General features: G+C 62.7%; 43 protein-coding genes and 1 tRNA gene (1 of these 44 only partly in view). 25 read left to right on the forward strand and 19 right to left on the reverse strand.

Features of this window, described 5'->3' with window-relative positions:
* On the reverse strand, positions 1–1,688 hold the 5' portion of the coding sequence (locus ACY34H_RS23365) for an AAA family ATPase (protein WP_464979865.1). 412 nt of this gene lie to the left of the window's left edge; 1,688 of the gene's 2,100 nt are visible here — the first part of the coding sequence; the start codon lies at positions 1,686–1,688; its stop codon lies off the left edge, out of view.
* A 91-nt stretch (positions 1,689–1,779) separates the two neighbouring features.
* On the opposite strand from ACY34H_RS23365, the gene ACY34H_RS23370 reads away from it, so the two are divergent.
* The 4 genes from ACY34H_RS23370 (at position 1,780) to tnpB (ending at position 9,936) form a co-directional block, all read left to right on the forward strand.
* A complete protein-coding gene (locus tag ACY34H_RS23370) occupies positions 1,780–4,674 on the forward strand; it encodes a PD-(D/E)XK nuclease family protein (protein WP_464979866.1) in 2,895 nt (964 codons plus the stop codon).
* A gap of 1 nt (position 4,675) precedes the next feature.
* Entirely contained in the window at positions 4,676–8,098 is a 3,423-nt protein-coding gene (locus ACY34H_RS23375; RefSeq protein ID WP_464979867.1) for a UvrD-helicase domain-containing protein, read from the forward strand.
* 407 nt (positions 8,099–8,505) lie between these two features.
* On the forward strand, positions 8,506–9,240 hold the full coding sequence (locus ACY34H_RS23380) for a hypothetical protein (protein WP_464979868.1): 735 nt from the start codon (positions 8,506–8,508) through the stop codon (positions 9,238–9,240).
* A gap of 369 nt (positions 9,241–9,609) precedes the next feature.
* On the forward strand, positions 9,610–9,936 hold the full coding sequence (tnpB, locus tag ACY34H_RS23385) for an IS66 family insertion sequence element accessory protein TnpB (protein WP_464979906.1): 327 nt from the start codon (positions 9,610–9,612) through the stop codon (positions 9,934–9,936).
* A gap of 260 nt (positions 9,937–10,196) precedes the next feature.
* On the opposite strand, the gene ACY34H_RS23390 is transcribed toward tnpB, so the two are convergent.
* Positions 10,197–11,867, reverse strand: coding sequence for a hypothetical protein (locus tag ACY34H_RS23390; protein WP_464979869.1), 1,671 nt, complete (start codon positions 11,865–11,867; stop codon positions 10,197–10,199).
* A gap of 842 nt (positions 11,868–12,709) precedes the next feature.
* Positions 12,710–12,786: transfer RNA gene (locus ACY34H_RS23395), tRNA-Pro, on the reverse strand.
* A 142-nt stretch (positions 12,787–12,928) separates the two neighbouring features.
* On the opposite strand from ACY34H_RS23395, the gene arsC reads away from it, so the two are divergent.
* Positions 12,929–13,276, forward strand: coding sequence for an arsenate reductase (glutaredoxin) (gene arsC, locus ACY34H_RS23400; protein WP_464979870.1), 348 nt, complete (start codon positions 12,929–12,931; stop codon positions 13,274–13,276).
* Between the two features lie 61 nt (positions 13,277–13,337).
* On the opposite strand, the gene ACY34H_RS23405 is transcribed toward arsC, so the two are convergent.
* The 4 genes from ACY34H_RS23405 to ispB all read right to left on the reverse strand — a co-directional run bounded on the left by ACY34H_RS23405 (position 13,338) and on the right by ispB (position 18,110).
* Positions 13,338–14,558: a DUF4861 domain-containing protein gene (locus ACY34H_RS23405; protein ID WP_464979871.1), complete on the reverse strand. Its 1,221-nt coding sequence runs from the start codon at positions 14,556–14,558 to the stop codon at positions 13,338–13,340.
* 10 nt (positions 14,559–14,568) lie between these two features.
* Positions 14,569–15,972 (reverse strand): glycoside hydrolase family 88/105 protein, encoded by a 1,404-nt coding sequence (locus ACY34H_RS23410; RefSeq protein ID WP_464979872.1) that lies wholly within the window; start codon positions 15,970–15,972, stop codon positions 14,569–14,571.
* A 303-nt stretch (positions 15,973–16,275) separates the two neighbouring features.
* Positions 16,276–16,971 carry a FadR/GntR family transcriptional regulator gene (locus ACY34H_RS23415; RefSeq protein WP_464979873.1) on the reverse strand — a complete coding sequence of 232 codons (696 nt, stop codon included), beginning with the start codon at positions 16,969–16,971 and terminating at the stop codon, positions 16,276–16,278.
* Between the two features lie 155 nt (positions 16,972–17,126).
* Positions 17,127–18,110: an octaprenyl diphosphate synthase gene (ispB, locus tag ACY34H_RS23420; protein WP_464979874.1), complete on the reverse strand. Its 984-nt coding sequence runs from the start codon at positions 18,108–18,110 to the stop codon at positions 17,127–17,129.
* Positions 18,111–18,332: 222 nt separating this feature from the next.
* On the opposite strand from ispB, the gene rplU reads away from it, so the two are divergent.
* From rplU to proB, 4 genes are all read left to right on the forward strand, one after another.
* Positions 18,333–18,644, forward strand: coding sequence for a 50S ribosomal protein L21 (gene rplU, locus ACY34H_RS23425; RefSeq protein ID WP_130185982.1), 312 nt, complete (start codon positions 18,333–18,335; stop codon positions 18,642–18,644).
* Between the two features lie 37 nt (positions 18,645–18,681).
* Positions 18,682–18,945, forward strand: coding sequence for a 50S ribosomal protein L27 (gene rpmA / locus ACY34H_RS23430; RefSeq protein ID WP_464979875.1), 264 nt, complete (start codon positions 18,682–18,684; stop codon positions 18,943–18,945).
* A 116-nt stretch (positions 18,946–19,061) separates the two neighbouring features.
* The gene (obgE, locus tag ACY34H_RS23435) at positions 19,062–20,171 is read left to right on the forward strand and encodes a GTPase ObgE (protein ID WP_464979876.1); all 1,110 of its coding nucleotides are present in this window, start codon (positions 19,062–19,064) and stop codon (positions 20,169–20,171) included.
* Positions 20,172–20,372: 201 nt separating this feature from the next.
* On the forward strand, positions 20,373–21,506 hold the full coding sequence (proB, locus tag ACY34H_RS23440) for a glutamate 5-kinase (protein WP_464979877.1): 1,134 nt from the start codon (positions 20,373–20,375) through the stop codon (positions 21,504–21,506).
* 228 nt (positions 21,507–21,734) lie between these two features.
* Here proB and nth read toward each other — a convergent pair whose 3' ends face one another.
* Together nth and rsxB are read right to left on the reverse strand one after the other, a co-directional pair.
* Positions 21,735–22,382 carry an endonuclease III gene (gene nth / locus ACY34H_RS23445; protein WP_137316326.1) on the reverse strand — a complete coding sequence of 216 codons (648 nt, stop codon included), beginning with the start codon at positions 22,380–22,382 and terminating at the stop codon, positions 21,735–21,737.
* Complete coding sequence (gene rsxB / locus ACY34H_RS23450) at positions 22,379–23,083, reverse strand: electron transport complex subunit RsxB (protein ID WP_464979878.1); 705 nt, start codon at positions 23,081–23,083, stop codon at positions 22,379–22,381. Before rsxB ends, nth begins: the two co-directional genes overlap by 4 nt.
* A gap of 202 nt (positions 23,084–23,285) precedes the next feature.
* On the opposite strand from rsxB, the gene ACY34H_RS23455 reads away from it, so the two are divergent.
* On the forward strand, positions 23,286–24,095 hold the full coding sequence (locus ACY34H_RS23455) for a substrate-binding periplasmic protein (protein WP_464979879.1): 810 nt from the start codon (positions 23,286–23,288) through the stop codon (positions 24,093–24,095).
* 78 nt (positions 24,096–24,173) lie between these two features.
* Here the strand turns inward: ACY34H_RS23455 and ACY34H_RS23460 are convergent, their stop codons facing one another.
* The 3 genes from ACY34H_RS23460 to fdxA form a co-directional block, all read right to left on the reverse strand.
* The gene (locus ACY34H_RS23460; RefSeq protein ID WP_464979880.1) at positions 24,174–25,397 is read right to left on the reverse strand and encodes a polyhydroxyalkanoate depolymerase; all 1,224 of its coding nucleotides are present in this window, start codon (positions 25,395–25,397) and stop codon (positions 24,174–24,176) included.
* A gap of 244 nt (positions 25,398–25,641) precedes the next feature.
* Positions 25,642–26,709, reverse strand: coding sequence for an NAD(P)/FAD-dependent oxidoreductase (locus ACY34H_RS23465; protein WP_464979881.1), 1,068 nt, complete (start codon positions 26,707–26,709; stop codon positions 25,642–25,644).
* Between the two features lie 91 nt (positions 26,710–26,800).
* On the reverse strand, positions 26,801–27,124 hold the full coding sequence (fdxA, locus tag ACY34H_RS23470; protein WP_464979882.1) for a ferredoxin FdxA: 324 nt from the start codon (positions 27,122–27,124) through the stop codon (positions 26,801–26,803).
* A gap of 263 nt (positions 27,125–27,387) precedes the next feature.
* Between fdxA and ACY34H_RS23475 the strand changes: the two genes are divergently transcribed.
* Together ACY34H_RS23475 and ACY34H_RS23480 are read left to right on the forward strand one after the other, a co-directional pair.
* Complete coding sequence (locus ACY34H_RS23475; protein ID WP_464979883.1) at positions 27,388–28,647, forward strand: putative Na+/H+ antiporter; 1,260 nt, start codon at positions 27,388–27,390, stop codon at positions 28,645–28,647.
* Positions 28,648–28,700: 53 nt separating this feature from the next.
* Positions 28,701–28,976: a polyhydroxyalkanoic acid system family protein gene (locus ACY34H_RS23480; RefSeq protein ID WP_464979884.1), complete on the forward strand. Its 276-nt coding sequence runs from the start codon at positions 28,701–28,703 to the stop codon at positions 28,974–28,976.
* A 58-nt stretch (positions 28,977–29,034) separates the two neighbouring features.
* Here ACY34H_RS23480 and ACY34H_RS23485 read toward each other — a convergent pair whose 3' ends face one another.
* Positions 29,035–29,289, reverse strand: coding sequence for an acyl-CoA-binding protein (locus ACY34H_RS23485; protein WP_464979885.1), 255 nt, complete (start codon positions 29,287–29,289; stop codon positions 29,035–29,037).
* Positions 29,290–29,467: 178 nt separating this feature from the next.
* Positions 29,468–29,755, reverse strand: coding sequence for an HU family DNA-binding protein (locus tag ACY34H_RS23490; protein WP_050409188.1), 288 nt, complete (start codon positions 29,753–29,755; stop codon positions 29,468–29,470).
* A 216-nt stretch (positions 29,756–29,971) separates the two neighbouring features.
* Here ACY34H_RS23490 and ACY34H_RS23495 point away from each other — a divergent pair, with 216 nt between their 5' ends.
* Positions 29,972–30,778, forward strand: coding sequence for an anti-sigma factor (locus ACY34H_RS23495; RefSeq protein WP_464979886.1), 807 nt, complete (start codon positions 29,972–29,974; stop codon positions 30,776–30,778).
* 58 nt (positions 30,779–30,836) lie between these two features.
* Here the strand turns inward: ACY34H_RS23495 and ACY34H_RS23500 are convergent, their stop codons facing one another.
* Both ACY34H_RS23500 and ACY34H_RS23505 read right to left on the reverse strand, forming a co-directional pair.
* Positions 30,837–31,070 (reverse strand): hypothetical protein, encoded by a 234-nt coding sequence (locus ACY34H_RS23500; RefSeq protein WP_464979887.1) that lies wholly within the window; start codon positions 31,068–31,070, stop codon positions 30,837–30,839.
* Positions 31,070–31,426, reverse strand: a complete 357-nt coding sequence (locus tag ACY34H_RS23505) for an FKBP-type peptidyl-prolyl cis-trans isomerase (protein ID WP_464979888.1) — start codon at positions 31,424–31,426, stop codon at positions 31,070–31,072. Before ACY34H_RS23505 ends, ACY34H_RS23500 begins: the two co-directional genes overlap by 1 nt.
* Before the next feature lie 265 nt (positions 31,427–31,691).
* Between ACY34H_RS23505 and ACY34H_RS23510 the strand changes: the two genes are divergently transcribed.
* The 5 genes from ACY34H_RS23510 to ACY34H_RS23530 all read left to right on the forward strand — a co-directional run bounded on the left by ACY34H_RS23510 (position 31,692) and on the right by ACY34H_RS23530 (position 41,172).
* Positions 31,692–32,519 (forward strand): EI24 domain-containing protein, encoded by an 828-nt coding sequence (locus ACY34H_RS23510; RefSeq protein WP_464979889.1) that lies wholly within the window; start codon positions 31,692–31,694, stop codon positions 32,517–32,519.
* A complete protein-coding gene (locus ACY34H_RS23515; RefSeq protein WP_464979890.1) occupies positions 32,516–33,319 on the forward strand; it encodes a competence/damage-inducible protein A in 804 nt (267 codons plus the stop codon). The genes ACY34H_RS23510 and ACY34H_RS23515 overlap by 4 nt, the downstream gene beginning before the upstream one ends.
* A gap of 368 nt (positions 33,320–33,687) precedes the next feature.
* Positions 33,688–36,828: a transglycosylase domain-containing protein gene (locus ACY34H_RS23520; protein ID WP_464979891.1), complete on the forward strand. Its 3,141-nt coding sequence runs from the start codon at positions 33,688–33,690 to the stop codon at positions 36,826–36,828.
* A gap of 300 nt (positions 36,829–37,128) precedes the next feature.
* Positions 37,129–38,502 (forward strand): TAXI family TRAP transporter solute-binding subunit, encoded by a 1,374-nt coding sequence (locus tag ACY34H_RS23525; protein WP_464979907.1) that lies wholly within the window; start codon positions 37,129–37,131, stop codon positions 38,500–38,502.
* 156 nt (positions 38,503–38,658) lie between these two features.
* On the forward strand, positions 38,659–41,172 hold the full coding sequence (locus ACY34H_RS23530) for a TonB-dependent receptor plug domain-containing protein (protein ID WP_464979892.1): 2,514 nt from the start codon (positions 38,659–38,661) through the stop codon (positions 41,170–41,172).
* Positions 41,173–41,228: 56 nt separating this feature from the next.
* On the opposite strand, the gene ACY34H_RS23535 is transcribed toward ACY34H_RS23530, so the two are convergent.
* Positions 41,229–41,684 carry a rhodanese-like domain-containing protein gene (locus tag ACY34H_RS23535; RefSeq protein WP_464979893.1) on the reverse strand — a complete coding sequence of 152 codons (456 nt, stop codon included), beginning with the start codon at positions 41,682–41,684 and terminating at the stop codon, positions 41,229–41,231.
* A 336-nt stretch (positions 41,685–42,020) separates the two neighbouring features.
* On the opposite strand from ACY34H_RS23535, the gene glnA reads away from it, so the two are divergent.
* From glnA to corA, 5 genes are all read left to right on the forward strand, one after another.
* A complete protein-coding gene (glnA, locus tag ACY34H_RS23540) occupies positions 42,021–43,436 on the forward strand; it encodes a type I glutamate--ammonia ligase (RefSeq protein WP_464979894.1) in 1,416 nt (471 codons plus the stop codon).
* 134 nt (positions 43,437–43,570) lie between these two features.
* Positions 43,571–44,059 (forward strand): DUF4124 domain-containing protein, encoded by a 489-nt coding sequence (locus ACY34H_RS23545; RefSeq protein ID WP_464979895.1) that lies wholly within the window; start codon positions 43,571–43,573, stop codon positions 44,057–44,059.
* Positions 44,056–45,177 carry a nitrogen regulation protein NR(II) gene (gene glnL, locus ACY34H_RS23550; RefSeq protein WP_464979896.1) on the forward strand — a complete coding sequence of 374 codons (1,122 nt, stop codon included), beginning with the start codon at positions 44,056–44,058 and terminating at the stop codon, positions 45,175–45,177. The genes ACY34H_RS23545 and glnL overlap by 4 nt, the downstream gene beginning before the upstream one ends.
* 59 nt (positions 45,178–45,236) lie before the next feature.
* Positions 45,237–46,733 carry a nitrogen regulation protein NR(I) gene (ntrC, locus tag ACY34H_RS23555; RefSeq protein ID WP_464979897.1) on the forward strand — a complete coding sequence of 499 codons (1,497 nt, stop codon included), beginning with the start codon at positions 45,237–45,239 and terminating at the stop codon, positions 46,731–46,733.
* A gap of 95 nt (positions 46,734–46,828) precedes the next feature.
* Entirely contained in the window at positions 46,829–47,794 is a 966-nt protein-coding gene (corA, locus tag ACY34H_RS23560) for a magnesium/cobalt transporter CorA (RefSeq protein WP_464979898.1), read from the forward strand.
* Positions 47,795–48,005: 211 nt separating this feature from the next.
* On the opposite strand, the gene ACY34H_RS23565 is transcribed toward corA, so the two are convergent.
* Positions 48,006–49,637 carry an NAD(P)/FAD-dependent oxidoreductase gene (locus ACY34H_RS23565; RefSeq protein WP_464979899.1) on the reverse strand — a complete coding sequence of 544 codons (1,632 nt, stop codon included), beginning with the start codon at positions 49,635–49,637 and terminating at the stop codon, positions 48,006–48,008.
* A 424-nt stretch (positions 49,638–50,061) separates the two neighbouring features.
* Here ACY34H_RS23565 and ACY34H_RS23570 point away from each other — a divergent pair, with 424 nt between their 5' ends.
* Both ACY34H_RS23570 and ACY34H_RS23575 read left to right on the forward strand, forming a co-directional pair.
* The gene (locus ACY34H_RS23570; protein ID WP_464979900.1) at positions 50,062–53,133 is read left to right on the forward strand and encodes a TonB-dependent receptor; all 3,072 of its coding nucleotides are present in this window, start codon (positions 50,062–50,064) and stop codon (positions 53,131–53,133) included.
* Positions 53,134–53,852: 719 nt separating this feature from the next.
* Entirely contained in the window at positions 53,853–56,708 is a 2,856-nt protein-coding gene (locus ACY34H_RS23575; protein WP_464979901.1) for a TonB-dependent receptor, read from the forward strand.
* Between the two features lie 74 nt (positions 56,709–56,782).
* Here the strand turns inward: ACY34H_RS23575 and ACY34H_RS23580 are convergent, their stop codons facing one another.
* Positions 56,783–57,508 carry a 16S rRNA (uracil(1498)-N(3))-methyltransferase gene (locus ACY34H_RS23580; protein ID WP_464979902.1) on the reverse strand — a complete coding sequence of 242 codons (726 nt, stop codon included), beginning with the start codon at positions 57,506–57,508 and terminating at the stop codon, positions 56,783–56,785.
* Between the last annotated feature and the right edge of the window lie 163 nt (positions 57,509–57,671).

Below are 57,671 nucleotides of genomic sequence, written 5' to 3' on the forward strand. Positions count from 1 at the left end.
AGAAAACTGTCCACTTCGTCGATGAGCAGCAGGGCGTTTTCGCTTTCGGCCCGACGAAATGCGGCGGCAATGTTCTTTTCGCTTTCGCCCACCCATTTCGATACCAGGTCGGACGCGGTGTAGAGCAAAAGTGGCATCCCCAGCCGTTCGGCCAGCCAGCGGCCATAGGCAGTCTTCCCGGTACCGGGCGGGCCATACAGGCAAAGCCTGGCTGCACGCGTTGCGGCAAGTCCGTCGGCAAGCTGTAGCATGTCAGTGCCTGTATTGAGCAGCGCGGCGTCATACTCGAGCGGCAGGCGTGCTGCGTCGCCTTGCTTCAACGACTCGAGTCCCTGGGCTTCGAGCGACTGGTCGATCAGAAATTCGACGGCGCGCGCAGCAGCTGCGGGATCGATATGCCCGCCGATGGTGCGCACCACATTGGCCGCGCGGCTGACAACCGCAGGTGCCAGTTGCGGCGAGGACGCGACGCGGCGAACGGCAGTGTCGTCGAGCATGCCGGCGCAGGCATGACGCACGATCCGTTCGCGCTGCGTGCGCGGTGGCACCGGCATCTCGATGACCATATCGAAGCGCCGCAGGAAGGCTGGATCGATGCCGTCGATCGTGTTGGACAACCACAGCGCCGGGACATCATTCTGCTCCAGCGTGCGGTTGAGCCAGGCCTTGCGCTTTTGCGCCGTGCTCTTGCGGCCAAACACGCGGTCGCCATCGTTAAAGACATCTTCCACTTCATCGAACAGGATCATGGCCTTGCGCTGCGAGAAGAAACTTTGCGCGGCGCGGAAAGCACGAAGGCGCCGCTCTCCCAGTACAGGATCGCCATCGGAGTCTTCGCTGGCGACTTCAAACAGCTGGCATTGCAGTGCTTGAGCCATCGCGCGCGCCAGTTCGCTTTTGCCGGTGCCTGGGGCACCGTGCAGGAAAATATTCACGCCCACTCGTTCAGTGAGCAGTGCCTGCTCGAGATATGGCTTCAACAGGGCAAGAGACTCCGCGAGATGCTCGTAGTCGGCCAGGTCGAGCATTGCCGGCGAGCTGGGGCTGACCATGTCCTTCAAGAGAGCCAGAGGGTCCGCTTCCTCGTCCAGGATCATGTCCGCAAAGCTGTCGGAGAGCAGATCCAGTTTGCTGCGCAGGTAGCCGCTGCTTCCCCGGTCGATCGCCAACAGGCCAGAGCGGGCCAGCAGGCCTTGCGAGCTGAGCGCGCTTTGCACGCAGCGGCGGTCGATGGCCAAGATGGTCGCCAGTGCGTCGATCACCTTCAGCGAGTTGAGCTGTCCAAGGGTGTCAGCGCAGTCGTCCAGTACCCGGTCATGGTGGATCGTCGCGGCGAACTCGAGGATGCGGCAGTCGGTTTCCGACAATCCGACCAGCTGGGAAAGCCGCGCCATGTTGGTACGCAATCCAGGAGGTGGGGCAAGGCGCGCCGCACGCGCCTCCGCGTCGACATGCAATTCCCGCAACTGGTTGCGAACGGCAGCGCTGTCAAAATCGAGCTCATCGTTGTCCAGCCAGTCGCCCACGCCGATAAAACGGGCTACCGCGTCCTCCGAGAAGCCATTGCGCATGACAAAGACCTTGTGACCGGACAAACGGACAAGGATGCGCAACATCCAGAGCTCGCTGATCGAATCAATCTCCTTGGCGGGGGAAGGGCTGGAAGCACGGCGGCGGCGGGTTTTCATAGAGCATCTCCTTAAGAGATACTCATCATAAGGAGGGGTGCGACCGATTGTGTCGCACCAGGACGACTGAGAAGGCGCCGTCCGTACCTTCATGGGTGTAGATGACCTGATAAAAAAGGTGTGTCGCGACTGCAACGCCAGACGACTAATAGACAGGGAATCGGGCAGCCTGCCCGGTTTCAGGGTGGCCCGGATAGACAAACCAAAACGCCTTAGCCATACTTTCCATGCGGCAATCACCTCGGCTTTCTCTCACCAAGTCTCCAACCTCATGACAAGTCCAATCACTCTTTGTGCCACGAACCGGCTTGCCCAGACCTTGCGTTCGGCGTTGCCGGAAGATGCTGCTGCGATATGGAACACGCCTCAGGCGTTTGCACTGGAGGCCTGGATGGACCAGCTTGGTGAGGAAGCCATGCTGTCGGGCGTCATAACGGCGGCAGTCCTGCTGGATGCGTTTTCCGAGAAGCTGCTGTGGCAGCAGGTCATTGCGGACAGCCTCAACCTCGACGATGCCCCTCTGTTCGATATCACGGCGATGGCGGTGAAAGCGGCGGATGCCTATGCCATGTCAAGGATATGGGCTCTTGATGCAGGGCAAGACGCAATGTCGCAAGAGGCTCAGCTGTTTGTACGGTGGCGCATGGAGTTCCAGCGCAGGCTTGGCGCGAATGGCTGGACCGTTGCCGTCGATCGTCGTGACGCGGTCGTGGGAGCGCTCGAACAGGGCGCCCTGCGGGTACGCTCACGCGTCGTGTTCGCCGGGTTCGATGAGCTGAATCCGCTTCATCACCGCCTGCGCGTCGCCCTGGATGCGAAGATGATTGCTTCTCTCATGGGAAACCAACCTGCCGCCCCACCAACAGTAACCGCGTTGGAGGATGTCGGTGCTGAATGCCAGGCGGCTGCGCGCTGGGCTGGCGCTCAGCTTGCAGCGAACCCATCATGGCGGGTCGGTATCATCGTTCCTGACCTGAGCAGCGTGCGCGACGATCTTGAGTACGCGCTGGAACAGGCGTTACACCCCGATCTGGATGGCCCAGCGTTTGCGGAACATCCACGTCGTTACAACTTTTCACTTGGCCGCACGCTTGCCGAAACGCCGGTCATCGCGTGTGCATTGCAGCTGCTCGGCTTTGCCAACGGCATAGACGAAATTGAGCAGCCAGTCCTGACCAGCCTGCTGCTGAATCCCTATTGGTCAGACAGCGTGAACGAAACCGATGCGCGTTCGGTACTGGATGCACAGGTGCGCCGGCGGCTAAGGCGCCATCTCAGCGTTGCACAGGTCGTCACACTGGCGTCCAGGCCGAGTGTACAGGCCAGCCTTGCATGTCCCATGGCACTCCACCACCTGTCGCAGCTGCTCAGCTACGCCGACATATGTGCCGGGAAGGCGCGTCTGCCGTCCGAGTGGGCAAGGATCGTGCGCGCTCTTCTGCATAAGGCAGGTTGGGCCGGCAGCAGTGCTCAGGAGTGCCGCATCCTGTCAAGCCATGAATACCAGGCGCGCGAGGCATGGTCCGAGCTGCTCGACCGCTTCGCCCGTGCCGACCAGATTATCGGCACGCTGCCGTTCTCGCAGGTGTTGACGCACCTGCACGGGCTTTGCCGTGAACGCATGTTTCAGCCGCAGACTCGTGGCACGCCATCCATTCATGTCGTCGGCATGCTTGAGAGCACCGGACTGCATTTCGATGCCGTGTGGGTCATGGGGATGCATGATGGCGCGTGGCCGCCGGCGCCTGCTCCCAATCCCCTGATTCCCGTCGCGCTGCAGCGAGCGCACGGCATTCCCAACTCGTGCGCTGCGGTGCAGTTGGCGTATGCACGCACGATCCTGCGGCGCCTGCAAGGCCAGGCACCGGTGGTGCATTTTTCATGTGCGCTAATGAACGGCGCGCAGGAACTGCGCCACAGCCCGCTCTTTGTGTTGGCGGCCGATGCCTCGACCGCCGCACCAGTGGAAGCAAAGCCGGCACGGCGGGACGTGGTCCTTGAGTGCCTCGATGACGCGATCGGTCCGGCACTCCAGGAGAACGAACGTGCACGTGGTGGCGTGTCGTTACTGCGGGCGCAGGCGCTCTGCCCGGCATGGGCGTTTTACCGGTACCGTCTCGGCGCTGCCGCACTAGAACGGCCGCAAGCGGGACTTGGAGCGCAAGACCGGGGCACACTTGTGCACGACGCACTTGAATGGTTTTGGAAACAGGTCGATAGCAGGCAGGCATTGGTGGATGTGGCTGCTGCTCCAGGAGCACTTGACCTAAAGATTCATGCGGCGGTCAACGCGAGCCTGGAAGCATACGAGGCCCGCATGGACGCAATGCCGGCTGGTGCGCGCGAGCTGGAAGTGTTGCGTTTGACCCGGCTGCTGCGTGAATGGTTGCAAGCGGAACTACGCCGTACGGATTTTGTCGTCCTTGAGTGCGAGCGTGAACTCAAGCACCAGATTGGCCCCGTGGCGCTGACATTGCGGATCGATCGGATTGACCAACAGAACGGCAGGCTCGTCGTCATCGATTACAAAACAGGAATTCCCGGCAGCATCAATAACTGGGCTGCGGCACGTATCACCGAGCCCCAACTGCCCATCTATGCGCTTGCCCTGTCGAGCGCGACGCCGACAGCGCCAATCGGGGCGCTGGTCTTTGGCAAAGTGCGTTTGGGCGAGTCGCGATTCGCAGGCCTGAGCGCTACGGATAATTTCGTCGACCGTGTGCGCGGCATGCACCATGTGCCCGGCGCGCCATTTGCTGCGTTTGCTGACTGGGGAGCGTTGCAGGCGCACTGGCAAGAGCGTATCGCCGCTGTAGCTGACGAGTTCGCACACGGGGTGGCCGGTGTCAGTATCGACGGTACTAGCGGGCTTGACTACTGCGAAGTACTGCCGCTGCTGCGCCTGCCAGAGCGCGAAGCGTATCGCATGGGGCTGTTCAATGAACCCGCCGGTCACAGCAACCAGCAGTCACGACAGGAACTCTGAGATGGAAAACGCACGCTTCATCCCGGCACTCGAAGAAGATGCACGCGCGCGCCGCCGTGCGCTCGACCTTGAGTCTTTCATTGTCCAGGCACCGGCCGGCTCGGGGAAAACCGAACTCCTGACCCAGCGATTCCTGGCGTTGCTGGCCCGCGTCGAGCATCCCGAAGAAGTAGTTGCCTTGACCTTTACGAACAAGGCCGCCGGCGAAATGCGCAGCAGGATCGAGTCCAGCCTGGGCATGGCAGCAACCCGGCCGCGGCCTGGGGATGAGCTACCGCACCGGCAAACCACGTATGACCTGGCGAGCGCTGTGCTCGAGTGCGACCGGGTGCGAGGCTGGAACCTGGTCGTGCATCCCGGACGCCTCAACATCCTGACCATCGATGCCTTATGCGGCAATCTTGCGCGTCAGATGCCTTATCTGAGCCGTTTCGGCCGCCAGCCACAGGTCGAACCCGACGCCACACGGTATTACCGGATCGCCGCGCAGGAAACACTTGCCATGGTAGAGGGGACAGATGCCGATGCACAGTGTGTGCGCAGTGCCCTGCGTTACTTCCATAACGACGCCTTCACTTTGGGTTCAATGCTCGCCAGCATGCTGGCACAGCGTGACCAGTGGCATTGCCATGGAACGCAAGTGCAGGGCGCACGCACCGGTGCGCAACAGGGCCTGGACGTGCTGGTGACCAGCATCCTCGTTGAAGCTGCCGAGGTCCTCGACGCGCCGGTACAAAAGCGGATCATGCCTGCAGCGCGCTTTGCCGCGACGACAAACGATGAGCTTGCCGCACTCCTTGACTGGAACGAAGTGCTGACGGGACAGGCCAGCGAGCTGGCGGCGTGGCATGCGCTCGCGTCGCTGCTTCTGACTTCCGCTGGCAAGGTTCGCCGCACGTTGAAACGTCCGGACGGCTTTCCTGCTGGAGATACGCAATCCAAGTCGCTGCGCGACGACCTGCTGCATCTGCTGGATGAATTGCCCGCTGAAGCGGCGACCTGCCTGCACGGACTGCGCAGCCTGCCGCAGCCGAGTGCGATCCAGGACGGCTGGGAGATGGTCGACATAATGGACCGCCTGCTGACCGTGGCAGAAGCCCGCCTCAGGCTTGTGTTTCGCAAGGCCGGCGCGGTCGACTTCGTCGCGATTGCGCAACATGCGCTGGGTGCGCTAGGCACCGGGGATGCGCCGACGGATCTGACCCTTGCGCTCGAGTACCGGATCTCGCACCTGCTGATCGACGAGTTCCAGGACACGAGCCCTAGCCAAGTTGCGCTGGCCGCGGCCTTGACGCGGGGGTGGCAGCCAGGTGACGGACGGACGCTGTTCGTCGTCGGCGACCCGATGCAGTCGATCTACCGTTTCCGCAAAGCGGAGGTTGGCCTGTTCCTGGACGTTGCGCGCCAAGGCATCGGCGACATCAGCCTGGAACACCTGCAATTGCATCGAAATAACCGTTCCGATCCCGTAGTCGTCGACTGGATCAATGCTGTTTTTCCTTCTGTCTTTCCACGGCAGGCAGATGCCCGTGCCGGTGCTGTCAGCTATGCCTCCTGCTCGACAGATCGCCCGGCATGTGGCCATGCGAAAGTCAGCGTTCATGCCGTGCGTGCGGGTCAAGACGAGGAAGCACTCGGAAGCGACGAAACCAATCGCGTTATTGGAATCATCGATGCGACGCGCGCCGCCCATCCAGAAGCAAGCATTGCCGTTCTGGTCCGGGCCCGTCGACACCTCGACGATCTGGTAAATACCATCCGGCAGCGGCGGCCTGATCTGCTTCATCAGGCGGTCGAAATGGAATCTCTGTCGGGCCGCCAGGTCGTCCAGGATCTTCTGTCGCTTACCCACGCCGTGTCGCACCGGGCAGACCGCGTGCATTGGCTGGCGATCCTGCGCGCCCCATGGTGCGGTCTCACGCTCCACGACCTGCACCGCATGGCCGGCGACGATCACGACAGCACGATCTGGCAGCTCATGCATGACGATCGACGTCTTACAACCTTGTCGCAGGATGGGCAGCAGCGGCTGCTGCATCTTCGCATGGTGTTGGAAGAGGCGTTCGCCCACCAGGGGCGGCAACTGCCAACCCGTTGGATCGAGCAAATCTGGCGACACCTTGGCGGCCCGGTTTGCTTGCGCACCGATGCCGACCTGCAGGATGCGGACGCCTACTTCACCTTGCTGGGACAATGCACGCGCTCCGGCAACATTGATCTGGAATTGCTCGTTGAACGTGTAGAGAAGCTGTACTCAAGTCCGAATCCCGACGCCGCAGCTCGCCGGGTTCAATTGATGACGATCCACAGGTCGAAAGGACTGGAATTCGATTGCGTCATCGTACCCGGACTCGGCCAATTACCTCGTCCACCGGACAGGCGCCTGATGTTGTGGGAGCGTCTTGATGTACCCACGGCAGGCACGTGCATTATTCCAGCTGTTATGCCGCCGAAAGTCAGCGAGGATACCGAGGGCGACTCGGGCACCGGTAAAGGAGTAGACCTTATCTATAAGCTACTGCAACGGATGGAGGCCAAACGCGAGCATTTTGAGGCGCAGCGCCTGCTGTACGTGGCAGTGACGCGTGCGCGTCATTCGCTCTATCTGCTTGGGGCCCTGAAGGAAAAAGAAGGTGAATTCGAGCCTGCAAAGGGAAGCCTGCTGGCGCTGCTGTGGGACAGCCCGGCTAAGAAGGCGTTTGTTCAGGCCGCGCTTGCCTCTGTGCCGGGCAATATCGAGGCGCAGCACACAGCCCAGCAGAACGAGTTCGTAGCTCCACTCGTGCGCTTGCCTAGTCGAGTGGTGGCCGGCCTCGCAGAACAGCGAAATCATCGCGCGCCAAACTCCAAGGCCGGAGCTGTTATTAGTAAGCTCGACCGTGATGAATCAGAAATCTCGCTGGATGCGGCAACGGGTACGCTCGTTCACCGCTACCTTGAAATGATCGCAAACGACGGTTTGGCGTTATGGCCGGTAACACGCTGTGCGGCATTACAACCGGCCTGCGAAGCCTGGCTGCGTAGCCAAGGGCATTCTCACCACTCTGCCATTGAAGGCACAAAGCGCGCGCTGCACGCTTTGTGCAAAGTGCTAGAGTCGGACATCGGCAAGTGGATTCTGAGTGAACATCAGCAAGCGCATGCCGAGAAACCGCTGACGAGCCGTTTGCAGGATGACGCTGGTCAGGTGAATCACATTGTCGACAGGACGTTTGTGTTTCAAGGCGAGCGCTGGATCATCGACTATAAGACTGTCCGCTGCAATGAGGCACATCCACGGGATTTTCTGGAGCGTCATGCTGAGGAGAATTATCGTGCGCAACTGGAGCGGTACGCCGCGCTATTTGCTGATCAACGTTTAAAGATGCGGACTGTAATTTTCTACGTACTGCAAGCTGAGTTGGTCGAGCTGGAGCTTGCGTAAAGCTATTCGGAGATTATTGCAAAGGACGGTGCTGCGCTGAATGTCAGTGTTTATCAAACAACTATAGATCCCAGACTGTTCGAGCTCGAACTTCACAAAATTGCGTAAAATGAAAGTAATTTCTTACGGCTTCGCGGTTTTTTACGGTCGTGACAGTTCGTAGATTTGTCCGGCTGCGACCTGTAACGCTAGCAAGCGATCGCATTCAACGTAGCGGCCCTTCACATCTGACTAGGATTATTTAAAGAGGTCATAAAACTACTTGAAGAGACGATTCGGCCTTGGACGTCACTTTTTCTTGATGACCTGCCTATTGCGCTAGTTCGTCAGTGGATTTGTTTCACAATGCCAACTGGAAAGGCATTTTCCGCCGCCCGCGGACAGAATCCCGATTCAAAGGAGCCCACATGCCAGTAGAGGAAAATTTTAACAAAAAGGTGTTGGAAATCTGGCGTCAGCACATCAAGGAGCCTGCGTTGATGCCGGCCCACTATCCGCCCGGCCATTTTCAACAAAACCTAAAGCTGCTGATGCTGGGGATGAACCCCGCCTTTAGCGCGAATTCCATTCAAAACCGTCTAACGCTTTTAAATATTCATTTAGATGCAGATGAGATCTTTGGCTGGTTTCCCGATAAAAAACTCCACTATGTCCATCACTTATTCGAAGTGGAGAACCACGCATTTGCGAACTATCTGAGGTTCTTCGGGCCGCTTAGGCGATTCGCGGAAAATGTCGGTTGCATAAACTCATACAGTCATCTGGACCTCTTCCATTGGCGGCAAACCGAGCAGAACAAGTTCCTTCAAGTCATCGGCTTACCGGGCGCCCTTACAGAATTTGGCCTCGCGCAGGTCGCGCTAACACGTGAGACGATCATGGCTTTACGGCCGAAAGTGGTCGTTATCGCCAACGCGACTGCCGCCAAAATAGCCTTCAAATACCTTCCTCTGAAGTATCTGCCAGACTCAGGTACTCAGTGCGTCCTCCCCGATTTACCGGATACTCGGTTCTTTTTATCAGGGATGCTCTCCGGGGGGCGCGCGATGGACACTTTCTCGTGCATTAGGCTGGAAGATGAGGTTCGACGCTACCTGGACTCTATTGAATGTAAGTGGCCAGCCACCCCACCTAGCAATTGAACGGCAGTACGGCGAAACTCGAGTATCACAACGTCGAGGATAGTCATGGCCAGTCAACGAATACTAGCATCGAAATTACGCGAACGTATCGCGCAGTGGCGCAGCAGCGTGATGCTCGCCTAGGAGTATGCCGAGCAGCAGGGATTTTCACTGGAACGGCTCACGCACTGGGAGCGCGTCATCGAGCGCGACGCGCAGGGCCAGCGGCTGCTGCCCGGGCAGGTGCAGGCAGCGGCATCAGGTGCCGGGCCACTCGAGCCGCGCAGCCCGTCTGGCTGGACGATACGTATTGGCGCCGGCGCGGAGCCAGGGTTGCTGGCAGCAGTGCTGTCGGGGCTGCGATGAAGCTGCAGGCCCGATGCGATCTGGCTGGCAGTAGCGCCCGTGGACATGCGCGCCAGCATTGATAGCCTGTCGCTGTATGTACAGCGGGCGCTGGGGCGTATGCAGTGCGATGGCACGGCATTTGTCTTCAGCAATCGCCGCCGCGCCCGCCTCAAGGTCGGGTGCTGGGATGGCACTGGCGTGTGGATGTGCTTGGGCGTTGCATCGCGGCCAGTTCGTCTGGCCAGAGGCCGGCGATTTGAGCTGGCAGATCATCGCCGAGCAGAGGCGATGGCTGGTGATGGGCGTGGACTGGCAGCGCCTGTTGGCCCCGGCTTCGGCGCAGTGGCGCCTGTGACGTCAACTACTTGAATACGCGTTCCGTAAAGGCGGGTTAGAACCAACGAGGCTTTTCGCTGTTGGAGAACCGATATTAGATAGCCTCCCCCCCCGGGAATTCCTTAAAATTAAACAAGCCCATTAAATATAACATTGAATACCTACAGATCACAGCGTCAAAAATAAAATAGCTAGTAGCAAGTGTTGGGGAACTGCTCTCCGCGCTGGTTCACCGCTACGTAAGGCGGCTATCCAGTGCGGCAGTTTCAATTCAGCGTGAGCATCGAGAGTAGTTAGGACTGCAACAATGCACTCATTTCGTCCTTATAAGGCAAAATCGGGTTGTACAAACGGTGAAAAGCGCGGCCAATTGCACCCGAAAATAGGATCAGATCCGGATTCCGCGTTCCACCGTGGATAATATGATCAATCGCGATCCCTGGGTATGGGTCAATATAGTAAATCGCGGCGATGCCTAGTTGGTACGCCTTTTTTGCGCATAGCTCACATGGGCTCGCAGTAGTAAATAAAATGCCACCCTCAATACCTCTCCCGCCGTACTTGGAAATCTGGAGGAACGCATTTTCCTCCGCATGTAAAGAGCGAGTGTGCACTTGATTTTTCACCCCGGTGAGGGTGTTGTATTCCGATTTGAAACAATAAGAAATATTGCGCCCTGAAGCTTTAATCGGAATATATACCTCATTTCCCTTTTTAAAGTGTGCAATGTACTCTTTATTGTTCTTCTCATACTCGCTATATGCACTCTGATCCTGACCAGTAATTAAATCGTCACGGTTCCGCAAGACGCACGGAACTTGGCTGGCAGGTACATCGTTCCATCCAACCGCTTGGATGGAGAAGTTTTCATCAGTTATCGCAGCACCAACCTGCCTAGATATGCATCCCGAATTAAGCTTTGCTGTATAAGCAAGCTGCATGCATCGCTCTACTGCGGTAGGGGTAACAATGCCGGGACGTTTCATAAGTGAGACGAACCGAATAATTTGATCAGACAAACTAGAGTATTTTGATACCTCGTTGTTCTGATCTGGATTGCTAATATATATGTCCGCGCGCTGAATGCAGGCCTGAATATCTTGAACGGAGTAGGTTGCTATGTTTTTAAGGTCCCGGGCAACGTACTCTTCTTTGTCAATAATCTTTACATCATCGTCCGAAAATTTTAGCTTGTATAGCCGTTGTTTTCGTTCGTTATCGGGACAGGATACAGCCGCCAAATAGAAGGCAGCATACCTATCTTGGAAAAACATGGCTTCAAGATTGCTCCGGATTGCATCAATGACTATTAATGTACTTTTCTTAAGCTGTTTATTGGAATGCACAATCAGCTTGATGATCGTATTAATTTTCTCGGCTAATGTGAAGAATTTTCCGTCAATCAGGGTTCCGTTTAATGCGGAGCCGGATAAGCGAATATTTTTACCAATTTCCTGGTACAACTTAATAAAAGCACTCTCCCCCAATACCACTCGAAGCTCAGCGCAAAGTTTAGGTAACGTTTTAGTATAAAACTGAATAGTTAGCTCTGGAATATTCGATGATTTCTCTTCGTTGAGCGACGTTTCGATATTTTCCAATGATTTTTTAAGCTCGATAAAGTCAAGTTTTTTTTCCTCCTTCAGTAACTCTTGCACCTTCCCCATGATATTGGTCACGCCTTCCTCAATAAGGAATAGCGTAATAACTGAACGTACTTGAATTAATTCGAACTTCTGCCATGTGAGATCGAAATGGCGCTTTACGATTTTTTGCTTCCGCTCATCGTTATTAGAGGGGGAATTACTGCTGTGCAGAGAATTACGAATATCGACGTGCTCAGAACAGAGAATCTTCGCCACCGTAGAGCATCCGCTGCCTGTTCGGCCCGTGAGTCCTATAATGATAAGTTCATCATCTTTTCGGTAGATGGTATCGATGGCCGAGTGCAAGTAATTTTTCATACATTTAGTAATTAATATGCGGAAAAGTGAGAGTTCAGCATTTTTTGATCGGCCTATCTTCAACTTTCTTGGCCACATACGTCAGTGTAGCCTTTTCCATGGCGCAACCACAAGTATTAATCATTAAATACCTGGGGAGATGGGGGGCTGGCCGCTTACGATGCAGGGCATGCTATAGCGTTTGGCGGATGAAATCCGCTTCTGCCTCCTTTTCGGTGAACTCGGATAAGGCGATAGTGGCGTCGGTCAATGTGGGTTCATATGGTTGCGTTAAGGTCTTTGCGAACCCAACACTACCTCAGGACTCCTAATGGCCGCCCTCAAGCTGCCTTCCTAAACACCAATTCTGGCGAAGTCTTCATACACCACGCTGTGGGGCACAATCCACAACATTATGATGCGTCTAGGAGGCCGACGTGACACCGCTATGGCGCCGTGGCGTTCACATATCCGGCGCCTGAGCTCTAACGAGGCGCTGTGTATCGGAGAATTTTGCGTAGCTGCGTTGACGCAGGAAGCTATGGAAGCATCTGTTGATGTATTTCCTGCAATGGGGTGGCTGCAATCTTCGCTGTGTGCGCGAATGTCCGGGTAAGGTCGTCTCGATGTTTGACAGAGACCTTATAGCGGGACCGGTTCTCGATTGATGTCGTGCGACGTACTCCAGAGTTGTGGAGCACGGAATACCTCAATCACGCGTGCATGATTTCACGCGAATGGGCTGTCGCGGCAAAATATTTATCTTGATGGCTCGTTCATAAAGACTTGCCAATGATTTGCCACCTGCCACTGCACAAACAAAAACAGCGGGTTTATAACCCGCTGTTTAGTAAATAAATTCTTGGTCGGGGTGAGAGGATTCGAACCTCCGGCCTCTACGTCCCGAACGTAGCGCTCTACCGGGCTAAGCTACACCCCGACTGGTGAGGCATTATTAGACCAGAATTCAGGGCTCCTTGCAAGTATCTCAGCAGCAATCTGTGGCTGCCGCGATGCCAGCGAGCCTTTGCGCAGCTGGTTCCGTTATGATCCGGCCTCGCCAATATAACGGGGAAATTTCCATGGCCATCACCATCTACCATAACAACGCATGCAGCAATTCGCGCGGCGCGCTGGCACTGATCCGCGAGGCGGGTATCGAGCCCGTCATCGTCGACTACGTGAAGAACCCGCCCACCCGCACCGAACTGGCGGACATCATCGCCCGCGCCGGCCTGACGCCACGGAGCGCCATGCGCGACAAGGGAGACCTGTACGAACAGCTGAACCTTGCCGATCCGTCGCTGACCGATGACCAGCTGCTGGACGCGATGAGTGCCCACCCGGCGCTGATCAACCGGCCATTCGTGGTCACGGACAAGGGCGTGCGGCTGTGCCGGCCGCCCGCCGTCGTGCACGAGATCCTTTAAGGGCTGCGGAAAAGAAAAAGGCCGGCATGATGCCGGCCCAAATCACCTGATCCGCCGATGCTCAGGGCTGCGTCTGCAGGGCGACTTTGACAGGGTGTGCAGCGCGCTTGGCAAAGTCCGCCACATAAGCCTGCCATTGCGCGGCAGTCTTGATCTCGCCCGCGCCGCTCCAGGCACCGCCGGCGTAGTAGCGCAGCGGCTCGCCCGATTTCACCTGGGCCAGCACGAGGTTGTTCAGCGTATCGTCGGTGAAGTCCTGCGCGGTCGGCAGGATCACGGCGGTGCCGAACGCGCCCTTGCTGCGCTGTTCGATCCATTGCAGCAACGTGCCGCTGGTCTTGTCGCGCTTGACGTCGACCACGCCGTTCTCGCCCTTGTCGGTCGGGGTCTTGTTCAGGCCCACGGCGACTGTCAGCGTGGCCGGGCCCTGGAACTCGAACGTGCTGTCGATGCGGTCCAGCTGGTGGCCCGCGTCCACAGTGAAGCGCTTGACTTCGGTGACCGGCGTGCCGGCCGCGTCCCAGCTGGCGTAGCGCAGTTCGAAGATCGAGCGGATCGGGCCGTTGGCCAGCACCTTCCAGCCGGCATAGTTGGCCGACACGTGCAGTGTCTTGCCATCCCACACGCCGGTGCCGCCGGCACCGCGCGACTTGCCGACGTTGTAGAAGTCCATGCCTTCGCCTTCGTCCTTGTGGTAGTGGTCATGGCCCTTGTTGTACCAGCGGTCGACGATCGGGTACGGCACGCGCTTGAACCACAGGTCCAGGCCGGACGTCTGCAGCACTTCCTTGCCGCTGCCGGCCGGCGCCGGCGCCATCAGCGCGGGGCCGTAGGTGCGGTGCGCCAGCTTGTCGTTTTCCCACGCGAAGTCGTCGAGGCGCTCCTGGATGTAGCGTGCCGACGTCTGCTGCGGGAAGACCGGCGCGATCGCGTCGGACTTCTCCACCGTGTAGGTGGCGCTCTTCTCGCCGGCCTTGAAGCTGTGCTGGAAGATCAGTTCACCGTAGGCGGCGCCCACGTTGTGCGGATCCTTGGCCTGCGGCGCCACGTTGGTGACCTGGAACGGTACCGCCTTCCCGCTCGCATCCTTCACCGCGATGCGCTGGATCAGCGCGCCGGGCAGCGCGGCGTTGACGTCCTTCCACGGAATCGTCACGGTCTCGGACGGGCGGGCGCTGTCCAGGTCATGCGACAGCGTCACGCGCAGGTCGGCCGCGCTGGCCAGGTTCGCTGCCAGCAGCAGCGCGGGAAGGGAAGCCAGTCGGCGGGAAAAGCGGGTCATCTTCATCCTTTCATTGGTGTTCGCGGTAGTCGGTCTTGCCGCCATCCTTCGGCTGGTAATGGTAGGTACGCAGCTTGTACTCGACGCTGACCTTTGGATTCTTGAGCAGCTTGATCATCTCGGCGCCGGCCAGCAGCACCGGGCCGTAGCCGTGCAGCGCATGCACGCTGACCGGGCGGTTGTAGTAGTACACCTGGTCCGATGCCAGCGTGGTGCCCACGCAGGTGCCTTCGACCTGGCCCTTGTCATTGATCTTCGTCGTCACGCCGATCCAGCCGGCCTGCGCGATCGAACCGTACGTGGTGGGGCTGATCCAGCCCTGGTTGATCGCGTGGGCGATCACGTAGGTGAACATGGCCGAGGCGGAGGTTTCCAGGTACGAATCGTTCCGGTCGATCATCTGGTGCCACAGGCCCGTGCCGGACTGCAGCTCGGAAATGCCCTTGATCGCGCCGCGCAGCTGGTTCAGCACCTTGTCGTAGCCGGGGTGGTCCTTCGGCAGCACGTCGAGCAGGTCGCTCATCGCCACCACCGCCCAGCCGTTGGCGCGCGCCCAGTAGAAGCGCGGCGAGTTCGGCACATGTTCATGCCAGCCGTGCGCGAACAGGTTCAGCTGCGGGTTGTACAGGCGCTCGGCCATGCCCAGCACGTTGGCCACGGCCAGGTCGAAGTACTTGCGCTCGCCCGTCATGCGGCCCATCTCGGCCAGGGCGGGAATGCTCATGTACATGTCGTCGCCCCACAGCGAGACGGCCTGCGGACGCTTGCGCGCCATCGTGCCGTCGGCCAGGCGGAACTGCTTGTTGGCCACCCAGTCGCTGCAGCTGTCGATCATCCACTTCAGGTCCGGGCCGATCTTCTTCGCCTTGGCGCGCATCAGCGCCGCGCACATCGAACCGGTGTCGTCCAGCGAGCGGGGATCGATGAAGCGCGCGAAGCTGTTCTGGCGCTCCAGGTGGAACTTGGCTTCCTGGGCGCGGAAGTAGGGCAGGGTCTGGCCGAAGAAGTCGAAGTGGCGCTTGGTCATCGCCGTGAACTTGTTGTCGCCGGTGGCTTCGGCGGCACTCATCAGGCCCGCGTGCACCACGCCCATTTCATACACCATCACGCCGTAGTCGCCGGCCGCTTCGGCAATGGCCGCATCGGCCACGGGATTCTTGAAGTCGGTGATCGGCGCGCCGGTTTTCTTGTTGACGACATGGGTCGGCGTGGCGTGGTCCATGTAGGCGCGGATGCGGTTCAGCTGTTCGGTGATCTCGGCCACCACCGGCATCTTGTACGGTACCGGATACGTGCCTTCGGAAACATCCTTCAGGTTCTTGTTGTCCGGATTGCGGAAGGGGCCTTCGGCATGGGCGGTGCCCAGCAGCGTGCAGCAGGCCAGGGCGGCCAGCAGTTTGGTCGAGTTTTTCACCTTGTCTCCGTCAGGGTTGGCGTGGCTTATTGGTCAGGCCATTCTAGATTGGTCTGGCCAGTTAAGCAAGGTGGGCGACCACAATGGGGTCTGTTCGGAAAAAATGGTGGCCCTGGTGCTTGCTGTTGACGGGCTCAGGGGACTGAGCCCGGTGTTTGCGCGCACCGGCGGCTGGCAGGCAAACACCGGGGGCAGTCCCCTGGATTGATGCTACGGACCGAGCTGATGGTCAACGACTGGCGGGGACAGACCCCTGCGGAGCTGCCGCCGGGGGTGCAGTCCGGCGCTCGTCAGGCAGGGCGATCAGCCCCGCGAGAAGGTGCGCGTGACGCGTTCCAGGTGGGAGCGCATCGCGTGGCGGGCGCCGGCCGGGTCGTGGGCGGCGATGGCTTCGAGGATCTTGCGGTGGTCCGGCAAGGTCTGCAGGCGCAGTTCCTCGGTCTGGTAGTGTTCCTTCAGCTTGTGCCACAGCGAGCCGCGGTTGTTCCACAGGTATTCGACGACGCCGACCAGGGCCGTGTTGCCGGTGGCGCGGGCGATCGCGAGGTGGAAGTTGCGGTCGGCCAGTTCATTGCTGGCGCGGTCCTCGTGGTGGCGCTCCATCTGCTCCACGGCTTTCAGGATCGCGTCGACGGCGGCGCCGGTGGCGGCCTTGGCGGCAATGGCGGCGATTTCCGATTCGATCATGCGGCGTGCGGCCAGCACCTCGAAGGGTCCGGGGCCGGTTTCCGGCACGTCCGCCGGCAGCGGCTGTTCGCAGACGTAGACGCCGGAGCCTCCACGCACCTCGACTACGCCGCCCAGTTCCAGCGCGATCAGCGCTTCACGCAGCGAAGCCCGGCTGACGGACAGCCGCGCGGCCAGTTCGCGTTCGGCCGGCAGCCGTTCGCCGGGGCCGATGCTGTCGTCCTGGATCATCTGCTGGACACGCTCGGCGACGACGCGGTATAGCCGCGGTTCTGCGGCAGGGGTATCGCCGTTTGCGGAGTTCTTTCTCATGGATGGATGTCCTCTATGGAACGCCGATTATAGTTGTGTTCCAGCCACTGCGGGCGGCAGCCCGCGGCAAATCCGGTGGAGAGTGGAAACGATCACCATCTTGCGTGCGCCGCCCCGCTCGCGGCGGGGTGGCGGCAGGCTTCCCGGCAGGTACTTCAGTGGGTCCGGTCGACCGCGAAGCGGGCCAGCTGCAGCAGCGAATCCTTGTAGCGGCTTTCCGGCATCGTGGCCAGCGCCGCGGTGGCGCGGTCGGCCTGTACTTCGGCGGCGCGGCGCGTGTAGTCGAGCGCGCCGCTGCTGGTGATGGCGGCCAGCACGGCGTCGAAATGCTGTTCGTCGCCGGTCTCGATGCAGGAGCGCACCAGCTGGCGCTGTTCCTCGGTGCCGTGTTCCATCAGGTAGATCAGCGGCAGCGTCGGCTTGCCTTCGCGCAGGTCGTCGCCGACGTTCTTGCCGATCTCGGTGGCGTCGCCCGCGTAATCAAGCACGTCGTCGATCAACTGGAACGCGGTGCCCAGCGAGCGGCCATATTCGCCGGCGGCGGCGATCTGCGCGTCGCTCGCGCCGGCCACCAGCGCGCCCAGTTCGGCGGCCGCCTCGAACAGCTTGGCCGTCTTCGAGCGGATCACCTTCAGGTAGCTGTCCTCGGAAACGTCCGGATCGTGCATGTTCAGCAGCTGCAGCACTTCGCCTTCGGCGATCACGTTGGTGGCGTCCGACAGGATCCGCATCACGCGCATATTGTCGAGCGAAACCATCATCTGGAACGAACGCGAGTACAGGAAATCGCCCACCAGTACCGATGCGGCATTGCCGAACAGCGCGTTGGCGGTGGCGCGGCCGCGGCGCAGCGACGATTCGTCGACCACGTCGTCGTGCAGCAGCGTGGCGGTATGGATGAACTCCACCACCGCCGCCAGTTCATGGTGGGCGGCGCCTTCATACTTGTACGCGTTCGCCACCAGCAGCACCAGTACCGGGCGGATTCGTTTGCCGCCGGCGCTGATGATGTATTCAGCGATCTGGTTGACCAGCGCCACTTCGGAATGCAGTCGCTGGCGGATCACGCCGTTGACGGCGTCCATGTCGGCCGCGATGGTGCTGATGATGTGGTTCTGGCTGGTGGGTTGGGTGGACAAGGCGAGCCTGCTGCGGTCGGGTTTGAAGTGCCGCGATTATACGACATGCACGCTTGCCGTTGCCGACATACCACGAGCACGGAGCTTTGTGAATAAGTTTTTGACGTCAATTTGCCATGCATGTATAATCGTTGGTTCTCTGGCCTCCGCCCAGCCGTTGGAAGGTTCAACTGCGTGGCGTCGAGGGAGGGAATTTTCTTAACATTTGTGAGGTTTCAAATCATGTACGCGGTCATAAAAACCGGTGGCAAGCAATACAAAGTTGTCGCTGGCGAAAAACTCAAAGTAGAACAGATACCTGCTGACATTGGTTCCGAACTCACCATCGATCAAGTCCTCGCCGTTGGCGCGGGCGACAGCATCAAGTTTGGTGCTCCACTGGTTGAAGGTGCAACGGTTCTGGTGAAAGTGGTTTCCCAAGGTCGTCACGACAAGGTCAAGATCTTCAAGATGCGCCGTCGTAAGCACTATCAGAAGCACCAGGGCCATCGTCAGAACTACACCGAAATCCAAATCGTTTCGATCAACGGCTAATCGCTGTTATCTGAATTAGTCAATCAAGGAGCAATAAATGGCACACAAAAAAGGTGGCGGTACTACCCGCAACGGCCGCGATTCCGAATCAAAGCGCCTGGGCGTTAAGGTTTACGGCGGTCAAACGATCAACGCCGGCGGCATCATCATCCGCCAGCGTGGTACCCCTGTGCGCGCCGGCGAAGGCGTGGGCACCGGCAAGGACCACACCCTGTTCGCACTGGTCGACGGCGTGGTCAAGTTCGTGACCAAGGGCGCTGGCAACAACAAGTTCGTCACCGTCGTTCCGGCTGCTCAGTAATCCAGCCCATACGGTGATGTAAGGCGCAAGCCTTTGTTATCGAAAGGCTCTGCCATCGGTGGAGCCTTTTTCATTTTCAGGCGCCTGATGTCGGGCGCCTAGTCAAGGCGGTAATCATGAAGTTCATCGACGAAGCACGTATCGAAGTCATCGCTGGCGACGGCGGCAACGGCTGCGCCTCTTTCCGGCGCGAGAAATTCCGTCCGTTCGGCGGCCCCGATGGCGGCGACGGCGGCAAGGGCGGTTCCATCTGGGCCGTGGCCGACCGTAACATCAACACGCTCGTCGACTACCGCTATTCCAAGATGCACCGGGCGTCGAACGGCGAACCGGGTCGCGGCTCCGACTGCTATGGCAAGGGCGCGGACGATGTCACGCTGCGCATGCCGGTCGGCACGCTGATCATCGACAATGTGACCGGCGAGATCCTCGCCGACATGACCGAACACGGCCAGGTCGAACTGCTCGCCAAGGGCGGCGAGGGCGGCTGGGGCAACATCCACTTCAAGACGTCGACCAACCGCGCGCCGCGCCAGAAGACGGAAGGCAAGGAAGGCGAACGCCGCGAACTGCGCCTGGAACTGAAGGTGCTGGCGGACGTGGGCCTGCTGGGCATGCCGAACGCCGGCAAGTCGACCTTCATCACGGCCGTGTCGAACGCGCGCCCGAAGATCGCCGACTATCCGTTCACCACGCTGCACCCGAACCTGGGCGTGGTGCGCGTGTCGCATGAAAAATCGTTCGTCATCGCCGACATTCCCGGCCTGATCGAAGGCGCCGCCGAAGGCGCCGGCCTGGGCCACCAGTTCCTGCGCCACCTGTCGCGCACGGGCCTGCTGCTGCACATCGTCGACCTGGCGCCGTTCGAGGCGACCGTGGACCCGGTGAAGGAAGCCAAGGCGCTCGTCAAGGAACTGGAAAAGTACGACGAGGCGCTGGTCGACAAGCCGCGCTGGCTGGTGCTGAACAAGCTGGACGTGGTGCCGGAAGCGGAACGCGCCAAGCGCGTGAAGGACTTCGTCAAGAAGTTCGGCTTCAAGGGCCCGGTGTTTGAAATCTCCGCGCTGTCGCGCGAAGGCACGCAGGAACTCGTGACGGCCATCTACCAGTACCTGGAAGAGAAGCGCCACGGCGAGCAGCGCGCCGAGGAAACCCAGATGACGGAAGAAGCGCGCGGCATCTCGTCGATCGATCCGGACGATCCCCGCTTCAAGGTCCTCGACTGAGAAAGTCGATGCGTTGAACAAGAGGCCCGCCATGCGGGCCTTTTCCTTATGTTCTTCGGTAAAGCCGTCCGTTACCGGTTAAAATTCTTCCAACTGTTACCTGTTCGTTCCGTCACCCTGGACCGGGCAGCGTCAGCGGCAAAGCAGGGCGACCAGCCCTGCCACACCAGATCCATTTTCCTGAAGAGATTTGCCGCCCCCATGAATTCCAGCACCACACATTCCGTCATTCAAAAAGCGGGCCGCATCATCGTCAAGGTCGGCTCCTCGCTCGTCACCAACGATGGCCGCGGCCTCGACCAGGCCGCCATCGCCCGTTGGGCCGCGCAGATTGCCGCGCTGCGCGCACTGGGCAAGCAGGTCGTGCTGGTCAGCTCCGGCGCGATCGCCGAAGGCATGCTGCGCCTGGGTTTCGAGCACCGTCCCACCGACGTCCATGAATTACAGGCATGCGCCGCGGTGGGCCAGATGGGCCTGGCGCAAATCTACGAAACGAGCTTCCGCGCGCATGGCATCGGCACCGCGCAGGTGCTGCTGACGCATGCCGACCTGGCCGACCGCGAACGCTACCTGAACGCGCGCTCCACCCTGACCACCTTGCTGTCGCTGGGCGTGGTACCGATCATCAACGAGAACGACACGGTCGTCACCGATGAAATCAAGTTCGGCGACAACGACACGCTGGGCGCGCTGGTCGCCAACCTGATCGAGGCCGACGCGCTGATCATCCTGACGGACCAGCGCGGCCTGTTCTCGGCCGACCCGCGCAAGGACCCCGCGGCCTTCCTGATCACCAATGGCATCGCCGGCGATCCGCAACTGGAAGCCATGGCGGGCGGCGCCGGCTCGAGCCTGGGCCGCGGCGGCATGCTGACGAAGATCCTGGCCGCCAGGCGTGCCGCCAAGTCCGGCGCGCATACCGTGATCGCCTTCGGCCGCGAGGAAGGCGTGCTGACGCGCCTGGCGTCCGGCGAAGCAATCGGCACCGAGCTGCAGGCGCAGACCGGCCACCTCACCGCGCGCAAGCAGTGGATGGCCGATCACCTGCACACGCTGGGCCAGGTCGTCATCGATGCCGGCGCCGTTGAAAAACTGTCGCGCGAAGGCAAGTCGCTGCTGCCGATCGGCGTGCTCGAAGTGCGCGGCGAATTCGGGCGCGGCGCCGTCATCACCTGCGTCAGCGAAAAAGGCGTGCCCATCGCCCGCGGCATCACCAACTACACCAGCGGCGAAGCACGGCGCATCCTGCGCAAGCCGTCGGCGGAAATCGAATCGGTCCTCGGCTTCGTCGAAGGGCGCGAGCTGATTCATCGGGATAACATGGTGCTGCTGTAGGCGTTCGGGCTGCGCCAGTGTTGGCGGTCGAGCAGCAGGGGTCTGCCGGAGCGCCGTACCGCCCCGCCAGTTACCGGCACAAACGGCGTTGTCAGTTTTAAACAAGGGGACTGACCCCGGTGTTTGTTAGCGTTGCGGCGATGCCGACAAAAACCGGGGTCAGTCCCCTCATAAAGCTGACGACTGTGGTAGAGGCCAGCACTTACCGGGGACAGACCCCTTAAACCCTCACACCACCGCCGGCGCCGCCGTCTTCTGCCGGTACTCGCACAAATCCACGATCATGCAGTTCCAGCACTGCGGCTTGCGCGCCACGCACGTGTAGCGGCCGTGCAGGATCAGCCAGTGGTGCGCATCCTGCAGGAATTCCTTCGGCACGAACTTCAGCAGCTTCTGCTCGACGATGTCCACCGTCTTGCCCGGCGCGAGGTTGGTGCGGTTCGAGACCCGGAAGATGTGCGTGTCGACTGCGATCGTCGGTTCGCCGAACGCGGTGTTCAGCACCACGTTGGCGGTCTTGCGGCCGACGCCGGGCAGCGCCTCCAGGGCTTCCCGGTCGCGCGGCACTTCGCCGCCGTGCTGCTCGACGAGGATGCGGCAGGTCGCCATCACGTTCTTTGCCTTGGTGTTGAACAGGCCGATGGTCTGGATGTATGGCACCAGCCCGTCGAGGCCGAGATCGAGGATCGCCTGCGGCGTGTTCGCCACCGGGTACAGCTTGCGGGTGGCCTTGTTCACGCCCACGTCGGTGGCCTGCGCCGACAGCAGCACGGCGATCAGCAGTTCGAACGGGGTGGTGTATTCGAGTTCGGTGGTGGGATGGGGATTGGCTTCGCGCAGGCGGCGAAAGATTTCGTGGCGTTTGGCTGCGTTCATTGTTCGGGTTTGTTTTCCTGCGCGGCGGCGGCCTTGGCCGCCTCTGCTTTCAGGCGCGCGCGTTCCATCGCGGCGGCGATGATGGCCCGCTTGCGTTCCTTCTCGGCCAGCTCGGCGGCATTTTCCGGGGCAAGGTTCTCGACGGCCGCCATCTTGGCCTGCGCCTTGGCGGCCAGCCGCGCATCGTTTTCCTCGCGTTCGCGCTTCAGCCGGGCGGTGCGGAAATCGTGGCGGTCGCGCGCGGCGTCGGCGTCGGGCTGCGACCAGGCATCCCAGCCCGTGGCCTCGGTCACCGGATACATCACGATGCAGTCGACCGGGCATGGCTTCACGCACAGGTCGCAACCCGTGCACAGTTCGGGAATGATCGTGTGCATCTGCTTGGCCGCGCCCATGATCGCGTCGACCGGGCACGCCTGGATGCACAGCGTGCAGCCAATGCACAGCGCTTCGTCGATGAAGGCGACGGCGCGCGGCCGTTCCAGGCCGTTGTCGGGATTGAGCGGGATGACGGGATGGCCGGTGACGGCCGACAGCCGCACGATGCCTTCGGCACCGCCGGGCGGGCACTGGTTGATGCGCGCGTCGCCCGCCGCGATCGCTTCCGCGTACGGCCGGCAGCCGGCAAAGCCGCATTTCGTGCATTGCGTCTGCGGCAAGGCGTCTTCGATACGGTCGGCGAGGGAGGTCGGTTCAGTCACGATGGAAGTCAGGATGCGGCCAGCAACAGCAAAGACGCATTATCCTTCATTCGTGCCCGGTCGTGCAGCGGGGCGGGCAGTCCCGGCAGGCTCCGCTTGGCTTTGCCGGCGCCTTATGGGAGCATGGGTGGATGAAAGAAACCAAGCCGCCCCCCATGGAGACCGCCCGGTCATGAACGCGCGCCCGCCGGCTCATGGGCCAATGCCCGCGCTACGCCACGCACTGCGGCATGCCGGCTCCGGTGTGCTGGGCTGTGTGCTCGGCTGTGCACTGGCCGCCATCGCCACCTCGGCGGCGGCGCAGACTCCGCAAACGATCCGTTTTGCCGCCGAGGAGTGGCCGCCGTTCGTCAGCGATACGCTGCCTGACGACGGCCTGTCCGGCGCGATGCTGCGTGCCACGCTCGACCGCCTCGGCTATACGGCCCGGATCGACTATTTCCCGTGGAAGCGCACGATGGACCTGGGCCTGAACGATGGCCGCTATGCCGGCTTCCTGGCGGTCTGGCGCACGCCCGAACGCGAGAAACTGTGCCACTTCTCGAGCCCCGTCGGCACGACGCTGACCGTGCTGGCCTACCTGAAGGACAAGCCGGTGCGCGCCGGCCAGCTGGCCGACCTGCGCGGCATGCGCATCGGCACCGTGGACGGTTTTGCCAACGGCGAGGAGTTCGATGCGCTGGTGCGCCAGGGCCAGCTCGGCGTGGAGATCGGCGTCAACGATGAAACCAATCTGCGCAAGCTGCTGGCGCGGCGCTATCCGGCGATCCTGATCGAGCGGCGCGTACTGCGCCACCTGCTCACCACGCGCTTTGCCGGCGTGGACCGCGACCGTATCGCCACCAACGAACGGCTGTTCCGCGAACGTTCCGTGCATGTGTGCTTCAAGCGCACGCAGGTCGGGCTGGTGCAGCAGCGGGCGTTTAACGATGCGGCGAAGAACGTCGATTTCGGCCAGGTGGAGAAGGCGTACTGGCGGCGGATCGGCGAGGTGGGCGTGGCGGGGGATTGACGGGCAGGCAGTGGATAGCCTTCCCGCGGAGCATAAAAAAAGCCGCCCCGTGGGGCGGCCAGTCTTCGAGGAGCCTGATCAGGCGTGCTGCTTGATGAACGAGGTGATTTTCGGGCACACCAGCTCGCGCCAGCGGCGGCCGGAGAAGATGCCGTAGTGGCCGGCCTGCGGTACCACGAAGTCTTCCTGCATGTCGGCCGGGATGCCGCTGCACAGCTCGTGCGCGGCCTGTGTCTGGCCGGCGCCGGAGATATCGTCCAGCTCGCCTTCGACGGTCAGCAGCGCTACATTCTTGATGTCCTGCGGGCGCACCAGCTGGCCGCCCACTTCCCACGTGCCGTTCGGCAGGCGGTGTTCCTGGAACACGGTCTTGATGGTGTCCAGGTAATACTCGGCCGGCATGTCGAGCACGGCATTGTATTCGTCGTAGAACTTGCGGTGGCTTTCCGCCGAGTCATCGTCGCCGCGCACCAGTTGCATGTAGAACTCGCGGTGCGACTGGGCGTGGCGGCTTGGGTTCATCGCGACGAAGCCGGCATGCTGCAGGAAGCCCGGGTAGACCTTGCGGCCAAAGCCCGGGTAGTTCGGCGGCACCGGATAGATCACGGTGTTCTCGAACCACGAGAACGGCTTCTCGGTCGCCAGGTTGTTGACCGCCGTCGGCGACTTGCGCGAATCGATCGGGCCGCCCATCATCGTCATCGTCTTCGGCAGCTTCGGGTCGTTGTTGGACGCCATCAGCGAGATCGCGGCCAGCACCGGCACCGTCGGCTGGCAGACGGAAATCACGTGCACGTCCGGCCCCAGGTGGCGGATGAAGTCCTGCACGTAGAAGATGTAATCGTCGAGGTGGAACGCGCCTTCGCTCAGCGGCACCATGCGTGCGTCGGTCCAGTCGGTGATGTACACGTCGTGTTCCGGCAGCAGGCCGCGCACCGTATCGCGCAGCAGCGTGGAGTGGTGGCCGGACAGCGGCGCCACCAGCAGCACGGTCGGCTGCTTCAGTTCATCACGGGTATCCTTGCGGAAGTGGATCAGGCGGCAGAAGGGCTTGGTAACGGCGGCGTGTTCGATGATCGACACCGGCTTGCCATCGACGGTGGTGGTGTCGATGCCGAATGGCGGTTTTTCGTAATCCTTGCCCAGGCGGTACAGCAGTTCGTAGCCGGCGGCGATCCGCTGCGCGAACGGCGTGTGCGCCAGCGGCGACACCGGGTTGCTGAACAGTTTCGAGGACGCTTCGGCCCACTGCATCAGCGGGTTCAGGAAGGTCCGTTGCATCTCGTGAAGTTGGTAAAGCATAGGTGTTCCCGGGTCATAATGCGCTGCCAAAAATTAGTGCAGCGCGGAAATCATAAGCCCATTATAGGCCGTTTATTATTAACGTAAAGCATTTTCCAGATGCCGCAAGAAAGGGGATAAAAAGCAACAAGATGAAGGGGAAAGCCTGTAGTTCCTACGATAATAGTGCCGATGAAACAAAAAAAGCAGCGTTTCCGCTGCTTTTTTGTAGGACAGGTCTGAACCCTTGGTCAGACGACTGGCATCAGTCGAAGACCGGCGATTCGACGCCCAGCACCTTGTGGAGTTTTGGCGACGTCGTCGTGTACTGCATGTGGATCTTCTTGTCGGGGAAGATGTACGGCGCGGCGCCGAAAGCGGCCAGCGCGGCTTCGTGGAAGCCCGACAGGATCAGCTTTTTCTTGCCCGGGTACGTATTGATGTCGCCCACGGCGAAGATGCCCGGCACATTCGTCTCGAATTTCTCGGTGGACACCACTTTCAGCTGCTTGCGCTCGATGTCCAGGCCCCACTCGGCGATCGGGCCCAGTTTCGGCGACAGGCCGTAGAACACCAGCAGCATGTCCAGCGGCACGCGGCGGGTCACGCCGTCGGCGCCGGTCACGCGCAGTTCGGACAGCTTGCCCTCCTTCTGTTCGATACCGGAAACCTGGCCGATGATCAGCTGCATTTCATAGTCTTCGCACAGCTGTTTCATCTTCGCCACGGAAGCAGGCGCGGCGCGGAAGTCTTCGCGGCGGTGCAGCAGCACCACGGACTCGGCCTTGCCGACGAAGTTCAGCGCCCAGTCCAGCGCGGAGTCGCCGCCGCCGCAGACGACGATGTTCTTGCCTTCGAACTGCGAAGGATCCTTGACGCGATAGAACACCTGCGAACCTTCGAACGCCTCGAGGCCTTCGGTCTTCATCGTGCGCGGCTGGAACGAACCGACGCCGGCGGCGATGAAGATGGTTTTCGTGATGAACTTGGTGCCCAGGCTGGTTTCGACGTCGAAGCGGCCATCATCGCGCTTCTGCACGAGGGTGACTTCCTGGCCCAGGTGGAAGGTGGCGCCGAACGGCTCGATCTGCTTGAGCAGGCCGTCGGTCAGTTCCTGGCCTGTGCACGAAGGAATCGCGGGAATATCGTAGATCGGCTTGTCCGGATACAGTTCCACGCACTGGCCACCGACGGCGGCCAGCGAATCGATCACGTGGGCCTTGATTTCCAGCAGGCCCAGTTCGAAGACCTGGAACAGGCCGACGGGGCCGGCGCCGATGATGACGGCATCCGTTTCATGGAAGCCACCTGGAGGGGTGCTGACGATATTCATGACGATTTCTATCCTGTGTATTCAAATGCGGCAGGCCGCGCGCTGGGGCGTGCCAGGGCAGGCACGTGGCGCGGATACCGGGGGGCTGCCGTTAGCGCACCAGCAAATTGAGTTTGTCCTTGACGTCCTTGAACTGCTCGGCTTCCGGCAGGGCTGGCTTGGTCTTCGTGATCGAAGGCCAGTTGCGGGACAGGTCCGCATTGAGCTTGATGTAATCCTGCTGGTCGGACGGCACATCTTCTTCCGCGAAAATGGCGTTGACCGGGCATTCGGCCACGCACACGGCGCAGTCGATGCATTCGTCGGGATCAATTGCCAGGAAATTCGGGCCTTCGCGGAAACAATCTACCGGGCAAACATCGACGCAGTCCGTATACCGGCAGGCGATGCAAGATTCGGTGACAACGTGGGTCATAGCAGTCCTATCAATGTTGGTGTGAAGCGGTCGATAACACAATCCCAACTTCAGCAAAGCACTGTATTTTAGGGCAATTTCCCCTTTCTCACAATTCAGGCTTAGACACAATACATATAAGCAAATGCGGCGCGCGCCGTTGCCGGCGCGCCGCGCCAGCGCGTGAAATGCTGCCCCATCCGGCCGGCAAGCTGCATGCACTGGTACGTGTCCTATCGCTATTGCTGGCTTACAATCCCTGTCTTCACAGCCCGGAGTAACGCATGACGCCCAGCCTCATCGAGATTGCCGGCGCGGTACTGTTTGCCGTCGCCATCCTGCATACCTTTTCCGCCCAGGCGTTCGAGCGCCTGGCGGAGCGCTATCCCGCCCATGCCGGCATCTGGCACCTGCTGGGCGAGGTCGAAGTGGTGTTCGGCTTCTGGGCCATGGTGCTGGTGGCATTCATCGCCGTCACGGCCGGCACGGGCGACGCGGCGGCCTATGTGGACAGCCGCAATTTCACCGAGCCGATGTTCGTGTTCGTGATCATGGTAATCGCCGCCACGCGGCCGATCCTGCAGACGACGAAATCCGCCGTGGCCCTGATGGCCCGCGCCATACCGCTGCCCGATGGCGTGGTGACCTACTTCCTCGTGCTGGCCGGCGTACCGCTGCTGGGCTCGTTCATCACGGAACCGGCCGCGATGACGCTGGCCGCGCTGATCCTGTCCGAACGCATCTTCGCCAGCGGCATTTCGGAACGGCTGAAGTACGCCACCCTGGGTGTACTGTTCGTCAACGTGTCGATCGGCGGCACGCTGACACCGTATGCCGCGCCGCCGGTGCTGATGGTGGCGGGCAAGTGGGGCTGGGACCTGTCGTTCATGCTGTCGCACATCGGCTGGAAGGCGGCAATCGCGGTGCTGGTCAACGCGGCCGGCGTGACCGCGCTGTTCGCCCGCGAACTGGCTGCGCTGCGGCCCGCCGCGACCGACGGCCGGGACTCGGCGGTGCCTTTCGTGCTGGTGCTGGCGCACCTGGCGTTCCTGGCCGGCGTGGTGCTGTTCGCGCACCATCCAGCCGTGTTCATGGGCCTGTTCCTGTTCTTCCTGGGCGTCGCCCATGCCTACGAGCGCTTCCAGGACCGGCTGATCCTGCGCGAAGGCCTGCTGGTGGCGTTTTTCCTGGCCGGCCTCGTCGTGCTGGGCGGGCAGCAGCAATGGTGGCTGCAGCCGGTGTTGATGAGCATGAGCAGCGATGCCGTGTTCTATGGCGCGACCGCGCTGACGGCGATCACCGACAACGCCGCGCTCACTTACCTGGGCTCGCTGGTGGAAGGCCTTAGCGACGAGTTCAAGTATGCGCTGGTCACGGGCGCGGTGGCCGGCGGCGGCCTTACCGTGATTGCCAATGCGCCGAATCCGGCCGGCATGTCGATCCTGAAGGAGCATTTCGCGCTGCAGACGGTATCGGCGCTGAACCTGCTGCTGGCCGCGCTGGCACCGACGGCCGTGGCGATCGCCGCCTTCCGCCTGCTGTAGTGTCGAGTGCCTGACGTTGTGGCATGATGGCGCCTTTTTGCCCCATCTTACGCATGATCAACATCATTCAACCCCACAACCTGCCTCCCGAAGCGGCGCGTGCCGCCGCCCAGCAGGTGGCCGACAAGCTGGCGCGCGAACTGGACCTTTCCTGCCAATGGCAGGGCGACGTGCTGCGCTTCGAGAAAAGCGGCGTCGAAGGCACCCTCACGCTGCTGGAACAGCAGGCGCAAATGCAGATCAAGCTGGGATTCCTGTATGGCGCCTTCGCGCCGGCGATCCAGAGCAAGGTCGCCGAAAAGATGCGCAAGGTGTTTGCGCCGGAATGATGGAACGGTGAAGCATGGGCACCGGCCGGCGGGCGCCGGCCGGGCGATCCGGTCCCGATCAGCCTTTCAGGTCGGCGATCAGGTCGATGTATTGCTGCTGTGCGTCGTCCTGCGACGTGCCCTGCAGCGCGGCCCACGCGTCGTACTTGGCACGGTTGACGAAATCGGTCATGCCGGGGCGCTCGCCGGTGGCGTCGCCGCTCGATCCCTGCTTGTACAGCGCATAGATCTTCAGCAGCGTCATGTTGTCCGGCCGCTCCGGCAGGTTCTTCGAATCGGCGACCGCCTGGTCGAACTGTTGTTGCAGGCTCATGGTGTCCTCTTGGGGGTGCAGGTTGAGATCGGCGCATCATACAAAACCGGCGCGCTTCCGGGATCCTGAAACTGTAGAGCAACCCCTCCAATATGCGGCAATGCCTGGCCCAATGCGGAACGGCGGCCAGGACCCGAGGCGACCGGGGCCTGACCGCCGTTTCGGCCTGAATCCGCTATTACTTTTTCTTGGTCGGGTTCACAGCCGCCTTCAGCGTCGCGCCAGCCGAGAACTTCGGCGTTTTCGACGCGGCGATCTTGATTGCTTCGCCGGTTGCAGGATTGCGGCCTTTGCGAGCAGCGCGCTTGGCAACCGAGAAGGTGCCGAAGCCGGTGATGCCGACCGTATCGCCTTTTTTCAGGCGCTCGGTAACGATGGCAATCAGGGTATTCACTGCGTCGTTGGCGGCGGCACCGGACATTTCGGTACGCTTCGCAAATTCTGCAATCAGTTCGCCTTTTTTCATTACTACCTCCGTGGTTAATAGAGGCCGCAGATTAGCATAATATTTGCGGAAAGTAATCCTTTGAAACAATAGAAACCCTTATGGCTGCTGGGCTGCTGCGGTGCGGCATGCCAGGCGGGAGCGCGGTGCGCCGTCCGGATGCGAGCCGGACGCGTAACCGGCGCGGCCCGGTGCTAATATGAAGTATCGTCCCTTGAACACAGGCGGGCCAACATCATGAGCTTTTCCGACGAAACCCTGATGGCATATGCCGATGGCGAACTGGACATGGCCACGCGCCGCGCGGTGGAGCAGGCCTGCTCCAGCGACCTGGCGCTGGCCCGGCGCGTCGCCTACTACAAGACGCGGCGCAGCAATGTCTTCGCCGGCTTCGCGCCAGCTGACGACGGGCAGCGCGTGCGCCCGCCGCGCCAGGCGACGGTCGTCAGCCTGCAGGCGGTGCGGGCGCGGCGCGAAGCCACCCAGCTGGCGGCCCGCAAGGCCACGCGCGAGCGGCGCTGGTCGTGGCCGGAATGGACGGCACTGGGCGGGGTACTTGTCGTCGGCGTACTGGCCGGCACGTTCGGCCTGTCGTACTTCCAGGCAGACGACACCCCTGTCGACCTGGTCGCCAGCCACGACGGCACGCTGATGGCCGAGGGCCGCCTCGTCACGGCGCTCGAGCAGCAACTGGCGGCACCGCCGGGCGCCGCGGGCGTGGCCACCAATGCGGCGGCGCGGGCCGCCGGCGCGGTGCGCATCGGCATGTCGTTCGTATCGGCGGACGGCAGCTACTGCCGCAGCTTCGCCAGCGGCAGCGGCACTTCCGAGATCGCCGGGCTGGCCTGCAAGACAGGGCAGGAATGGCGACTGGCGCTGGTGATGCAGAATCCGCGGCCACCGCAGTCGAGCGGTACCGCGGCCGCCGCCGGCGCCGCCGACATTGCACCGCCGGTCAGGGCGGCCATCGAGCAGCGCATTTCCGGCGACCCGCTCGACGCGAAGGCGGAGCAGGAGGCCATGCAGCGCGGCTGGCAGCGCTAATAAGAAAAAGGCGCCGCAAGGCGCCTTTTTTTTACGTTCAGTGTCTACGTTCAGTGCATTACTTCTTCTTTTCGTCTTCCTCTTCGTCGTCGTCGTCCGACAGGGCGGCCTTGCCCACGTAGACGACGCCCTTGCCGGCAGCGACACCCACGTCGACCGCGGTCGATGCGACGGTGACCCCGGCACCCACGACGGCCGCGCCGACGGCGACCACGGTGCAGCCGGACAACGCGGCCGCTGCCAGCAGGGCTGCCGCCAGCAGTGGCAAACGTGTCAGTGCCGGCAAGCGCATTACACGCCCAGCAGTTCGACGTCGAAGATCAGCGTGGCGTTCGGCGGGATCACGCCGCCGGCGCCGCGTGCGCCGTAGCCCAGGTCGGCCGGGATGATCAGCTGGCGGGTGCCGCCGACTTTCATGCCCTGCACGCCTTCGTCCCAGCCGCGGATGACCATGCCGGCGCCCAGCGCGAACTCGAACGGATCGTTGCGGTCCTTGCTGGAATCGAATTTGGCGCCCTTGCTGCCGTCGGCGTTCTGCAGCCAGCCGGTGTAGTGCACGGTGACGTTCTGGCCGGCTTTCGCCTCGGCGCCGTCGCCGACCTTGACGTCGTCGTACTGCAGGCCGGATGGGGTGGTGGTGGTGGACATGGGCGTTCCTTTCAATGTTCGGGTTGACGATTGTAGTGCAAGGCGGCGCGGGCCGGCTAGTCGGTGCAATGCGTGCCCTGGCTCCCCGCCGGCGGCGAAGCCCGGCATTGGCCGTAAAATAGGGCTTTGCCACCCAGTCGCGAGTTGCCATGTTCCGCAGTTACCGCCATGTTCCGCTCATTGCCGGCACGTTGTCTTCCCGCCAGGCCGGCATGCCGGCCGCGCAGGCCGCTTTCGCCCATGCCGTCGCGCGGAGGGCGCACTGATGCGCGGCGTGCTGAATGCCTATGGCCGCGCGGTGCTGTCGCAGCTGCACGGCCGCATGCTGCTGCTGTCGGTGGTGCCGTTCCTGCTGTCGGTGGGGGTGTGGGGCGTGGTGCTGTACTTCACGCTGCAGCCGCTGCTGGACTGGCTGACGGGCCATTTCTTCGATTTCGAGCTGTACCAGTATTCCAGCCAGTGGCTTGAAAATATCGGCCTGGCGATGCTGAAGACGGTGGTGGTGCCGCTGTTCGCGATGCTGCTGCTGTTGCCGCTGATGATACTGACGGCACTGATCTTCATCGGCGTGGCCGCCGTGCCGGCCATCGTGAAACACGTGGGCGGACGCCACTTCCCGCACCTGGAAAAGAAGCAGGGCGGCAGCCTGGTGAAGGGCATCGGCAAGGCCGTTTCGCTGTTCCTCGTGTTCATCGTAATCTGGCTGTGCCTGCTGCCGCTGTACGCCATTCCGCCGCTGGCGATCCTGTCTTCGGCGCTGCTGTGGGGCTGGCTGACGTCGCGCGTGATGAGTTACGACGCGCTGTCCGAACATGCCAGCGAGGAGGAAATCGGCATCATCCAGCGCGAAAAGAAATGGCCGCTGCTGGCGATCGGGGTGGCATCCGGCGTGGCCGGTTCGCTGCCGGCGATCGTCTGGGTCGGCGGCGCGGCGATCGCCGTCGTGCTGTTCCCGTTCCTGCTGGCGGCAGCCGTGTGGCTGTATGTCCTCATCTTCATCTTCACCGGATTGTGGTTTCAGTATTATTGTCTCGAAGCGCTTGCGCAGCTGCGCGCCCGCAGCGAATCCACCATGGAGCAGGAAGGAACATGAACGACAAGGCAAACACGATCGGACTGATCGTCATCGGCGATGAAATCCTGTCCGGCAAGCGCACCGATGCGCACCTGCCGAAGGTGGTTCAGCTGCTGGCCACGCGCGGCCTGCAACTGGGCTGGGCCGAATATATCGGCGACGACCCTGCGCGCATCCAGGCCACGCTGGAGCGCAGCTTCGCCACGGACGACATCGTGTTCTCCACCGGCGGCATCGGCGCCACGCCGGACGACCATACGCGCCAGGCCGCCGCCGCCGCGCTGAAGCGGCCGCTGGTACTGCATCCGCAGGGTGCCGAGAACATCCGCCAGCGCGTGCTGCAGGTGGCGCGCGACGAAGGCAGGGAGGTCGACCTGGAAGCGCCGGAAAACCTGCAGCGCCTGAAAATGGCGGAATTCGCCGCGGGCGCCGAACTGATCCCGAATCCGTACAACAACGTGGCCGGCTTCGCGCTTGGCAGCCATTACTTCGTGCCGGGCTTTCCCGTGATGGCGTGGCCGATGATCGAGTGGGTGCTCGACACGCACCATGCGCACCTGTTCAACCGGCAGCCGCGCGCGGAGCAGGCTGTGCTGGTGTACGACGGCGCCGAGGCGGAGCTGACGCCGCTGATGGAAAACATCGAAGCCACGTGGCCGGGCGTGAAAGTGTTCAGCCTGCCCAGCGTGGGCGATGCGCAGACGCGGCGGCACATCGAGCTGGGCGTGAAGGGCGATCCGGCACAGGTGGCGGCCGCGTTCGCGCGGCTGTGCGAAGGGCTCGATGCGCACCGCGCCGACTACCAGCGCATCTCATGATAGCGGCATGACGGCGGCGTGACGGCGCAATGACAGGACGATGACTGCGCGATGACAGGGCGATGACAGTGCGATAACACGCACGGGCTCGCGCCGGTCCCGTGCTGTTGCTTGCAGATCAGGGTCGTTGTTTTTTTGCGAAAATGTCGGTGCCGCCTGAAATATTCGCCCTGTTGACCCGTGCACACCGATGCGATGTGGTGCAATGGCAATAAGCTGTGCGCAGTGCGCGCGGCATGGCGCACAGACCGAATGACGCACCGACCGAATGACGCATCGACCGAATTACGCAGCACTCATTAACGCAGAACCCCGTTGCAGAACCTCCTTAGCAGAACCTCAGTAGCAGAACCTCAGTAGCAGAACCTATGTCTTCCCAATACGATCAAGAAAGGCAGGGCGTGGACGACGAGCAGACGGCCACGCCGCCGCCGTCCGAGCCCAAAAGCCGTCGCTCCCGTCACGCTTTCATCCTGTTGATGCTGGTACTGCTGTCGCTGGCCATCTGGTGGATGGTCCACGAATCGCGCACGTCGACGCTGCAGGCGAAATACTTCACCGGCGTCGTCAAGCAGCTCAACTACAAGGTTGAACCCGGCCCCAGCAATGCGATCCGCTTCCCGCACGACAGTCCGTATGACGAGCGGCTGGGCTATGCCAACATTCCCGATTACCTGGAACGCCTCAAGCAGCGCGACTACCACGTGCTGTCGCAGTCGCGCTTCTCGCCCAGGATGGTCGAACTGGCGGACATGGGGGTATTCACCACCTTCCGCGAGAAGACCCGCACCGGCCTGACGATCTACGATTGCCGCGCGCAGCCGCTGTTCTCCGCCAGCTATCCGGAACGCATCTACCCGGGCTTCGCGCAGGCCCCCGCCGCACTGGTGCACAGCCTGCTGTTCATCGAGAACCGCGAGCTGCTGGACAACACCTATCCGAAGCGCAATCCGGCCGTGGAATGGGACCGCCTGTCGAAAGCGATCCTGGAAAAATCCGCCAGCGCCGTGGGCCTGGCCAGCAGCCGTGCCGCCGGCGGCAGCACGCTGGCCACGCAGATCGAGAAATACCGCCATTCGCCGGAGGGCCGCACCGGTTCGATGAAGGACAAGCTGCAGCAGATGGTGTCGGCCACGCTGCGCGCCTACCAGCAGGGCGAGGACACGACGGCGGTGCGCCGCCAGATCGTGGTCGACTACCTGAACACCGTGCCGCTGTCGGCCAAGCCCGGCTACGGCGAAGTGAACGGCATCGGCGACGGCATGTGGGTCTGGTATGGCCGCGACTTCAACGAAGTGACCCGGCTGCTGTCCGGCCGGATGGACCAGCCGGGCAGTGCCCTCGTGTTCAAGGAAGCGCTGTCGCTGCTGATCGCGCAGCGCCGGCCCACCTATTACCTGGGCGATGGCGACGAGGACCTGGAAATACTGGCCAACAGCCACCTGCGCCTGCTGGCGCAGGCCGGCATCATCACCCCGGCGCTGCGCGACGCCGCGCTGAAGGAAAAACTGCGTCCCGCCAAGGGCAACGGCCTGCAGGCCGCGCCGCCGGTCAGCTACGTGACGAAAAAGGCTGCCAACACGGTGCGTGTGCACCTGGCGAACCTGCTGGGCGACAACCGCATGTACAACCTGGACCGGCTCGACCTGTCGGTGGTCAGCACGCTGGACGCGGAAGCTCAGCGCGCCGTGGCCGGCATGCTGCGCGACCTGAAGGATGCCACCGTGGCCGAAAGCGCCGGCCTGACCGGCAAGGGCATGCTGGGCAACGGCGACCCGGCCAACGTCGTCTACAGCTTCACGCTGCTCGAGCGCGGCGACAAGGTCAACTACCTGCGGGTGCAGACCGATAACTACGACCAGCCTCTGGACATCAATGAAGGCGCCAAGCTGGACCTGGGCTCCACCGCGAAGCTGCGCACGCTGGTCACCTACCTCGACATCGTCGACCAGCTGCACAAGAAGTTCGGCGGCATGAGCGCGGACGAACTGGGCAAGGTGCAGTTCGATCCGAAGGACCGGCTCACCGCGTGGGGCATCGAGTGGCTGTCGATCACGCCGATGGACAAGCGCGACCTGACGGCGATGCTGAACGCGGCGATGGAGCGCACCTATTCCGGCAATCCGGGCGAGGGCTTCTTCACCGGCGGCGGCCTGCATTACTTCGGCAATTTTTCGAAGGAAGACAATGGCCGCATCCTGACGGTGCGCGAAGGCCTGCGCCGCTCCACCAACCTGCTGTTCGTGCGGCTGATGCGCGACGTGGTCAAGTACTACATGTTCCAGATGCCCGGCTCATCGGCCAGCCTGCTGGCCGATGCCGACGATCCGCGCCGCGCTGAATACCTGGCCCGCTTCGCCGACAAGGAAGGCAAGGAATTCCTGTACCGCTTCTACGCCAAGTACAAGGGCAAGCCGAAGGCGGAGCTCGACAAGATCCTGGTCGACGGCGTCCGCCCCACGCCGCTGCGCCTGGCCAACATCCACCGCACGCTGTTCCCGACCGCTTCGATCGGCGAGTTCGCCATGTTCGTCAACGGTAACCTGACCGAGCAGAACGAGGTGCCGCAGGAACGGCTCGAGAAGATGTACGACCAGTACGCGATGGACAAGTGGAGCCTGGCCGACCGCGGCTACCTGGCCAACGTGCACCCGCTGGAGCTGTGGCTGGTGGCCTACCTGCGCCAGCACGAGGGAGCGACGCTGTCGCAGATCGTGGCCGCGTCCGAGAAGGAGCGCCAGGAAGTCTACCAGTGGCTGTTCAAGACGCACCGCAAGCATGCGCAGGACCGCCGCATCGCCGGCCTGCTGGAGATGGAAGCGTTCATTGGCATCCACAACCAGTGGAAGAAGATGGGCTATCCGTTCGGTTCGCTGGTGCCATCGTATGCGACCACGCTGGGCGCCTCGGCCGACCGCCCGGCCGCGCTGGCCGAGATGATGGGCATCATCGTCAACGGCGGCGTGCGCAAGCCGACCCAGCGCATCGAGTCGCTGCACTTCGCGGCCGGCACGCCCTACGACACGAAAGTGGCGCGCGCCGAGAAGGTCGCCGCGGAACGGGTGCTGTCTCCGGAAGTGGCGCGCGTGGCGGCCGATGAAATCCGCGGCGTGGTCTCCGACGGTACCGCGAAGCGCGCGAAAACCGCCTTCGTGGCGGCGGACGGCACCAATATTCCCGTCGGCGGCAAGACCGGTACCGGCGACCAGCGCTTCGACGTGTATGCCGCCGGCGGCCGGCTGATCGAATCGCGCTACGTGAACCGTTCGGCCACGTTCGTGTTCAACATCGGCGAGCGCTTCTTCGGCAGCATGACCGCGTATGTGCGCGGCCCCGAATCGAAGAACTATGACTTCACCAGCGCGCTGCCGGTGCAATTGCTGACGGTGCTGGCGCCGAGCCTGATGCCGCTGATCGAGCCGAACCAGGCAGCCGCGCTGCCGGCCGATTCCTCCGTCGCCGCCGCGGCCGCCGCGCTGGGCGCGCCGGTGAAAGCCTGCGGCGGGTGAGTAAACGCCTGCGGCGTGTGAGTGCAGGGGTCTGTCCCCGGTAAGTGTTGGCGCCAGCGCTTGCTGTCAGCTTCGTCAGGGGACGGACCCCGGTGTTTGCCAGCGTATCGACGCGCCAGCAAAAACCGGGGTCAGTCCCCTTGATAGAAGGCTGCAACCGAGGGCAGTGTCAACGACTGGCGGGGACAGACCCCTGTGACGCAGCCGCTATCCGTACTTCCAGTCACACCATTTTCCTTGCAGGTTTCATCATTTATTGGCATCGTGCCAGCCATGATGAAACCCGTCCTTCGCTCCACGATGAACCGCCTGAAGAAGTTCACCAGCTTTTCGCTGCGCGACCTGCTCGCTTCGGCCGGCCCCACCATTCTCGCCATTGCCGCTGTCTGCTTCGCGGCCTATCTGATCGTCGATCCGGCGCCGCCGCGCAAGGTCACGCTGGGCACCGGCCAGGACAACAGCGCCTACGACGTGTTCGGCAAAAAATACCAGGAGCTGCTGAAAAAAGAGGGCATCGCCGTCGCGCTGCAAGGCTCGCACGGCTCGCGCGACAACCTGAAGCTGCTGGCCGAAGGCAAGGTCGACATCGCCTTCGTGCAGAGCGGTTCCACCGACGAAGCGGAGGTCGAGCGCCGCGGCCTGGTGTCGCTGGGCAGCCTGTTCACGGAACCGGTCTGGCTGTTCCTGCGCGCAAAGGACGGCGCGCCGCCGCTGAACCAGCTCACGCAGTTGCGCGGCCTGAAGATCAACATCGGCGCGCGTGGCAGCGGCACGCCGCGGCTGGTGCGGCAGATCCTCGGCGTGAACGGCGTCGAACGCGAAGAGCTGAAAACCTCCCAGCTCGACAACACGCCCGCCACGGTGGAATTGCTGGAAGGCCGCATCGACGGCCTGGTGTTCGCCGCCGCGCCGGACGATCCGCTGATCCAGATGCTGCTGCAGACACCCGGCATCTACCTGTTCGACTTCGCCCAGGCGGAAGCCTATACGCGCCGCCTGCCGTTCCTCACGCATGTGACCCTGCCGCGCGGCATCGTCGACCTGGGCCGCGACCTGCCGGCGCGCGACTACCACCTGATCGCGCCGACCGCCACGCTGGTCGCGCGCGACGACCTGCACCCGGCCCTGATCGAACTGTTCGTGCAGGCCGCGGCCAGGATCCATGGCGGCGCCGGCTGGTTCCAGCAGCAGGGCCAGTTCCCGTCGGCGAAGTACACGGAAATCCCGGTGGCCGACGAGGCCGCCAAGTTCTACAAGGATGGCGCGCCGTTCCTGCAGCGCTACATGAGCTTCTGGCTGGCCAATTTCCTCGACCGCATGTGGGTGCTGCTGCTGGCACTGTCCGCGCTGATCCTGCCGCTGTCGAAGATCGTGCCGCCGCTGTACGTGTGGCGCGTGCGTTCGCGGATCTACCGCTGGTACGGCCAGCTGCGCACGGTGGAGGGGGCGATCGAGGATGCCGTGGAGGTGCCGCCGGAAGAGCGGGGCGCGATCTACGCCGCGCAACTGGAACGGCTGGTGGAGATCGAGGACCGCGTCAACCACCTGTCGATCCCGCTGTCGTTTGCCGACGACCTGTACGGCCTGCGCAGCCATGTGCATTTCGTACGGCAGCGCATCGTCGCGCTGATGGGCGGCGATGGGCGGGACGGCGCCCTGGAGCCGCTGCCGTAAGCACTTTGTTCGGCGCGATTACGTAGTATTACCGTGTCAATATTGCGACGTTTTCGCGGTTTCACAGCGTTGCACCTTTGACACCGTGCCGCACCGGCCCCGATGATGAGTCCGTCATTCTCATTGCACGGCACATCACTCAGACAAGGGACCACGATGCATCGGAATACGTTACCCGCCAGGGCATTGCTCGCCACCGCCATCGCTGCGCTGTTCGCCGGCCCCGCGGCTTCCCAGGAAAACCTCCAGCAGGCGCCCGCACAGGGCGCTATCGCCATCGACGAAAACCAGGCGACGGTCGTCGTCACCGGTACGCGCGTATCGAACCGCACCGTGCTCGACACGTCGTCGCCGGTGGACGTCATCTCGGCCGATACGATCAAGAACACCGGCGTGCCGGAGATCACGCAGGCGCTGTCGGTGGCGCTGCCGTCGCTGAACTTCCCGCGCCCGGGCCTGGCGGACGGCACCGACACCATCCGCCCCGCCACGCTGCGCGGCCTCGCCCCGGACCAGACGCTGGTGCTGGTGAACTCCAAGCGGCGCCACACCTCGTCCCTGGTCAACCTGAACGGCACGATCGGCCGCGGCTCCGCCGCCGTCGACATGAACACGATCCCCACCGGCATCGTGAAGACCATCGAAGTGCTGCGCGACGGCGCTTCCGCGCAATACGGTTCCGATGCGATCGCCGGCGTGGTCAACATCCGGCTGCGTAACGACAAGAGCGGCGGCGAAGCCACCGTCAGCTACGGCAAGCGCATCACCGACTATGCATTCGCCGCGGCGCCGCCGCCGGCCGGTGCCAACTGGGGCACGCAGGATGAACGCGAACGCCGCGATGGCGGCGTCGCCACCGTCAGCCTGTGGAAAGGCTTTGCGCTGGGCGAGACCGGATACCTCACCGTCGCGGCCGAGTACAAGGACCAGGAACATACGGAACGCAGCGGCTACGACACGCGGCAGCAGTATCCGCTCGCCAACGGCGGTTTCGATCCGCGCGAAGCAACCATCAACCGCTTCAATGCATGGTACGGCGAACCGGAACTGAAGCAGTCGACCGTGTTCGCCAATGCGGGTGGCCAGGTCAGCGAGACGCTGAAGTGGTATGGATGGGCGAGCCACCAGAAGCGCGAAGCGGAATCGGGCGGCTTTTTCCGCCGCGCGCTGCAGGACAACAACACCATCGCGATCTACCCGAACGGCTTCCTGCCCATCATCGCGCCGGATGTCGACGATTTTTCCGCGGCGGCCGGCTTCACGTGGACCACAGGCGGCTGGGACATGGATTCGTCGTTCAGCTACGGCAAGAACAAGATGGACTTCACGATCCGGAACACGCTGAACCGCTCGCTCGGCGCGTCCAGCAAGACCGAGTTCGACGCAGGCGGCTTTTCGTATGACCAGCTGACCTGGAACCTCTCTGGCGTGCGGCAGTTCGAGGTGGGCCTGGCCTCGCCCCTGAACGTGGCGCTCGGCGCCGAGGCCCGCAGGGAAGGCTACAAGCTGGAGGCGGGCGAGCCCGATTCGTATCGCAATGGCGGCGCGCTGCTGGCCTCTGGCCTGCCCACCGCATCGGGTGCCCAGGTCTTCCCGGGCTTCCGCCCCAGCGACGAGTCGGACAGCCACCGCACCGCGTACAGCGTGTTTGCCGATGTCGAAGCGAACCTGCTGCCGGCGCTGCTGGCATCGTTCGCCGTGCGCGGCGAGCATTATTCGGACTTCGGCAGCAACTGGTCCGGCAAGCTGGCCGGCCGCTATGATTTCACGCCGAACTTCGCGCTGCGCGGCTCCGTGCAGAACGGTTTCCGCGCGCCGTCGATGCAGCAGCAGTTCTTCACGTCCACGTCGACCAATTTCATCAACGGCATTCCGTTCGACATCACCACGTTCAAGCCGACCGATGCGGCCGCCGTGGCGCTCGGCGCGAAGCCGCTGGACGCCGAGAAGTCCACCAACTTCTCGCTGGGCACCGTGGCGAAGCTGGGCCGCGGCAGCCTGACGGTGGACGCGTTCCACATCGATATCCGCAATCGGATCGTGCTATCCGAAAACCTTACGCAGGTGAACGTGCGTGATTTCCTCACCGCGAACGGCTTCCCCGGCGTTGGCGGCGGGCGCTTCTTCATCAATGGTGTCGACACCACGACCAAGGGCGTCGATGTAGTACTGAACTACCCGTGGAACCTGGGCAGCGCTGGCCGCTTCGACCTGACCGTCGCCGGCAATTACACGGATACCGACGTCACGAAGGTACCGCAGACGGCCGAGCTGGCCGCGTTGTCGCCGGCCCCGGCGCTGTTCGACCGCGTCAACGTCCTGACATTCGAACAGGGCACGCCGAAAACCAAGTTCACCGCCAGCGGCACCTGGAACCTGGGACCCTGGGGCGCCACGCTGCGCGCGACACGCTACGGCAAGGTGCTGACGCCGGGCACGACGCCGGCGCTGGACCACACGATGTCGGCGAAGACGCTGGTGGACCTGGAAGGGCGCTGGAAGATCAATGAAGCACTGTCGGTGGCACTGGGCGCGGAAAACCTGTTCGACCAGTACCCGGACGCCTATCCCGCGGCGCTGAACACCACCGGCAACGCCCCGTTTACGAACTACTCGCCCTTCGGCCGCTCGGGCCGCTACGTCTACGCGCGCCTGACCTACGCGCTGTAGCGATCATCAAGTTTCCTCAAAAACAGGGTCCGTCCCTGTTTTTGAGGAAACGCGGCTCAGGCGCCCACCCAGGGCAATCCGGCCTTGCACCATCCGCCCACCGTCTTGCGGTGCCCCTCGGCATCCTTGTCTCCCTCGAACCCTTCCAGGATGTCGAAGCTGTTGGCATAGCCGTTCTCGGTGGCCAGTTTCGCGGCATGGCGGGAGCGTACGCCGGAACGGCACAGGAACAGCAGCACGTCGTCCTTGCCGGCCACGGCGGCAAGCTGGGCGAGGAAGTCCGGATTCGGCACGCCGCCCGGATACGTGCTCCACTGCACGGCACCATGCTGCGCGTCGTCGATCGCCACGCGTCCCACCCAGTCGCGTTCGGCGTTGGTGCGCACATCGACCAGGCGGACGGCTGGGTTGCCCTGGATCAGCTCGTGCGCTTCCTGGGGCGTGACTGCGCCAGCATAGGGCAGGCCATTGCCGCGCTCGCGGGCGCGCTCGAGAATGTCGTTAGTGCTCATTTGGCGTTAAATCCTTGGGATCTGTCTCTATCGTCGGAGGCATGAATGCAGGCAAAAATTCCGCCTGGACATTCATGCCACATTTTGGGGCGCATTGCGCAAACTTGGTGCAAAATGAACCAGCCGCACCAAAATTGGGCGAGTCACGCAATGTGCAATCTTGGTGCAATTCGCCGTGGGTTTCTGTACGGACGATTTTAGTTTCCGTAGGGAGCAAGATCAATGTAACTCGCTGCATATCGATAGTTGCTTCCTGCTGGCACGCTTCATGCATTAGGATGTACGAGTTTCCGCCGCACCATGTGCCGGCAGCCCTTTTCACTTAGGAGATACGTAATGGCACGCACCGCCGAAGAAGTCCTGCAATTGGTCAAAGACAACGAAGTCAAGTTCATCGACTTCCGTTTCGCCGATACCCGTGGTAAAGAGCAGCACGTCACCGTGCCCGTCTCCCACTTCGATATCGACAAGTTCGAAAGCGGCCATGCTTTCGACGGTTCTTCCATTGCAGGCTGGAAAGGCATCGAAGCATCCGACATGATCCTGATGCCGGACCCGACCACCGCCAACATCGATCCGTTCTTCGAAGAGACCACGCTGTTCATGCAGTGCGACGTGATCGAGCCGTCGGATGGCAAGGGCTACGACCGCGACCCGCGTTCGATCGCCAAGCGCGCCGAAGCCTACCTGAAGTCGTCCGGCCTGGGCGACACCGCCTACTTCGGCCCGGAACCAGAATTCTTCATCTTCGACTCCGTGAAGTGGAAGATCGACATGTCCGGCGCGATGGTCAAGATCGATTCCGACGAAGCGTCGTGGTCGACCGACAAGGACATCGAAGGCGGCAACAGCGGCCACCGTCCGACCGTCAAGGGCGGCTACTTCCCGGTGCCTCCGGTCGATTCGTTCCAGGACATGCGCTCGGAAATGTGCCTGATCCTCGAATCGATGGGCATTCCGGTCGAAGTGCACCACCACGAAGTGGCCGGCGCCGGCCAGAATGAAATCGGCACCAAGTTCTCGACCCTGGTCGAGCGCGCCGACTGGACGCAGAACATGAAGTACGTGATCTGGAACGTGGCGCACAGCTACGGCAAGACCGCCACCTTCATGCCGAAGCCGGTCGTGGGCGACAACGGCTCGGGCATGCACGTGCACCAGTCGATCTGGAAAGACGGCAAGAACCTGTTCGCCGGCGACGGCTATGCCGGCCTGTCCGACTTCGCGCTGTACTACATCGGCGGCATCATCAAGCACGCCAAGGCCCTGAACGCGATCACCAACCCGGGCACCAACTCGTACAAGCGCCTGGTGCCTGGCTACGAAGCACCGGTGAAGCTGGCTTACTCGGCACGCAACCGTTCCGCATCGATCCGCATCCCGCACGTGGCGAACCCGAAAGGCCGCCGCATCGAAACGCGCTTCCCGGACCCGCTGGCCAACCCGTACCTGTGCTTCGCCGCGCTGATGATGGCCGGCCTGGACGGTGTGCAGAACAAGATCCACCCGGGCGAAGCAGCGTCGAAAGACCTGTACCACCTGCCGCCGGAAGAAGACGCGCTGATCCCGACCGTCTGCGCATCGCTGGAAGAAGCGCTGGATCACCTGAACAAGGACCGCGAGTTCCTGACCCGCGGCGGCGTGTTCACCGATTCGATGATCGATGCCTACATCGAACTGAAGATGACGGAAGTCACGCGCATGCGCATGACCACGCACCCGGTCGAATTCGACATGTACTACTCGCTGTAATGGCGACGCTGCCGGAAGTGAAACACCGGTAGCCAACTCGACGCGGGGAGGGCATGAGCCATCCCCGCGTTTTTTTTCGGTTGTTGTATAGTCGGGGCATGATCGCACGCTGCTCGTTGTTACTGGTTCTACTGATGGCCACCGCTGGTGTTTCGGCGCAGATCTACCGCTGCACGGATGCCGAAGGGCGCAAGGAATACACGGATCGCCAGATCCGCGGCAGGCAATGCGTGCTGCTGGATTTGCCGAACGCGGCCATTCCGGCGCCGCCGCCAAGGGAAAGCGCACCGCGGCCCCGGCCACTGGGTGCGAATCCCTCTGCGAGCCCGTCCGCAAGCCCGTCCGGCAGCACGGCACCACGCAGCGGGTTTCCGCGCGTGGACACGTCCGAGCAGCGCGCCCGCGATGCCGACCGCCGCCAGATCCTGACCGACGAACTGAACGCCGAAATGCAGAAGCTGGGCGAGTTGCGCCGCGAATTCAACAACGGCGAGCCGGAACGGCGCGGCGACGAGCGCAACTACGCCAAGTACCAGGAGCGGGTGGCCAGCCTGCGCGACGCCATCGCCCGCTCGGAACAGAACGTGGCAGCACTACAGCGCGAGATCGCCAACATACGATGAAAATTGTGACCAATATCGCCCGTGCCGCGGCTGCGGCGGCGGGCGCCATCCCGCGTTCCCACACGTTCGCGGGGCTCGACCTGCTGGCCTCGGCGGTGGTGATCGTGGATGCCGAAGGCCGCATCGCCTTCGCCAACGCGGCCGCCGAGAACATGCTGGAGAGTTCGCTGAAGGCCCTGTCGCGCCAGCGGCTGTGCGACCTGTTTTCCCATCCCGCGGAGCTGGAACATGTGATCGTGCAGGCGCGCGCCCACAAGTTTTCCGACCTGCGGCAGGAACTGACGCTGGAGCGCCCCGCGCGCGAGCCGCTGCACGTGCATGCGATCGCCAGCGCAATGGACGAACCGGACGGCAATGTACTGCTGGAACTGCGCGAGACCGTGCAGCAGATGAAGCTGGACCGCGAAGAGCGCCTGCTGGACCAGAGCCAGGTCAACAAGGAGCTGATCCGCAACCTGGCCCACGAGATCAAGAACCCGCTGGGCGGCATCCGCGGCGCGGCCCAGCTGCTCGAGATGGAGCTGCCGCCGCTGCACCTGCAGCAGTTGCGCGAATATACGCAGGTGATCATCAAGGAAGCGGACCGGCTGCAGACGCTGGTCGACCGCCTGCTGGCACCGCACCGCCGTCCGCACATCGTGGGCGATGTCAACATCCATGAAGTGCTGGAGCGCGTGCGCAGCCTGATCCTGGCCGAGTTTCCGGCCGGCCTGACCATCGTGCGCGATTACGACGCCTCCCTGCCCGAGTTCCGCGGCGACAAGGAGCAGCTGATCCAGACCGTACTGAACATCGCGCACAATGCGGCCCAGGCGCTGGCCGAGCGCGTCGAAACGGGCGATGCGCAGATCACGCTGAAGACGCGGGTGGCGCGCCAGGTCACGCTGGCCAAGGTCCGTTATAACCTGGCATTAGATTTGCATATCATCGATAACGGACCGGGCATTCCGCCCCAGATCCGCGACCGCATCTTCTACCCGCTGGTATCGGGGCGCGATGGCGGCAGCGGCCTGGGTTTGACGTTGGCGCAAACCTTCGTGCACCAGCACATGGGCGTCATCGAATGCGAGAGCAGGCCCGGCTATACGGACTTCCGCATCCTGCTGCCCTTGCCATAAGCCGCGGGGCAGGCTGCCCGAGTCCCTGATGAATCCAAATTGCGGGAAGCACATTACATATGAAGCCAATCTGGATTGTCGACGACGACGAATCGATCCGCTGGGTACTGGAAAAAGCGCTGGCGCGGGAAAACCTCGCCACCAAGAGTTTTGCCAACGCGCGCGACGCCATCGCCGCGCTCGAGTACGAGACGCCGCAGGTGCTGGTGTCCGACATCCGCATGCCGGGCGACTCCGGTCTCGACCTGCTGTCGCTGGTGAAATCGCGGCTGCCGGGCCTGCCCGTCATCATCATCACCGCGTTTTCCGACCTGGACTCGGCCGTGGCGGCCTTCCAGGGCGGCGCCTTCGAATACCTGGCCAAGCCGTTCGACATCGACAAGGCCGTCGAACTGATCCGCCGGGCGCTGGACGAGAGCCTGCGCGAGGCCAGCGTGGAATCCGGCCCGGCCGATACCCCCGAGATCCTCGGCCAGGCACCGGCGATGCAGGAGGTGTTCCGCGCCATCGGCCGCCTGTCGCAATCGAACGTGACGGTGCTGATCACCGGCGAATCGGGTTCCGGCAAGGAACTGGTGGCGCGCGCGCTGCACAAGCACAGCCCGCGCGCACAGCAGCCATTCATCGCGCTGAACACCGCCGCGATCCCGAAGGATCTGCTGGAGTCGGAACTGTTCGGCCACGAGCGGGGCGCGTTCACCGGCGCCCAGGCCACCCGGCGCGGTCGCTTCGAGCAGGCCGAGAACGGCACGCTGTTCCTCGATGAAATCGGCGACATGCCGTTCGACCTGCAGACGCGCCTGCTGCGTGTGCTGTCCGACGGGCACTTCTACCGCGTCGGCGGCCACCAGCCGCTGAAGGCGAACGTGCGCGTGATCACGGCCACGCACCAGAACCTGGAGCAGCGGGTGCGCGACGGCCTGTTCCGCGAAGACTTGTTCCACCGCCTGAACGTGATCCGGCTGCGGCTGCCCAGTTTGCGGGAGCGCCGCGAGGACATCCCCATCCTGGTGCGCCACTTCCTGGTGCAGAGCGCCCGCCAGCTCGGCGTGGAAACCAAGCGCATGAGCGATGCCGCGCTGGCCTTCCTGCAAAGCCTGGACTTGCCCGGCAACGTGCGCCAGCTGGAAAACCTGTGCAACTGGATCACCGTGATGGCACCCGGCCAGACGGTGGAGGTGAAGGACTTGCCGCTGGAACTGTCCGAAGGGCAGAGCGCGATGCAGGCCGCACCCGAACTGCCGGTGCCGATGGCGCACAGCATGCCGCATGGCACCCCGCACGGTACGCCGATCGCCGCCGCGATGGCGCCCGCCGCGCCAGGCCCGGACGGCTGGCTGTCGCTGCTGGAACTGCAGGCGGCCACCATGCTGTCCGACGGCCAGCAGGACGTGATGGACGTTCTGGGCCGGCAGTTCGAATCCGCGCTGATCCGCACCGCGCTGAAGTACACGCATGGGCGCAAGAACGACGCCGCCGTACGGCTGGGCATCGGGCGCAACACGATCACGCGCAAGATCGCCGAACTGGGGATCGACGGGGCCAAGGAGGATTAAGGGTACTGCGAACCCGGCAATGACAGGATTTCAGGTAAGCTCCCGGTGTCGCCACCGGGAGCTTTTTTCTTGCAACGTATCGTCCTCGAATCCTCATGCTGATCAATTGCGTTGCTTACCAGGACGGCCGCAAGCTGGCCGACCTGCCGGTAGCCGACATCAGCCATTACCTGGCGCGCGACGATACCTTTGTCTGGGTGGCGATGCGCGATGCGACGCCGGCCGAGCTGGCGGAAATGCAGGAAGAATTCGGCCTGCACGAGCTGGCAGTCGAAGATGCGCAGCGCGGCCACCAGCGGCCCAAGATCGAGGAATACGGCGACTCGCTGTTCGTGGTGGTCAAGACCGTCGAGCAGCAGGGCGATGAGCTCCTGCTCGGCGAGATCGACATCTTTGTCGGCCGCAACTACGTGCTGTCGTCGCGCCAGAACAGCAGCCACGACCTGATGGGCGTGCGCGCCCGCGCCGAGCGCGAGCCGGACCTGCTGCGGCACGGCGCCGGCTTCGTGCTGTATGCGCTGATGGATGCCGTGGTCGACCGCTATTTCCCGCTGGTGGACGCCTTCGAATCCGAGCTCGAGCAGATCGAGGACCGCATCTTCACCGGCACCTCGCAGCGCGACAATATCGAACGGCTGTATGACCTGAAGCGCAAGGTGATGATCCTGCGCCATGCCGTGGCACCGCTGCTCGATGCGATCGGCAAGCTGCATGGCGGCCGGGTGCCGGCGGTGTGCGCAAACAGCCAGGAATATTTCCGCGACGTGCACGACCACCTGGCCCGCATCAACGGCATCCTCGATGCGATCCGCGACACGATCGCCACGGCGATCCAGGTGAACCTGTCGATGATCGCGCTGGAGGAAGGGGAGGTCAACAAGCGCCTCGCCGCATGGGCCGCGATCTTCGCCGTCATGACGGCATTTGCCGGCATCTGGGGCATGAACTTCGAGTTCATGCCCGAACTGAAATCACGCTACGGCTACCCGCTGGCGCTGGCGGCGATGTTTTCGGTGTGTATCTACCTGTACCGCCGCTTCCGCAAGGCGCGCTGGCTATAGTCGATTATCAAGAAGCAAAACTGGCAAAACTGGGGACGGACCCCTGTTTAGAGGAAATATGAAAAACTGGGGACGGACCCCTGTTTAGAGGAAATATGCGGCCCCTGCTTATGGCCCTGCATGCTTTGAAAATTTCCGGAAAACAGGGGTACGTCCCCAGTTTGCAGTTCTAAACTTTCCTGGAAACAGGGGTACGTCCCCAGTTTTGCGCTCAGGCGTTGTCGGCGGCGGCCATCGACAGCGCGACCGCTTCCGCCACCTTGATGCCATCCACGCCGGCCGACAGGATGCCGCCGGCATATCCGGCGCCTTCGCCGGCCGGGAACAGGCCGCGCGTGTTCAGGCTCTGCAGGTCGTCGTCGCGGCGCTTGATGCGGATCGGCGACGAGGTGCGCGTCTCCAGGCCCGTCAGCACCGCGTCGTGCTTGAAGTAGCCGCGCACCTGCCGGTCGAATGCCGGGAACGCCTCGCGCAGCGCCTCGGTGGCGTAATCCGGCAGGATCGTTGCCAGGTCCGTCAGGTGCACGCCCGGCTTGTACGACGGAATCACGGTGCCGAATTCGGTGGAAGGGCGGCCGGCGACGAAATCGCCCATCAGCTGGCCCGGCGCGTTGTAGTCTTCGCCGCCCAGGCGGAACGCCGCTTCCTCCAGCCTGCGCTGGAACTCGATGCCGGCCAGCGGCCCGCCCGGGTAGTCTTCCGGGCTGATCGACACCACGATGGCGCTGTTGGCATTGCGTTCGGCGCGCGAGTACTGGCTCATGCCGTTGGTGACCACGCGGCCCGGTTCGGAAGCCGCCGCCACCACGGTGCCGCCCGGGCACATGCAGAAGCTGTACACGGCCCGGCCGTTCTTCGCGTGGTGCACCAGCTTGTAGTCGGCCGCGCCCAGGATCGGGTGGCCGGCATTCGGGCCGAAGCGGCAGGTGTCGATCAGCGATTGCGGGTGCTCGACGCGGAAGCCGATCGAGAACGGTTTCGCTTCCACGTACACGCCGCGCTCGTACAGCGTCTGGAACGTGTCGCGCGAACTGTGGCCGATCGCCAGCACCACGTGGTTCGTGGCGATGCGCTCGCCGGAGGCCAGCAGCAGGCCGCGCACCTGGCGCACGCCGTTGCGTTCCTCGATATCGAAGTCGGTCACGCGCTGCTCGAAGCGGATCTCGCCGCCCAGCGCGACGATTTCCTCGCGCATCGCTTCGACCATCTTGACCAGGCGGAACGTGCCGATGTGCGGCTTGCTGACGTACATGATCTCTTCCGGCGCGCCGGCCTTGACGAACTCGGTCAGCACCTTGCGGCCCAGGTGGCGCGGGTCCTTGATCTGGCTGTACAGCTTGCCATCGGAAAACGTACCGGCGCCGCCTTCGCCGAACTGCACGTTCGATTCCGGGTTCAGCGCCCGCTTGCGCCAGAAGCCGAACGTGTCCTTGGTGCGCTCGCGAACCGTCTTGCCGCGCTCCAGCACGATCGGATTCAGGCCCATCTGCGCGAGGATCAGCGCGGCAAACAGGCCGCATGGGCCCATGCCGATGACGACCGGGCGCGGCTGCCGCGCATCCCGGTTGACGCCATGCGCGACGTATTTGTACGCCATGTCGGGCGATGGCATCAGGTGCACGTCGCGCGCATTGCGGGCCAGCACGCCGGCTTCGTCCGTCGTTTCCAGGTCCACCGAATAAATCAGGACGATATGCGCTTTCTTGCGCGCGTCGTAGCTGCGCTTGTGCACCGTGAATTGCAGCAAGGCTTCGGCGGTGATTCCCAGTCTTTCGAGGATCGCCTCCTTTAACGCTGATTCATCGTGATTTAAAGGCAGTTTGATTTCATTTAAGCGGAGCATGTCAAATCTTCAAGAGGTCGGCACGGCCCGGGTCGAGGAGGGCGGCGCAAGGAAACCCTCCATTGTACCGGAAGCCAGGGCAAAGAGCCGCATTTCCCTGTTGCACCATCTTGGTGCGTGCGCCGATATGGACGAAAAACGCACCACTTCCTAACGTTTCTGTAGCGATTTTCAGGTAACTGTTGTATCTGAGCCGCAAACCAATCTTTCTCAATTGACACCCCAATTGGCCATGTGGTCAGATTTGTCATCGGACCACTTTTGAGTTAGATCAACGGACGTCCGGTGGAATCGTCCAAAAGGTGATTCGGCAGGAATTGTTGGGACATATAAACAGAGCTGTGCCGGTGCTGGCGGATCCGCCAAAACGGGTCCGCCTAAGCTTTTCTACCGAACAAGCTTATTAAATAAGGAAATACAAACAATGTTGAGAAAAACTGTTCTGGCCCGTGCGCTGCAAGTTGCGTTCACGGCAGGCGCGTTGTCGATGGCGGTCGCGCCGACCGTCATGGCACAGTCGAACGCGGCAGGTTCGGTCTACGGTAAAATCACCGCTGGTTCGGGCGATACCATCATTCTGAAAAGCAACGACACGAACCAGACCCGCACGAGCTCCATCGAGCCCAACGGCACTTTCCGCGTCACCAACTTGCCGCTCGGCAATTACAGCGCAACCCTGCAAAAAGGCGGCAGCGTAGTCAGCACCACGACGCTGGACGTTATCGCCGGCCAGGGTGTCGAAGCCGTCTTCGCGACCGCAGGCATGACGTCGGTCCAGGTGACCGGCCGCCGCAGCCGCATCGACATCTCCAACTCCACCAACGGCGCCACGTTCAGCGCGCGCGAACTGGAAAAGCTGCCAATCGCCCGTAACGTCGAGGCGATCGTGCAACTGGCGCCGAACACCACCCGCGGCGACCCGACCTACGCGGCCGGTGCCAGCTTCGGCGGCGGCGGTGCTTCGGAAAATGCCTATTACATCAACGGCTTCCCTGCCACCAACCCGCTGACCCAGCTGGGCGCAATGGAGCTGCCGTTCGGCGCCATTGCCCAGGCCACCGTGCTGACGGGCGGCTTCGGCGTGGAATTCGGCCGTTCGGTCGGTGGCGTGATGAACATCACCACCAAGTCCGGTACCAACACGTGGGAAGCAGGCGGCTACGCATCCATCACGCCGGCGTCCACCCGCGCCAAGTACCAGGATTACTACTACGGTAACACCGGTGCATTCCCGGTCACGGCCACCACGCCGAACGGTACCGACAACACGCTGCGCCTGCGCCGCGAAGACAACCAGGTCAAGCAGACGCAGTACTCGGCCTACGTCGGCGGCCCGATCATCCAGGACAAGCTGTTCATGTTCGCCGCCCTGGAACAGACCAGCCTGGAAAGCAATGGCGTCTACCTGGCGCGTACCGCCCTGACGCTGGACGACAACGGCTGGCGCGACTACGAGACGAAGACGAACCGCTACTTCTTCAAGCTCGACTACAACATCACCGACAATCACCGCCTCGAGTTCACGACGCTGGGCGACCTGCCGGAAACCGATACCCAGTACCGCTCGTACAACTACGCGACCCGCGCCGTCGGTAACACCGTCAACTCGGCCACGCACGAGGAATACGGCCCGTTCAACCCGAACGGCGGCGAAGCCAAGATCCTGCGCTACGTGGGCAACCTGACCGACGACCTGACCGTGACCGCGCTGTTCGGCAAGTCCGAAGCCGAGCACATCTACACCCCGGAAGGCTATGATCCGACCCTGGCACAGGTGTCGGCACTGCCGGATACCCAGGTTCCGGGCCTGAACTACTCGGGCGGCCAGCCGTTCTCCGACGACCAGCCGTTCACCGGCGCGCGCGACGAAGTCATCTCCAAGCGTCTGGACATCGAATACCGCCTCGGCAACCACACGCTGAAGGCCGGTATCGACAACAACAAGATGAAGTCGATGAACGCGGGCGACCAGCGTGCCGGTGGCGTGCTGTGGACCTACGGCCGTACGCCGACCCCGTCGCAGCCGTTCGCAGTGGCAGGCGGCACCGTTCCGGCGCTGGCTTCCCTCGGCGGCTACGCTGCCCAGGGCTACTACGTGAGCCGCAACCGTACCTCGACCGTGTCGAACGCCTTTGCAGGCCAGGACGCGCAATACCTGGAAGACCGCTGGCAAGTCACCAAGGACGTCGCCGTCACCGTCGGCGTGCGTCGCGAGGGCTTCTACAACGCCAACCAGGATGGCACGAAGTACATCGAGATGAAGAACCAGATCGCTCCGCGCGCTTCGGCAGTGTGGGACGTGAACGGCGACGCATCGTTCAAGGTCTTCGGTAGCGCCGGCCGCTACACCGTGCAGATGCCGACGATGATCGCACTGCGCGGCGCCAACGGTTCGCTGAACGCCGACGAGTACTTCGCGTACACCGGCACGGACGCCAACGGCGCCCCGACCGGCCTGACCCCGCTGACCGGCGTCCTGTCGGCCAACAGCGAGTTCGGCCAGGCCAAGGATCCGGTCACGGTTGCCGCGATGGACATGAAGCCGTCGTTCCAGGATGAACTGACGCTGGGCCTGGAAAAGATGATCACGCCGGAATACAACTTCGGTGCGAAAGCAACCTACCGCAAGCTGAAGTCGACCATCGACGACCTGTGCGACGGCCGTCCGTTCGAAGCGTATGCCGCAGCGAACAACATCGCCGTGTCCGACGACTGGCACTTCGCCTGCGCATCTTTCAATCCGGGCGAAGCCAACGACTTCATGGTCGACTACGGCATGAACGGCAACTACACGAAAGTGCACCTGACCAAGGAAGCCCTGGGCTTCGAGGAAGCCAAGCGTACGTATGCCGCGCTGGACTTCTTCCTGGAGCACCCGTACCGCAACGGCTGGTACGCCAAGGTGAACTACACGCTGTCGCGCAGCAAGGGTAATACCGAAGGCCAGACGCTGTCCGATACCTCGACCGGCCAGGGCGACGTTGCCGCCACCCAGACCTGGGACTACAAGGAGCTGATGGACTACGCGTACGGCCTGCTGCCGAACGACCGCAAGCACCAGGTCAAGGCAATCGGCTACTACGACGTGACCCCGGAAATCACCGTTGGTGGTGCTGCCGTGTTCGCTTCGGGCCGTCCGCGTTCGTGCTCGGGTACCAACCCGAACACCGTGGGTACCGACTACAACTACCAGTCCGCTTCGCACTACTGCTTCGGCGCGACCGGCAGCCAGAACGTGCCGTCGCCGCGTGGCACCGTTGGCCGCCTGCCATGGGAAAAAACGGTGGACCTGAACGTGGTCTATCGTCCGACGTTCTTCAAGGGCCTGGCTCTGAAGGTCGACGTGTTCAACGTGCTGAACGACCAGAACGTGCAGAAGGTCTACGAGCGCTACAACACCAACCAGGCGCGTTACGCCCTGTACGAAGCACAGATCTACCGTTCGGCTCCCCGTTCGGCACGCTTCTCGGCCGAGTACAACATCCGCTTCAACTGATCCCTGGTTGAGCACCCTGCGCTGCCGGTTAGCCGGCAGTAAAAAAAGCCCGCGGAAGCGATTCCGCGGGCTTTTTTCATGCGTGCCCGCTTTTGTAATGCAGCGCATTCCGCCCGCGCCCGGGCCTTTTAATTCCGCTATTCACCATCAACCCGGCCTGAATAAAACCGAACCCTCCCAAGGTGGAGGGTGGGTGGATTGCCGGCGTGGCCGATATTAATACCGCGGCCGTGCCATCGATGAATGGCGCGGCAGGATATTCAGTGAGCTATTGCGCCAGGTAAATAAACTTTCGCAAGCGAAAAGATTTGAGTCGCCGGCATGAATCATTTTCGCCCGTCAATATGTGCCACCCCCGGCACCCTCGCGCCAGCCCTGCGGGCGCCCGTGCCGTTGCCTCGGCAGGGCCGGCCCGGTCGCACGGGCAGCGGCGCTCTCCCCCTGAAGAGAGTCGAGTTCCAGCTGATCGGCATATGTGTTGTAAGGATGCCGCGCACGGAAGTTTGTAATTTGACACCTCATTTCGCCCTATGGTCATATTCGGGTTCGGAAATCCATATTAAAACAGCCACTGGCTTTCCGTGAGAGTCGTCCTCCAGCGTTAATTCACTGGAATAGCAGGGACAATATAAACAAAGCCATGCCGGATGAAACGGGCTGTTGAACGGTTACGTCCAGGTTTTCTACCGAAACAGGCTTTCTCACTGAGGAATTACACAATGTTGAATAAAAAGGTTCTCGTGCGGTCGCTTGCGCTGGCATTTGGCGCAGCGGCCGCGCTTCCCGCGCTGGCACAAAACACTGTCTCGGCCCAGCCCGCGCAGGCGGCCGACGCCGCGCAGCAGCCGATACAGCGCGTTACGGTGACGGGCTCCCTGATCAGCCGCGCCGACAAGGAAGCGCCCAGCCCCGTGCAGGTGCTGACGGCCGATGACATCGCCAAGACCGGCTACACCTCCATCGCCGAAGTGCTGACCAACCTGGCCTCCAACGGGCAGGGCACGCTGGGCAGCGGCTTTGCCGGCGCATTCGCCAACGGCGGCTCCGGCGTGTCGCTGCGCGGCCTCACCGTGGGCCTGACCCTGGTGCTGATCGACGGCCACCGCATGGCACCGTATCCGCTGTCCGACGACGGCCAGCGCCAGTTTGTCGACGTGTCGGCGATCCCGTTCGATGCCGTCGAGCGCATCGAGGTGCTGAAGGATGGCGCCTCGGCGACGTACGGCTCGGACGCCGTGGCGGGCGTGGTCAACGTGATCCTGAAGAAATCGTTCAATGGCCTGAGCCTGAAAGCCGATGCGGGCAAATCGCAGCATGGCGGCGGCAACACCAAGAAGGTATCGCTGACCACCGGCATCGGCGACCTGCAGGATGACGGCTACAACGCCTTCATTTCGGCGGAATACCGCGAAGCGGACCCGATCAGGCTGTCGCAGCGCTCCGGCTACGACTGGGCCAGCGGCGACTGGCGCGCACGCGGCGGTATCGACACCAACCGCGGCGTGCCGACCACGGCCAACAACTTCCTGGCCCATGCCAGCAGCCCGTACTTCTACAACCCGGCGGGCACGGGCGGCGCCAACAACCCGGCCAATTTCCAGTTCCTCGATCCGGACTGCAATTACGCGAAATACCGCGCCGGCGGCTGTCTCGTGCCCGACACCTACTCGTTCATCCAGCCCGAATCGCGCAATGTCAACGTGCTGGGCGGCTTCACGAAGAAGCTGAACGAGGACTGGACGCTGGCGCTGAAAGCATCGATGTTCCGGCGCGAGAGCGAAAACAACCGCGGCTGGCCGCTCACGTTCAGCCAGACCAGCTTTGGCGGCTTCACAGCTTTGGTGCCGGGCGAGGTGCCGCGCCTTTCCCAGGGCATTCCCTCCACGCTGTTCGCACCGGGCGTGCAGGGCAACCAGCTGGGCGCTCCCGCGCGCCTGTACGGGCATGTCCCGGGCCTGAATGCCGCGTCCACCAACGAGAATACCTCTACGTCGACCCGCTTCGTGGCGGACCTGAACGGCAGTGCGTATGGCTGGGACATCAATGCCGCTGCGGGCTACACGCGGGTGAAGACGGAATCCGATTACTCCGGCTACGTCAACCGCCTCGAGCTGTACCGGCTGCTGAACAACGGCACCTTCAATCCGCTGGGCGGCAACGCGCCGGACGTGATGGCCCTGGTGTCGCCCCGCTTCAGCAATGAATCCACGTCGGTGCTGAAGTTCTTCGAAGCCAATGCGCAGCGCGAGATCGGCCAGCTGCCGGGCGGTCCGCTGAACATGGCGGTGGGCGTGAACTGGAAGAAGAAAGACCTGGACGCACCGTCGGCCGACCTGCTGGCGCGCGGGATCGTGGGGAACGGCGGCGCCTACGTGTTCGGCGAGGAAACCAACTCGGCGGTGTTTGCCGAGCTGGAAGGCGATGTCATCAAGGATGTGCTGGTCAACCTGGCGGCACGCTACGACCACTACGATACCTACGGCAATTCGTTCACGCCGAGCGCCAAGTTCAAGTGGAACATCACGCCGACGGTGTCGCTGCGCGGTACGTTCGCGCGGGGCTTCCGCGCGCCGAACGCTGCCGAAGTGGGCACCGCCTCGTCGATCTTCTCGTCCTATACGGCCGACGACCCGATCCTGTGCGCGAACGGCAATCCGCAAACGGCCGGCAACGTGCCGACCGCGTGCAACCTGACGCCGGCCTTCGTGCAGATCACCAATCCCGACCTGCAGCCGGAAAAATCGAAGTCGTTCACGGTGGGCCTGATCGTCGAGCCGATCCGCAATGTCAGCGCCACGCTGGACTGGTACAGCATCGATGTGAAGAACCAGATCACCAGCGCCGCCACGCTGCCCGGCTTCGTGCCGAGCTTCGTGCGCAACCCGATCGCGCCGGTGGAAATCTCCAACGGCGACGGCACCACCACCAGCGGGCTGCCCAGCGTCGGCACCATCGCCTACGCCACCACGGACTACGTGAACGCCGGCGGCACCAAGACCTCGGGCGTGGAACTGAACCTGTCGGCGCGCCAGCGGCTCGGCGAATACGGCAACGTGCGCGGCGAGCTGACGTTCAACCACATGATCAGCTACGAGCTCGAGGCGGCCGGCGTCACGTACCAGCTGGCCGGCACGCACGGCCCGTCCACCGTGTCGGGCAATACCGGCAATCCGAAGAACCGCGCCCAGCTGACGCTGGGCTGGGAGCGCGGCCCGGTGGGCGTCACCACCACGGTGAACTGGGTCGACAAGTTCTCCGCGCTGGACCCATCGGTGGGTTCGAACGACTGCGCCAGCGCGGCGAACATCTCGGGCCGCAATTACTTCTTTGGCGGCGATACCCCGGCGCACTACTGCACCATCCGTTCGTTCACGACGGCCGACCTGAACGTGACGTACAAGCTGAGCAACAACTGGACGCTGCGCGGTGCGATCCTGAACCTGTTCGACCGCGAGCCGCCGATCGACGTGGGCACGTACTCGAACGCGAACACGCAGGCGTCGTACAACGGTTCGCTGCACCAGTCGGGCGCCGTGGGCCGCTACTTCAGCGTGGGCGCCAGCTACGCGTTCTGACCTGCCTGACCGGGCGGCCTTCGGGCCGCCCTCCCGAAAAAGCGGCTTCGGCCGCTTTTTTTACGGCTGCGCGGTCACATCCCGCCCCACACGGCGGCCAGCATCGACAATGCCGCCAGCGCCGCCGTTTCCGTGCGCAGCACGCGCGGCCCCATCGATACCATCGTCGCGCCGGCGCGCACCGCGGCATCTTCTTCCTCGTCCGTGAAGCCGCCCTCGGGCCCCACCAGCAGCGTTACCGGCTGCGCACCGGCGTCGCGTGCCCACTCCACCAGCGAGGACGTGGCGCGCGGCGACAGCAGCAGGCGCGGCCCGGCGGCCGGCGTGCCGATCCAGTCGCGGAACTCGGCCGGTTCGGCCACGCTTGCCAGCCGGTTGCGGCCGCTCTGCTCGGCGGCGGCCACGACGACTCCGCGCCAGTGTTCCAGTTTCTTCTGCGCCCGCTCGGCGGAAAGGCGCACCACGCAGCGCCGCGCCGCCAGCGGCTGCACGGCGGCCACGCCCAGTTCGACCGCCTTTTCAACGATCCAGTCCATCTTCGTGCCTTCCGGCAGGCCCTGGGCCAGGGTGACGGGGTAGGGCAGTTCGACATCGCGCGCAGCGAAGGCGCGCACCTCGGCCGTTGCCCGTTTCTTGCCCACGTCGGTCAGGACGGCTTCGTACTGGCCGCCCGTGCCGTTGAACAGGGTCAGGGTGTCGCCTGGCCCCAGGCGCACGACATGGATATGGTGGGCAACCTCGGCCGGCAGGTCCAGCAGGGCGCCGGCGGCGAGGGGAGCGTCGATGTAAAAGCGTGGCATCGTTATAAAGATAAGTCCGGAATGCACTGATTTTAAGCGCCGGCGCCGGCCTCTGGTAAAATAGCGGGCTACGCAGCCAAGGCGGTTTCAGCATGGTGGCAGTTCGGCAGTCCACTAACCAGCTCGAAACGGCTTGTAGCCCCCGGAATTCCAAACCTCCCGC

It is taken from the genome of Pseudoduganella sp. jia 9 (assembly GCF_055502615.1).

Bases quoted from the DNA above. Each gene is read 5' to 3' on its own strand.
- ACY34H_RS23370 (WP_464979866.1), top strand. From the start codon at position 1,780: ATGGGTGTAGATGACCTGATAAAAAAGGTGTGTCGCGACTGCAACGCC.
- ACY34H_RS23375 (WP_464979867.1), top strand. From the start codon at position 4,676: ATGGAAAACGCACGCTTCATCCCGGCACTCGAAGAAGATGCACGCGCG.
- ACY34H_RS23380 (WP_464979868.1), top strand. From the start codon at position 8,506: ATGCCAGTAGAGGAAAATTTTAACAAAAAGGTGTTGGAAATCTGGCGT.
- ACY34H_RS23390 (WP_464979869.1), bottom strand. From the start codon at position 11,867: ATGAAAAATTACTTGCACTCGGCCATCGATACCATCTACCGAAAAGAT.
- arsC (WP_464979870.1), top strand. From the start codon at position 12,929: ATGGCCATCACCATCTACCATAACAACGCATGCAGCAATTCGCGCGGC.
- ACY34H_RS23405 (WP_464979871.1), bottom strand. From the start codon at position 14,558: ATGACCCGCTTTTCCCGCCGACTGGCTTCCCTTCCCGCGCTGCTGCTG.
- ACY34H_RS23415 (WP_464979873.1), bottom strand. From the start codon at position 16,971: ATGAGAAAGAACTCCGCAAACGGCGATACCCCTGCCGCAGAACCGCGG.
- rplU (WP_130185982.1), top strand. From the start codon at position 18,333: ATGTACGCGGTCATAAAAACCGGTGGCAAGCAATACAAAGTTGTCGCT.
- rpmA (WP_464979875.1), top strand. From the start codon at position 18,682: ATGGCACACAAAAAAGGTGGCGGTACTACCCGCAACGGCCGCGATTCC.
- obgE (WP_464979876.1), top strand. From the start codon at position 19,062: ATGAAGTTCATCGACGAAGCACGTATCGAAGTCATCGCTGGCGACGGC.
- proB (WP_464979877.1), top strand. From the start codon at position 20,373: ATGAATTCCAGCACCACACATTCCGTCATTCAAAAAGCGGGCCGCATC.
- nth (WP_137316326.1), bottom strand. From the start codon at position 22,382: ATGAACGCAGCCAAACGCCACGAAATCTTTCGCCGCCTGCGCGAAGCC.
- ACY34H_RS23455 (WP_464979879.1), top strand. From the start codon at position 23,286: ATGCCCGCGCTACGCCACGCACTGCGGCATGCCGGCTCCGGTGTGCTG.
- ACY34H_RS23460 (WP_464979880.1), bottom strand. From the start codon at position 25,397: ATGCTTTACCAACTTCACGAGATGCAACGGACCTTCCTGAACCCGCTG.
- ACY34H_RS23465 (WP_464979881.1), bottom strand. From the start codon at position 26,709: ATGAATATCGTCAGCACCCCTCCAGGTGGCTTCCATGAAACGGATGCC.
- fdxA (WP_464979882.1), bottom strand. From the start codon at position 27,124: ATGACCCACGTTGTCACCGAATCTTGCATCGCCTGCCGGTATACGGAC.
- ACY34H_RS23475 (WP_464979883.1), top strand. From the start codon at position 27,388: ATGACGCCCAGCCTCATCGAGATTGCCGGCGCGGTACTGTTTGCCGTC.
- ACY34H_RS23480 (WP_464979884.1), top strand. From the start codon at position 28,701: ATGATCAACATCATTCAACCCCACAACCTGCCTCCCGAAGCGGCGCGT.
- ACY34H_RS23485 (WP_464979885.1), bottom strand. From the start codon at position 29,289: ATGAGCCTGCAACAACAGTTCGACCAGGCGGTCGCCGATTCGAAGAAC.
- ACY34H_RS23490 (WP_050409188.1), bottom strand. From the start codon at position 29,755: ATGAAAAAAGGCGAACTGATTGCAGAATTTGCGAAGCGTACCGAAATG.
- ACY34H_RS23495 (WP_464979886.1), top strand. From the start codon at position 29,972: ATGAGCTTTTCCGACGAAACCCTGATGGCATATGCCGATGGCGAACTG.
- ACY34H_RS23500 (WP_464979887.1), bottom strand. From the start codon at position 31,070: ATGCGCTTGCCGGCACTGACACGTTTGCCACTGCTGGCGGCAGCCCTG.
- ACY34H_RS23505 (WP_464979888.1), bottom strand. From the start codon at position 31,426: ATGTCCACCACCACCACCCCATCCGGCCTGCAGTACGACGACGTCAAG.
- ACY34H_RS23510 (WP_464979889.1), top strand. From the start codon at position 31,692: ATGCGCGGCGTGCTGAATGCCTATGGCCGCGCGGTGCTGTCGCAGCTG.
- ACY34H_RS23515 (WP_464979890.1), top strand. From the start codon at position 32,516: ATGAACGACAAGGCAAACACGATCGGACTGATCGTCATCGGCGATGAA.
- ACY34H_RS23520 (WP_464979891.1), top strand. From the start codon at position 33,688: ATGTCTTCCCAATACGATCAAGAAAGGCAGGGCGTGGACGACGAGCAG.
- ACY34H_RS23525 (WP_464979907.1), top strand. From the start codon at position 37,129: ATGAACCGCCTGAAGAAGTTCACCAGCTTTTCGCTGCGCGACCTGCTC.
- ACY34H_RS23530 (WP_464979892.1), top strand. From the start codon at position 38,659: ATGCATCGGAATACGTTACCCGCCAGGGCATTGCTCGCCACCGCCATC.
- ACY34H_RS23535 (WP_464979893.1), bottom strand. From the start codon at position 41,684: ATGAGCACTAACGACATTCTCGAGCGCGCCCGCGAGCGCGGCAATGGC.
- glnA (WP_464979894.1), top strand. From the start codon at position 42,021: ATGGCACGCACCGCCGAAGAAGTCCTGCAATTGGTCAAAGACAACGAA.
- ACY34H_RS23545 (WP_464979895.1), top strand. From the start codon at position 43,571: ATGGCCACCGCTGGTGTTTCGGCGCAGATCTACCGCTGCACGGATGCC.
- glnL (WP_464979896.1), top strand. From the start codon at position 44,056: ATGAAAATTGTGACCAATATCGCCCGTGCCGCGGCTGCGGCGGCGGGC.
- ntrC (WP_464979897.1), top strand. From the start codon at position 45,237: ATGAAGCCAATCTGGATTGTCGACGACGACGAATCGATCCGCTGGGTA.
- corA (WP_464979898.1), top strand. From the start codon at position 46,829: ATGCTGATCAATTGCGTTGCTTACCAGGACGGCCGCAAGCTGGCCGAC.
- ACY34H_RS23565 (WP_464979899.1), bottom strand. From the start codon at position 49,637: ATGCTCCGCTTAAATGAAATCAAACTGCCTTTAAATCACGATGAATCA.
- ACY34H_RS23570 (WP_464979900.1), top strand. From the start codon at position 50,062: ATGTTGAGAAAAACTGTTCTGGCCCGTGCGCTGCAAGTTGCGTTCACG.
- ACY34H_RS23575 (WP_464979901.1), top strand. From the start codon at position 53,853: ATGTTGAATAAAAAGGTTCTCGTGCGGTCGCTTGCGCTGGCATTTGGC.
- ACY34H_RS23580 (WP_464979902.1), bottom strand. From the start codon at position 57,508: ATGCCACGCTTTTACATCGACGCTCCCCTCGCCGCCGGCGCCCTGCTG.